The organism is Streptomyces pseudovenezuelae, assembly GCF_001513955.1.
In the GTDB taxonomy this organism is placed as follows: Bacteria; Actinomycetota; Actinomycetes; order Streptomycetales; family Streptomycetaceae; genus Streptomyces; species Streptomyces pseudovenezuelae.
In genome coordinates this window covers 829,745-885,050 of sequence record NZ_KQ948145.1, presented here as the reverse complement: position 1 = coordinate 885,050, position 55,306 = coordinate 829,745, and the positions used below count along the sequence as shown (strand labels likewise).

The 55,306-nt window shown below is 69.8% G+C and carries 59 protein-coding genes and 4 tRNA genes (2 of these 63 cut by a window edge); 44 read left to right on the top strand and 19 right to left on the bottom strand.

Translation table 11 applies throughout. The features are described from left to right. Nucleotides 1–306: the 3' end of an ABC transporter ATP-binding protein gene (locus tag AQI94_RS11425; protein ID WP_031056915.1), read on the top strand. 699 nt of this gene lie to the left of the window's left edge; only the last 306 of its 1,005 coding nucleotides appear in the window; the start codon falls outside the window, past its left edge; it ends in the stop codon at nucleotides 304–306. Further along, nucleotides 293–1,210 carry an ABC transporter permease gene (locus AQI94_RS11420; RefSeq protein WP_031056917.1) on the top strand — a complete coding sequence of 306 codons (918 nt, stop codon included), beginning with the start codon at nucleotides 293–295 and terminating at the stop codon, nucleotides 1,208–1,210. The genes AQI94_RS11425 and AQI94_RS11420 overlap by 14 nt, the downstream gene beginning before the upstream one ends. Here the strand turns inward: AQI94_RS11420 and AQI94_RS11415 are convergent. From AQI94_RS11415 to AQI94_RS11405, 3 genes are all read right to left on the bottom strand, one after another. After that, a complete protein-coding gene (locus AQI94_RS11415; RefSeq protein ID WP_031056918.1) occupies nucleotides 1,200–1,790 on the bottom strand; it encodes a flavodoxin family protein in 591 nt (196 codons plus the stop codon). The genes AQI94_RS11420 and AQI94_RS11415 overlap by 11 nt on opposite strands. A gap of 82 nt (nucleotides 1,791–1,872) precedes the next feature. Further along, complete coding sequence (locus tag AQI94_RS11410) at nucleotides 1,873–3,123, bottom strand: amidase (protein ID WP_062229709.1); 1,251 nt, start codon at nucleotides 3,121–3,123, stop codon at nucleotides 1,873–1,875. After that, a complete protein-coding gene (locus AQI94_RS11405) occupies nucleotides 3,120–3,611 on the bottom strand; it encodes a DUF6668 family protein (RefSeq protein WP_031053879.1) in 492 nt (163 codons plus the stop codon). The genes AQI94_RS11410 and AQI94_RS11405 overlap by 4 nt, the downstream gene beginning before the upstream one ends. Nucleotides 3,612–3,740: 129 nt before the next feature. Between AQI94_RS11405 and AQI94_RS11400 the strand changes: the two genes are divergently transcribed. After that, entirely contained in the window at nucleotides 3,741–5,276 is a 1,536-nt protein-coding gene (locus AQI94_RS11400; RefSeq protein WP_062229708.1) for a hypothetical protein, read from the top strand. A 13-nt stretch (nucleotides 5,277–5,289) separates the two neighbouring features. On the opposite strand, the gene AQI94_RS11395 is transcribed toward AQI94_RS11400, so the two are convergent. From AQI94_RS11395 to AQI94_RS11380, 4 genes are all read right to left on the bottom strand, one after another. After that, nucleotides 5,290–6,240: a M28 family metallopeptidase gene (locus tag AQI94_RS11395; RefSeq protein WP_031046694.1), complete on the bottom strand. Its 951-nt coding sequence runs from the start codon at nucleotides 6,238–6,240 to the stop codon at nucleotides 5,290–5,292. 163 nt (nucleotides 6,241–6,403) lie between these two features. Then, nucleotides 6,404–6,871: a VOC family protein gene (locus tag AQI94_RS11390; protein ID WP_031046707.1), complete on the bottom strand. Its 468-nt coding sequence runs from the start codon at nucleotides 6,869–6,871 to the stop codon at nucleotides 6,404–6,406. Between the two features lie 213 nt (nucleotides 6,872–7,084). After that, a complete protein-coding gene (rarD, locus tag AQI94_RS11385) occupies nucleotides 7,085–8,095 on the bottom strand; it encodes an EamA family transporter RarD (protein ID WP_031046710.1) in 1,011 nt (336 codons plus the stop codon). A gap of 138 nt (nucleotides 8,096–8,233) precedes the next feature. Then, nucleotides 8,234–9,088 (bottom strand): SDR family oxidoreductase, encoded by an 855-nt coding sequence (locus AQI94_RS11380; RefSeq protein WP_031046714.1) that lies wholly within the window; start codon nucleotides 9,086–9,088, stop codon nucleotides 8,234–8,236. Between the two features lie 91 nt (nucleotides 9,089–9,179). Between AQI94_RS11380 and AQI94_RS11375 the strand changes: the two genes are divergently transcribed. The 5 genes from AQI94_RS11375 to AQI94_RS11355 all read left to right on the top strand — a co-directional run bounded on the left by AQI94_RS11375 (nucleotide 9,180) and on the right by AQI94_RS11355 (nucleotide 11,822). Next, entirely contained in the window at nucleotides 9,180–9,575 is a 396-nt protein-coding gene (locus AQI94_RS11375; protein WP_031046715.1) for a winged helix-turn-helix transcriptional regulator, read from the top strand. A 228-nt stretch (nucleotides 9,576–9,803) separates the two neighbouring features. After that, the gene (locus AQI94_RS11370; protein ID WP_031046717.1) at nucleotides 9,804–10,370 is read left to right on the top strand and encodes a DUF6082 family protein; all 567 of its coding nucleotides are present in this window, start codon (nucleotides 9,804–9,806) and stop codon (nucleotides 10,368–10,370) included. A gap of 300 nt (nucleotides 10,371–10,670) precedes the next feature. After that, nucleotides 10,671–10,907 (top strand): hypothetical protein, encoded by a 237-nt coding sequence (locus AQI94_RS11365; RefSeq protein WP_031046719.1) that lies wholly within the window; start codon nucleotides 10,671–10,673, stop codon nucleotides 10,905–10,907. Between the two features lie 169 nt (nucleotides 10,908–11,076). Then, nucleotides 11,077–11,541, top strand: coding sequence for a DUF6082 family protein (locus AQI94_RS11360; RefSeq protein ID WP_158806265.1), 465 nt, complete (start codon nucleotides 11,077–11,079; stop codon nucleotides 11,539–11,541). 38 nt (nucleotides 11,542–11,579) lie between these two features. After that, nucleotides 11,580–11,822, top strand: a complete 243-nt coding sequence (locus AQI94_RS11355) for a hypothetical protein (RefSeq protein WP_031046728.1) — start codon at nucleotides 11,580–11,582, stop codon at nucleotides 11,820–11,822. Nucleotides 11,823–11,879: 57 nt separating this feature from the next. Here the strand turns inward: AQI94_RS11355 and AQI94_RS11350 are convergent, their stop codons facing one another. From AQI94_RS11350 to AQI94_RS11330, 5 genes are all read right to left on the bottom strand, one after another. Further along, nucleotides 11,880–12,959, bottom strand: a complete 1,080-nt coding sequence (locus tag AQI94_RS11350; protein ID WP_031046731.1) for a 2-oxoacid:ferredoxin oxidoreductase subunit beta — start codon at nucleotides 12,957–12,959, stop codon at nucleotides 11,880–11,882. Beyond that, a complete protein-coding gene (locus AQI94_RS11345) occupies nucleotides 12,952–14,880 on the bottom strand; it encodes a 2-oxoacid:acceptor oxidoreductase subunit alpha (RefSeq protein ID WP_031046734.1) in 1,929 nt (642 codons plus the stop codon). Before AQI94_RS11345 ends, AQI94_RS11350 begins: the two co-directional genes overlap by 8 nt. Before the next feature lie 275 nt (nucleotides 14,881–15,155). Next, nucleotides 15,156–15,815, bottom strand: a complete 660-nt coding sequence (locus tag AQI94_RS11340) for a response regulator transcription factor (protein WP_031046737.1) — start codon at nucleotides 15,813–15,815, stop codon at nucleotides 15,156–15,158. Between the two features lie 253 nt (nucleotides 15,816–16,068). Further along, on the bottom strand, nucleotides 16,069–17,412 hold the full coding sequence (locus AQI94_RS11335; protein ID WP_031046740.1) for a sensor histidine kinase: 1,344 nt from the start codon (nucleotides 17,410–17,412) through the stop codon (nucleotides 16,069–16,071). Between the two features lie 130 nt (nucleotides 17,413–17,542). Then, nucleotides 17,543–18,766 carry a sensor histidine kinase gene (locus AQI94_RS11330; RefSeq protein WP_031046743.1) on the bottom strand — a complete coding sequence of 408 codons (1,224 nt, stop codon included), beginning with the start codon at nucleotides 18,764–18,766 and terminating at the stop codon, nucleotides 17,543–17,545. Nucleotides 18,767–18,986: 220 nt separating this feature from the next. Between AQI94_RS11330 and AQI94_RS11325 the strand changes: the two genes are divergently transcribed. From AQI94_RS11325 to AQI94_RS11260, 15 genes are all read left to right on the top strand, one after another. Then, nucleotides 18,987–19,409, top strand: a complete 423-nt coding sequence (locus AQI94_RS11325) for an NADH-quinone oxidoreductase subunit A (RefSeq protein WP_031046745.1) — start codon at nucleotides 18,987–18,989, stop codon at nucleotides 19,407–19,409. Next, nucleotides 19,400–20,062, top strand: coding sequence for an NADH-quinone oxidoreductase subunit B (locus tag AQI94_RS11320; RefSeq protein ID WP_031046748.1), 663 nt, complete (start codon nucleotides 19,400–19,402; stop codon nucleotides 20,060–20,062). Before AQI94_RS11325 ends, AQI94_RS11320 begins: the two co-directional genes overlap by 10 nt. Continuing rightward, nucleotides 20,059–22,053, top strand: a complete 1,995-nt coding sequence (locus AQI94_RS45285) for an NADH-quinone oxidoreductase subunit C (protein ID WP_079062538.1) — start codon at nucleotides 20,059–20,061, stop codon at nucleotides 22,051–22,053. The genes AQI94_RS11320 and AQI94_RS45285 overlap by 4 nt, the downstream gene beginning before the upstream one ends. Continuing rightward, nucleotides 22,050–23,018 (top strand): complex I subunit 1/NuoH family protein, encoded by a 969-nt coding sequence (locus tag AQI94_RS11315; RefSeq protein ID WP_031048834.1) that lies wholly within the window; start codon nucleotides 22,050–22,052, stop codon nucleotides 23,016–23,018. The genes AQI94_RS45285 and AQI94_RS11315 overlap by 4 nt, the downstream gene beginning before the upstream one ends. A gap of 2 nt (nucleotides 23,019–23,020) precedes the next feature. Beyond that, nucleotides 23,021–23,590 carry a NuoI/complex I 23 kDa subunit family protein gene (locus tag AQI94_RS11310; protein ID WP_031048836.1) on the top strand — a complete coding sequence of 190 codons (570 nt, stop codon included), beginning with the start codon at nucleotides 23,021–23,023 and terminating at the stop codon, nucleotides 23,588–23,590. Then, a complete protein-coding gene (locus tag AQI94_RS11305) occupies nucleotides 23,587–24,423 on the top strand; it encodes an NADH-quinone oxidoreductase subunit J family protein (RefSeq protein ID WP_225890174.1) in 837 nt (278 codons plus the stop codon). The genes AQI94_RS11310 and AQI94_RS11305 overlap by 4 nt, the downstream gene beginning before the upstream one ends. Continuing rightward, nucleotides 24,423–24,839 (top strand): NADH-quinone oxidoreductase subunit NuoK, encoded by a 417-nt coding sequence (gene nuoK, locus AQI94_RS11300; protein ID WP_031048840.1) that lies wholly within the window; start codon nucleotides 24,423–24,425, stop codon nucleotides 24,837–24,839. Before AQI94_RS11305 ends, nuoK begins: the two co-directional genes overlap by 1 nt. After that, on the top strand, nucleotides 24,836–26,830 hold the full coding sequence (locus tag AQI94_RS11295) for an NADH-quinone oxidoreductase subunit 5 family protein (RefSeq protein WP_031048842.1): 1,995 nt from the start codon (nucleotides 24,836–24,838) through the stop codon (nucleotides 26,828–26,830). Before nuoK ends, AQI94_RS11295 begins: the two co-directional genes overlap by 4 nt. Nucleotides 26,831–26,836: 6 nt before the next feature. After that, complete coding sequence (locus tag AQI94_RS11290; protein ID WP_031048845.1) at nucleotides 26,837–28,411, top strand: NADH-quinone oxidoreductase subunit M; 1,575 nt, start codon at nucleotides 26,837–26,839, stop codon at nucleotides 28,409–28,411. A 14-nt stretch (nucleotides 28,412–28,425) separates the two neighbouring features. Next, complete coding sequence (locus tag AQI94_RS11285; protein ID WP_031048847.1) at nucleotides 28,426–29,970, top strand: NADH-quinone oxidoreductase subunit N; 1,545 nt, start codon at nucleotides 28,426–28,428, stop codon at nucleotides 29,968–29,970. Between the two features lie 213 nt (nucleotides 29,971–30,183). Further along, nucleotides 30,184–31,047: a zinc metalloprotease HtpX gene (gene htpX / locus AQI94_RS11280; RefSeq protein ID WP_031048849.1), complete on the top strand. Its 864-nt coding sequence runs from the start codon at nucleotides 30,184–30,186 to the stop codon at nucleotides 31,045–31,047. Beyond that, nucleotides 31,044–31,436 (top strand): YccF domain-containing protein, encoded by a 393-nt coding sequence (locus AQI94_RS11275; RefSeq protein WP_031048851.1) that lies wholly within the window; start codon nucleotides 31,044–31,046, stop codon nucleotides 31,434–31,436. The genes htpX and AQI94_RS11275 overlap by 4 nt, the downstream gene beginning before the upstream one ends. A 16-nt stretch (nucleotides 31,437–31,452) precedes the next feature. Further along, nucleotides 31,453–31,791: a hypothetical protein gene (locus AQI94_RS45545; protein WP_031048854.1), complete on the top strand. Its 339-nt coding sequence runs from the start codon at nucleotides 31,453–31,455 to the stop codon at nucleotides 31,789–31,791. After that, nucleotides 31,746–32,012: a barstar family protein gene (locus AQI94_RS46385; RefSeq protein WP_455712801.1), complete on the top strand. Its 267-nt coding sequence runs from the start codon at nucleotides 31,746–31,748 to the stop codon at nucleotides 32,010–32,012. The genes AQI94_RS45545 and AQI94_RS46385 overlap by 46 nt, the downstream gene beginning before the upstream one ends. Nucleotides 32,013–32,097: 85 nt before the next feature. After that, nucleotides 32,098–32,667, top strand: coding sequence for an SMI1/KNR4 family protein (locus AQI94_RS11260; RefSeq protein WP_031048858.1), 570 nt, complete (start codon nucleotides 32,098–32,100; stop codon nucleotides 32,665–32,667). 31 nt (nucleotides 32,668–32,698) lie between these two features. Here the strand turns inward: AQI94_RS11260 and AQI94_RS11255 are convergent, their stop codons facing one another. Beyond that, a complete protein-coding gene (locus AQI94_RS11255; RefSeq protein ID WP_062229707.1) occupies nucleotides 32,699–33,943 on the bottom strand; it encodes an APC family permease in 1,245 nt (414 codons plus the stop codon). 225 nt (nucleotides 33,944–34,168) lie between these two features. Here AQI94_RS11255 and AQI94_RS11250 point away from each other — a divergent pair, with 225 nt between their 5' ends. Beyond that, entirely contained in the window at nucleotides 34,169–34,435 is a 267-nt protein-coding gene (locus AQI94_RS11250; RefSeq protein WP_007384028.1) for a GlsB/YeaQ/YmgE family stress response membrane protein, read from the top strand. 91 nt (nucleotides 34,436–34,526) lie between these two features. Here AQI94_RS11250 and AQI94_RS11245 read toward each other — a convergent pair whose 3' ends face one another. Continuing rightward, nucleotides 34,527–35,015 (bottom strand): YajQ family cyclic di-GMP-binding protein, encoded by a 489-nt coding sequence (locus AQI94_RS11245; RefSeq protein ID WP_007384029.1) that lies wholly within the window; start codon nucleotides 35,013–35,015, stop codon nucleotides 34,527–34,529. Between the two features lie 236 nt (nucleotides 35,016–35,251). Here AQI94_RS11245 and AQI94_RS11240 point away from each other — a divergent pair. Further along, a tRNA-Tyr gene (locus tag AQI94_RS11240) sits at nucleotides 35,252–35,333 on the top strand. Between the two features lie 125 nt (nucleotides 35,334–35,458). On the opposite strand, the gene AQI94_RS11235 is transcribed toward AQI94_RS11240, so the two are convergent. Next, nucleotides 35,459–35,998: a hypothetical protein gene (locus AQI94_RS11235; protein WP_031052887.1), complete on the bottom strand. Its 540-nt coding sequence runs from the start codon at nucleotides 35,996–35,998 to the stop codon at nucleotides 35,459–35,461. Nucleotides 35,999–36,230: 232 nt separating this feature from the next. Here AQI94_RS11235 and AQI94_RS42680 point away from each other — a divergent pair, with 232 nt between their 5' ends. Beyond that, a complete protein-coding gene (locus AQI94_RS42680; RefSeq protein WP_007384031.1) occupies nucleotides 36,231–36,443 on the top strand; it encodes a hypothetical protein in 213 nt (70 codons plus the stop codon). Between the two features lie 190 nt (nucleotides 36,444–36,633). Here the strand turns inward: AQI94_RS42680 and AQI94_RS11230 are convergent, their stop codons facing one another. Next, complete coding sequence (locus tag AQI94_RS11230) at nucleotides 36,634–37,290, bottom strand: NAD(P)H-binding protein (RefSeq protein WP_062229720.1); 657 nt, start codon at nucleotides 37,288–37,290, stop codon at nucleotides 36,634–36,636. A 218-nt stretch (nucleotides 37,291–37,508) separates the two neighbouring features. Beyond that, complete coding sequence (locus AQI94_RS11225; RefSeq protein ID WP_062229706.1) at nucleotides 37,509–38,780, bottom strand: amidohydrolase family protein; 1,272 nt, start codon at nucleotides 38,778–38,780, stop codon at nucleotides 37,509–37,511. A 257-nt stretch (nucleotides 38,781–39,037) separates the two neighbouring features. Here AQI94_RS11225 and AQI94_RS11220 point away from each other — a divergent pair. The 8 genes from AQI94_RS11220 (at nucleotide 39,038) to AQI94_RS11185 (ending at nucleotide 44,257) form a co-directional block, all read left to right on the top strand. Next, nucleotides 39,038–39,110, top strand: a tRNA-Thr gene (locus AQI94_RS11220). Nucleotides 39,111–39,156: 46 nt separating this feature from the next. Beyond that, nucleotides 39,157–39,229, top strand: a tRNA-Met gene (locus AQI94_RS11215). 91 nt (nucleotides 39,230–39,320) lie between these two features. Continuing rightward, entirely contained in the window at nucleotides 39,321–39,485 is a 165-nt protein-coding gene (rpmG, locus tag AQI94_RS11210; protein ID WP_003948671.1) for a 50S ribosomal protein L33, read from the top strand. Nucleotides 39,486–39,587: 102 nt separating this feature from the next. Further along, a complete protein-coding gene (locus AQI94_RS11205; RefSeq protein WP_031052375.1) occupies nucleotides 39,588–40,040 on the top strand; it encodes a MaoC family dehydratase N-terminal domain-containing protein in 453 nt (150 codons plus the stop codon). 8 nt (nucleotides 40,041–40,048) lie between these two features. After that, a complete protein-coding gene (locus AQI94_RS11200) occupies nucleotides 40,049–40,477 on the top strand; it encodes a MaoC family dehydratase (protein ID WP_031052373.1) in 429 nt (142 codons plus the stop codon). Between the two features lie 123 nt (nucleotides 40,478–40,600). Next, nucleotides 40,601–41,179 carry a TetR/AcrR family transcriptional regulator gene (locus AQI94_RS11195; RefSeq protein WP_031052370.1) on the top strand — a complete coding sequence of 193 codons (579 nt, stop codon included), beginning with the start codon at nucleotides 40,601–40,603 and terminating at the stop codon, nucleotides 41,177–41,179. Between the two features lie 85 nt (nucleotides 41,180–41,264). Beyond that, a complete protein-coding gene (locus tag AQI94_RS11190; protein WP_031052368.1) occupies nucleotides 41,265–42,713 on the top strand; it encodes an MFS transporter in 1,449 nt (482 codons plus the stop codon). Between the two features lie 488 nt (nucleotides 42,714–43,201). Next, on the top strand, nucleotides 43,202–44,257 hold the full coding sequence (locus tag AQI94_RS11185; RefSeq protein WP_031040175.1) for a UDP-N-acetylmuramate dehydrogenase: 1,056 nt from the start codon (nucleotides 43,202–43,204) through the stop codon (nucleotides 44,255–44,257). A 26-nt stretch (nucleotides 44,258–44,283) separates the two neighbouring features. On the opposite strand, the gene AQI94_RS11180 is transcribed toward AQI94_RS11185, so the two are convergent. Both AQI94_RS11180 and AQI94_RS11175 read right to left on the bottom strand, forming a co-directional pair. Beyond that, on the bottom strand, nucleotides 44,284–45,324 hold the full coding sequence (locus AQI94_RS11180) for an adenosine deaminase (protein ID WP_031040171.1): 1,041 nt from the start codon (nucleotides 45,322–45,324) through the stop codon (nucleotides 44,284–44,286). 119 nt (nucleotides 45,325–45,443) lie between these two features. After that, a complete protein-coding gene (locus AQI94_RS11175) occupies nucleotides 45,444–46,670 on the bottom strand; it encodes a pyridoxal phosphate-dependent aminotransferase (protein WP_031040170.1) in 1,227 nt (408 codons plus the stop codon). Nucleotides 46,671–46,918: 248 nt separating this feature from the next. Between AQI94_RS11175 and AQI94_RS11170 the strand changes: the two genes are divergently transcribed. The 10 genes from AQI94_RS11170 to rpoB all read left to right on the top strand — a co-directional run. Beyond that, nucleotides 46,919–46,991: transfer RNA gene (locus tag AQI94_RS11170), tRNA-Trp, on the top strand. Nucleotides 46,992–47,099: 108 nt separating this feature from the next. Beyond that, nucleotides 47,100–47,387 carry a preprotein translocase subunit SecE gene (gene secE, locus AQI94_RS11165; protein WP_031040169.1) on the top strand — a complete coding sequence of 96 codons (288 nt, stop codon included), beginning with the start codon at nucleotides 47,100–47,102 and terminating at the stop codon, nucleotides 47,385–47,387. 80 nt (nucleotides 47,388–47,467) lie between these two features. After that, nucleotides 47,468–48,322: a transcription termination/antitermination protein NusG gene (nusG, locus tag AQI94_RS11160; protein WP_031040167.1), complete on the top strand. Its 855-nt coding sequence runs from the start codon at nucleotides 47,468–47,470 to the stop codon at nucleotides 48,320–48,322. A 166-nt stretch (nucleotides 48,323–48,488) separates the two neighbouring features. Continuing rightward, entirely contained in the window at nucleotides 48,489–48,923 is a 435-nt protein-coding gene (rplK, locus tag AQI94_RS11155) for a 50S ribosomal protein L11 (protein WP_007384044.1), read from the top strand. A gap of 86 nt (nucleotides 48,924–49,009) precedes the next feature. Further along, nucleotides 49,010–49,735 carry a 50S ribosomal protein L1 gene (gene rplA / locus AQI94_RS11150; protein WP_007384045.1) on the top strand — a complete coding sequence of 242 codons (726 nt, stop codon included), beginning with the start codon at nucleotides 49,010–49,012 and terminating at the stop codon, nucleotides 49,733–49,735. Nucleotides 49,736–49,848: 113 nt separating this feature from the next. Beyond that, nucleotides 49,849–50,691 carry an LppX_LprAFG lipoprotein gene (locus tag AQI94_RS11145; protein WP_031040164.1) on the top strand — a complete coding sequence of 281 codons (843 nt, stop codon included), beginning with the start codon at nucleotides 49,849–49,851 and terminating at the stop codon, nucleotides 50,689–50,691. A 90-nt stretch (nucleotides 50,692–50,781) separates the two neighbouring features. Then, nucleotides 50,782–51,633 carry an LppX_LprAFG lipoprotein gene (locus tag AQI94_RS11140; protein ID WP_031040162.1) on the top strand — a complete coding sequence of 284 codons (852 nt, stop codon included), beginning with the start codon at nucleotides 50,782–50,784 and terminating at the stop codon, nucleotides 51,631–51,633. A 286-nt stretch (nucleotides 51,634–51,919) separates the two neighbouring features. Continuing rightward, nucleotides 51,920–52,450: a 50S ribosomal protein L10 gene (gene rplJ, locus AQI94_RS11135; protein WP_007384048.1), complete on the top strand. Its 531-nt coding sequence runs from the start codon at nucleotides 51,920–51,922 to the stop codon at nucleotides 52,448–52,450. Between the two features lie 123 nt (nucleotides 52,451–52,573). Continuing rightward, complete coding sequence (gene rplL / locus AQI94_RS11130; RefSeq protein ID WP_031040161.1) at nucleotides 52,574–52,957, top strand: 50S ribosomal protein L7/L12; 384 nt, start codon at nucleotides 52,574–52,576, stop codon at nucleotides 52,955–52,957. A 560-nt stretch (nucleotides 52,958–53,517) separates the two neighbouring features. After that, on the top strand, nucleotides 53,518–55,306 hold the 5' portion of the coding sequence (gene rpoB, locus AQI94_RS11125; protein WP_031040158.1) for a DNA-directed RNA polymerase subunit beta. It continues 1,697 nt past the right edge of the window; 1,789 of the gene's 3,486 nt are visible here — the first part of the coding sequence; its start codon is at nucleotides 53,518–53,520; its stop codon lies beyond the right edge, outside the window.

The window sequence follows — 55,306 nt, the reverse complement described above, 5'->3', positions numbered from 1 at the left end:
ATGGCCCGGGGCCGCCTGATCACCCAGGGCTCGGTGGCGGACCTGGCGGCGGGGGCGCGGGGGAGGCTGGTGGTGACGACGCCGGACACGGCGGAGACGGCGAGGGTGCTCAAGGAACAGGGCGTCGGTGACGTGGTCATCGCGGAGGACCGGGTCACCTCCGACCCGCCCGACGGTGAACTGTCCGACATCAACGCGGCGTTGGTGACGGCGGGGGTGCGGGTGCGCGGCTTCGCGGTGGAAAGGGCCTCTCTGGAGGACGCCTTCGTGGCGCTGACGGGGGAGGGCTTCGATGTCGCAGGCTGAGGAGATCGCTTTTCAGGGGCGCGAGGAACGGCGCGACCAGCCACGGACGGCCCGCAGCCGCCGTACGACCTTCCGGGCCACCCTCTTCCGCAACGAACTCCACACCACGTTCCGCCGCTGGCGCACCCTGGCCCTGCTCGCCGTACTCGCGGCGGTCCCGATCCTCGTGGGCATCGCGGTCAAGATCGAGACCAGCGACGGCTCCTCGACCGGTGGCGGTGGCGGTGGCGGCGGACCCGCTTTCATCTCCCAGATCACCAACAACGGCCTCTTCCTGGTCTTCACCGCCCTCGCCGCGACCCTCCCGTTCTTCCTCCCGATGTCCATCGGTGTCGTCGCGGGCGACGCGATCGCGGGCGAGGCCAACGCCGGCACGCTGCGCTATCTCCTGGTCGCCCCGGCGGGCCGCACCCGGCTGCTCCTGACCAAGTACGCGACGGTCATGACGTTCTGCCTGGTCGCCACGCTGGTGGTCGCCCTGTCGGCGCTCACGGTGGGGGCCGTCCTCTTCCCGCTCGGCGACCTGACGACGATCTCCGGCACCCAGATCACCTTCACGGAGGGGCTGGGCAGAGCCCTGCTGATCGCCCTGGTGGTGGCCGCGTCACTGACCGGCGTGGCGGCCCTGGGCCTGTTCGTCTCGACGCTCACGAACAGCGGCATCGCGGCGATGGCCACGACGGTCGGCCTGCTCATCACGGTTCAGATCCTCGACCAGATCCCCCAACTGCACGCGCTCCAGCCGTACTTCTTCTCCCACTACTGGCTGTCCTTCGCCGACCTCATGCGCGAGCCGGTCTACTGGGACGACCTCGTGAAGAACCTCGGCCTGCAGGCGCTGTACGCGGCGGTGTTCGGCTCCGCGGCGTGGGCGAGGTTCACCGCGAAGGACATCACGGCGTGACCTGCTCGTAGGGGAACCGCGCGAGCGGGGCCTCCTGGTCGAAGAAGGTCTTCGCCCGGGCCAGGGCGTCGGTGTCCCGCAGGACGTCACCGGGCTTGCTGCCGTTACCCAGGAGCACCCCGCCGAAGCGCATCCCCAGGTACGCGGCCGAGTTGTTCAGGGTGCCGATCAGCGGGGCGGCGACCTCGAACTCCTCGTGCGCCAGCGCGGTGACACCCCACAGCGTGCGCCCCGCCATGGTCGCCTTGAACTCGACGCCCGGCGTGCGCAGCCAGCCCGACCAGTGGTCGAGGTAGCGCTTGACGTGCGCGGAGACCGAGTACCAGTACAGCGGGGAGGCGATCACGATGTCCGTCGCCGCGAGCGTCGCGTCGAAGAGCAGGGCCGTGTGGCCGATCGTCGGACGTACGTGGTCCGTGTCGTGACGGAGGTCCTCGAAGTCGGGCAGCGGATGCTCCGCGAGGTCGATCCACTGCTGCTCGACATCCGGGGGCAGCTGCTCGGCGGCCCGGCGGGCCAGCAGTTCGGTGTTGCCTTCGCTGCGGCTGCTGCCGAGCACGAAGAGGAAACGACGTGACATGGAGAGCTCCCGGCTGATCGGCGTACGGTAGATACTCGCACATGCATTATATGCGTACGCAAGTAAGTGTCCAGGGGACGCCTCAGCCGTACGCCTGTGCCGCTCGCGCGACCTCCAGCAGCAGCGCCTCGCCGCCGTGCCGGGCCACGAGCTGGAGCCCCACCGGGCAGCCGTCGGGGCCAAGGCCCGCCGGGAGGCTGAGCGCCGGGTGTCCGCTGAGGTTGAAGGCCCAGGTGAGAGCGGTGGAGTAGCGCTCACCCGGACCTTCGTGACCATGCGGCGGATACGGGGTCGTAGGCGTCAGCAGCAGGTCGGTGGCGGCGAAGAGCTCGTCGAGGAGACGGTCGTTGGCGGCCCGGATCCGGTCGGCGTCCCGCGGATCGGCCCCCGGCGTGCGCAGGGCGAGCCAGGCGGGGGCCGGGTCGTGCAGACGCGGCGGGTTGTGGGGCCGACCCGGCCGTACGACACCGGCGTCGGCCAGCCGCCCCATTGCCGCGCGGGCGATCCGGACGATCCCGGGGTCGGGGTCGGCGTAGCCGAGATCGGAGGACCAGAGGGCGGGGACGGGGAGGGAGGCGAGGGGGAGACCGGGGGACGGCGCGAGGCCACGGCGTACGTCTCCCTCACCCTCACCGTCACTGCCGCTTCCGCTTCCGCCGACTTCTTCCTCGTCCTCGTCCTCGCCCCCTGCGCCGCAGACCGCCTGCCAGTAGGCGGCCGCGTCGCAGGCGTGACGGACGAGGATGCCGGGAGCGGTCAGGCCCCTGCCGGCAGGGACACGGTCGGCGCCGCTGCCCCCGTGGCCGGAGTTCGTGGTCTTGAGGCCGATCACACCGCACCACGCCGCCGGGATCCGTACCGACCCCGCCCCGTCGCTGCCCGTCGCCATCGGGACGAGCCCCGCGGCCACCGCGGCCGCGGAGCCCGCCGAGGAACCGCCCGGGGTGCGGTCGGCGCGATAGGGGTTGACGGTACGGCCGTGGGCGCCGAGCCCCCAGGTCTGCCAGGGAGTTCCGGGACCGGGCACGGAGGTCGCGCCGACGGGTACGCACCCGGCCGCAAGGAGCGGTGCCGCACCGCGCAGCCCGTGCCGCCCCTTCACCCCGATCGGCACCCCGGCGAGCGGCGGCCGCTCACCCGCCCGGACGCGGAGATCGATCTCGCGTGCCCGGCGCAGCGCCTCCTCCTCCCACACCTCGGCGAAGGCGCACAGCTCGGGATCCAGGCGCCGGATCCGCTCCAGGGCACAGGCGACGGCGTCGACGGCCCGCAGCGAGCGCGAACGCACCGCCGAAGCCAGGTCCACGGCGGAGAGGGAGGCGCTCACCGTCATGGAGCGGAGGCTCTGGTGAGCCGTACGAGTGCCTCGGTTCCGCGAGGCGGGGCCGAGCCCAGGTCGCCCAGCCGCCATGCGGCGACCCAGGGCACCCGGTACACGTCGACCGTGGACTCGATCTCCTTGACCTGCCGGGCGAGCGGGCGCGGGAGCCGGCCGGGGGCGTCCGCGACCAGCACGACGGCGTCCAGGTCGAGCCCCGGCGGGTGCTCCCCGCGCCGGAAGAGCTCCAGGGTGCGCCGGGCGGCGAGCAGTCCGGCGGCGTGCGTACGGGCGACGAGCAGGACGGAGGCGGGGGCGCCGGGTCCGGGCCAGTCGCGTCCGCTGTCGTGACCGCCGTAGACGGCGGCCAGAGTGGAGACGCCGGCGCCGCCGTGCGTGCCGACCCACGCGAACCGCCTCCCGGTCGGGGCCACCGGCCCGCGGATCCAGATCTCCGGCCCCTGCTGCACGCTCTCCGCCTCTCGCCGCACGTCGGTGCGCATGCCCGCGCTCCGACCCTGTCATCCCACCCGTCCTCCGCCTCCTGGAACAGGCCTGTGACATCACGGTGACGTGAGAACCGGGGGCGAGCGGAGAGACTCGACAGTACGTGCACGACCGTGAGGGATGAGATGTCTCGACTCAGCCGCGACAAGAAGCGGGACCAGCAGCGGGGGGCCACCCCGATCGACGTCCGCGTCCCCCTGACGGGTGAGTCCGCGACGGTGGCCGGAACAGCGGTCACCGCGTCACCCGGCGAGGAACTCCAGCAGACCGTGCTGACCCACCTCCACCACCTCGCCCGCGCTGGCGGCCACCCGGTCCACGCCATGATCCACGACGCCCGCATCGGCTATGTGGTCCCCCTGGAAGTCGCGACGGACGGTGCCAGCCGCTTCACCGGAGAGCCGGTACGGATGGCTGCGCAGGAGGGGGCGGACCGGAACCGGGCCGCCGAGCGGGGAGCGTTCGGGGCGACGGCCGCCGAGGAGCGGGACCGGCCGACACCGTCCGGCGCGGGGAAGGAGCCGGCGGAGCAGTCCTGGCCGCCCGCGGCCTCCGCCCCGCACGCACGACCCACGCATCCGCTGCGGCCGCTGGACGAGCCCGCGCGGGACCCGGCCCCCACGTTCCGGCCGAGCGACCTGCCCGAGCCGGAGCCGGCGGACGCCGAACCGTCCCCGACCCAGCTCCTGCGCCGGCTGCCGGACACCCGCTCCACCGGCCCGGCTCCGGCCCAGGCCCCTGGGACGGTCCTGCCCCCGACGGGTGAGTTCGGCCCGCCCCCCGTGATGGACACGAGCCCGTCCACCATCACGCCGCCGCCGTCCCCGACCGACCTCGCGTACACGCCTGGGCCCGTGCCCCTGCCCGCACCGGACCGCACCCCCGTCCCCCCGCAGTGGAGTTCCGCTCAGGGCCCTGTCCCACCGGCGTCCGACGCCGTACCGGCCCCGGGGCCGCCGCCCGGCCGCCAGGCCCCCCGCCCGCCCGCCGACCCCGTTCCCGAGCCCCTGCCCTTGCCGACGGCCGGGTTCGCCGCCGTCGCGCCCCAGCCGCTTCCGTCGGCCTCGCCCGCCCCCAGGGCCGCCGCCCCTCTCATCGATCCGGTCCCCCTCCTGGACGACCCCGGTCCGAAGCCGACGCCCGTGCGGGGCTTCGACGCCGTGGCGGAAGCGGTTCTGGGGGAGGGACTGGTGGTCGACGAGAGCACGGTGCTCGCGGAGCCGGTCGAGCGGATCAGCGAGGCCGTGCGGGAGGGGCGGACAGACGTGGCCGCCGAGTTGGCGGAGCAGGTCGTCGGCGAGGCGTCCGAGACCTTGGGCGCCGAGCATCCCGACGTGCTGCGGGTACGTGAACTCGCCGCCTACATCGCCTACTTGGGGGGCGAGCCGGTCCAGGCCGCGGAGATCTCCCTCGACCTGGCCGGCATTCACCACCGCGCCGGGGACGCCGAGGCGGCCTACGGCAACGTGCAGAGCGCGGCCACCGCGTGGAAGGCCGTACGGGATCCGCTGCGGGGCCTGGCCCTCGGGCGCGATCTGCTCACCCTGTGGACGGACCTGGCCGCCGGGGAGGGCCCGGCGGCCGAGGACCCCGACAAGCTGGAGTCGGCCCGCACCCGGATGCTCCGCCTCGCGGAACGCGCCCGGAACGCCGACCGGTGACCGGGAAGGCCCGCTACTGCGACAGCTCCCACACCGCGTACGCCACCGCGTCGCTGTTGCGGTCCAGGGCCGTGTCGTTGATGTTGGCCGTGGTGTCGCACGACGCGTGGTAGCAGCGGTCGAAGGCGAGCCCCGAGGTGCCGCCCCACTTGGCCGCCTGCGCCGCCGTCTTGACGTAGTCGGCGCCGCTGAACAGCCCGCCCACCGGGATGCCCGCGTTCTTGAACGGCGCGTGGTCGGAGCGGCCGTCGCCCTCGGTCTCGATCTCGGTCGGGACGCCGAGGCCGGTGTAGTAGGTCTTGAAGGTCTTCTCGATGGCCGGGTCGTCGTCGTAGACGAAGTAACCGGGGTTCGGCGAGCCGATCATGTCGAAGTTGAGATAACCGCTGATCCGTGAACGGTCCGCGGTGGCAAGCCGGTTGACGTAGTAGCGGGAGCCGACCATGCCCAGCTCCTCCGCGCCCCACCAGGCGAATCTCAGGTGCTTGGTGGGGTGGTAGCCGGCCCGGGACACCGCGAGCGCGGTCTCCAGGACGGCGGCGGAACCGGAGCCGTTGTCGTTGATGCCCGGGCCCGCGGTCACGCTGTCGAGGTGCGAGCCGGACATGACCACCTGGTTGGTGTCACCGCCCGGCCAGTCGGCGATCAGGTTGTAGCCGGTGCGGCTGGAGGACGTGAACTGCTGGACCGTCGTGGTGAATCCGGCGGCGTCCAGCTTGGCCTTCACATAGTCGAGGGAGGCCTTGTAGCCGGCGCGGCCGTGCGCGCGGTTGCCGCCGTTGGCGGTGGCGATGGACTGGAGCTGGGTCAGATGCGCCTTCACGTTGGCCACCGGGATGTCCGGGGCCGCGGCCACCGCGGGCTGTCCCGCGGGGGCCGCGCCGGCTATGGATCCGCCGGCCAGGAGGGAGACGGTGGCGACGACGGCGGTGGCCGTGACGCGTCCGGGAACCGAGAGCTTCATGTGGGGGGCTCCGAATTCCGTGGGAACCCCTGCGGTCACAGGGATTCCACAGCGAATGGGTGCCTGGATGGTGAAGCTGAGGTTGACTCTCCGTCAAGGGCGCAATCCGGTCACGCCCGTTCGCATAACGGACTCGGCGGGCCCTGTCCGCTGACTCGTCGTCTCACTGCACGCAGAACTCGTTTCCCTCCGGGTCGGCCATCACCACCCACTCGCCCCCCGGCTCCTTGACCTCCCGCAGCACGCTCGCCCCGAGCGCCGTCAGCCGCTCGACCTCGGCCGCCCGCCGCCCGTCACCCGCGTGCACATCCAGATGGAGCCGGTTCTTGACGGTCTTCGCCTCCGGCACCCGCTGGAACAGCAGCCGCCGGCCCAGCCCCGTGCCGCTGTCCTTGTCGTAGGGGTCGTCGGGATGCCGTACGGCGATCAGGTCCCGGAAGGCGAGACGCGCGTGGTACTCGACGGTGGCCTCGCGCGGCAGCGCGCCGAGCTCCAGCAGCCGCTGGACGAGCGCGTCGTTGTCCTCGGCCAGGTAGTGCAGAGCGGCGGCCCAGAAGTCGGCCTGGGCGTGCGGGTCGGCGGCGTCGACGACCAGTTTCCAGTGCAGGGGAGCGGGGGTTGTCTGCGTCATGGAGCCACTTATAGCGGCGAACCAGGTCGCGGGCTGTCCTAAACGGCTCCCGCCTCGCGGGCACTGCGGTTCGTCGGGGTCGGCCCTGTCCGGTGATGTTCCCGAAGCTGATCATCGCGGGCACGGCGTTCGTGCCGGGGGCGGGCCGCCGCACACGGCGACAGCGGTTTTCTATGGCCTGACGGCGGTTTTCTACGGCCTGGCAGCGGTCTTCTACGGCCTGGCGGCGGGCGAGTCCAGCGGCTCCGGCCCCGAGGCCAGGCTCTCCGCCTCCCGCACGGCGCTGAGCGTGTCCGCCGGCATGGTGATGGTCGGCCTGCCGATCTCCTTCTCCCTCCTGAGCGTCCGCGCGGTGCGCAGGGCGTCCCAGGTGAGCAGCGTGAGCGCCAGCCAGACCAGCGCGAACCCGGCCCAGCGCTCGGGCGGCATGGCCTCGCCGAAGTAGAAGATGCCGAGCAGGAACTGGAAGACCGGCGCCAGGTACTGCAGCAGCCCCAGCGTGGACAGCGGCACGCGGATCGCCGCCGCGCCGAAGCAGACCAGGGGGAGCGCGGTGACGATGCCGGTCGAGGCGAGCAGCGCCGCGTGCCCCGGGCCCTCGGAGGCGAAGCTGAGGTCGCCGTTGCTGCCCAGCCACAGCAGATATCCGAGCGCGGGCAGGAACTGGATCGCGGTCTCGGCGGCCAGCGACTCGACCCCGCCCAGGTTCACCTTCTTCTTGACCAGGCCGTACGTGGCGAAGGAGAAGGCGAGGGTGAGGGAGATCCACGGTGGCTGCCCGTACCCGACGGTGAGCACGAGCACCGCGGCGGCGCCGATCCCGACCGCCGCCCACTGCACGGGCCGCAGCCGCTCCTTGAGCAGCAGCACCCCCATCGCGATGGTGACCAGGGGGTTGATGAAGTACCCGAGGGAGGCCTCGACGACATGGCCGGCGTTCACGGCCCAGATGTAGACGCCCCAGTTCACGGTGATGACCGCGGCGGCCACGGTGATCAGGGCCAGTCTGCGCGGCTGCCGCAGCAGCTCACCGGCCCAGGCCCAGCGCCGTACGAAGACCAGTGCGACGGCGACGAAGACGAGCGACCACACCATCCGGTGGGCGAGGATCTCGGCGGCTCCGGCGGGCTTGAGCAGCGGCCAGAACAGCGGGACGAGTCCCCACATCCCATAGGCCGCGAAACCGTTCAGCAGACCTATGTGCCGCTCGCCCCTCGACTTCACGGACTCTCCTCCTCGCACGGTGCTCGCACTGTCCTCGCCTGCGAAGAGGCTAAGGCCGAGTACCCCCGCCTGTCATGCCCGTATCGGCATACGGTCATGACAGGCGGGGGTGGAGGTCCCGAGGGTGCCGGGGGACTGTCAGCCCTTGAGCGCGACCGCGATCGACTCGGCGATCGGGGTGGCCGGACGGCCGGTCAGACGGGCCAGGTCGCCGGAGGTGACGAGCAGCTCGCCCTTCTCGATGGAGGCGTCGACACCGGCGAGGATCGCGGCGAGCGGGGCCGGCAGGCCGACGCCCGTCAGGATCCCGGTGAGGGCCTCGACGGAGACGGCGTTGTAGGCGATCTCCTTGCCGGTCTGCCTGCTCAGCTCGGCCGCGTACTCGGCGAAGCCCCAGGGCTCGTCGCCGCCCAGCTCGTACGTCGTGTTCTCGTGCCCCTCGCCGGTCAGCACGGCAACCGCGGCGGCCGCGTAGTCGGCGCGCGAGGCGGTGGAGAGGCGGCCGTCGCCGGCGGCCTGGACGACGGCGCCGTGCTCCAGGGCGGGGGCGAGGTTCTCGGTGTAGTTCTCGTTGTACCAGCCGTTGCGCAGCAGCGAGTAGGGCAGGCCGGAGGCGAGCAGCGCCTTCTCGGTGCTCCGGTGGTCGTCGGCGAGCGCGGCGGTCAGGGTGCCGGGGGCGCTGGTGTACGCGAGGAGCGCCACGCCCGCGGCCTTGGCGGCGTCGATGACGACCTGGTGCTGGGCCGGGCGGCCCTTGTCGAACTCGTTGCCGGAGATCAGCAGCACCTTGTCGCCGGCCGCGAGGACGTTGTCGAAGGTCTCGGGGCTGTTGTAGTCGGCGACGGCTATCTTCACGCCCTTGGCGGCGAAGTCGGCGGCCTTCTCCGGGGTGCGGACGACGGCGGTGACCTGCTCGGCGGGAACCGTCTCGAGCAGCTGCTCGATGACGTGACGGCCGAGGTGTCCGGTGGCTCCGGTGACGACGATGCTCATGATGTGCGATCTCCTTGTGGGGTGCGGTGGCACTAACCATAGGAGAAGCGCTAACTCATGGAAAGTACCCACTTTGAAGTAAGGTACTGGCATGGCAGTAAGTGCAGTGGTGCCCTCGGCCTCGCCCGGTGAGGCGATGTGCCCCCACCGCCTCGTCCTGGAGCACGTGACGAGCCGCTGGGGCGTCCTGGTCCTGATCCAGCTCCTCGACGGCCCCCACCGCTTCAGCGAACTCCGCCGGGCGATCGGCCGGGTGAGCGAGAAGATGCTGACCCAGACCCTCCAGACCCTGGAACGCGACGGCCTGGTCCACCGCGACGCCAAGCCGGTGATCCCACCCCGTGTCGACTACTCCCTGACCGACCTGGGCCGCGAGGCGGCGGAACAGGTACAGGCGCTGGCGGAGTGGACCGCGCGGCGGATGGGGGCGGTGCAGGAGGCGCGGGAGGGGTACGACGCGCGGAAGAGGGGCTCTGAGCAGGACTGATGCGTCTCGATGGGTTCGCGTGAAGGCATGTACACGGCGCCAGGGGGCACACATGTGTCAGGGCGTTGGTCGACATGCGAGACGCGTCCACCCATGCGCCCCCTCTCCGCCTCCCGCGCCGACTTGAGCCGACGGGCACGCTGGATGCGGAGTGCCACGCCCACCGTGTACCGCCCCGCCACGCCACTTCGCGGCGCACGGTCACCGGATCCAGGGGGATGCCTTGACATGGCCACACAGACTCCGGCCGTCCGCCGCAGCAGGATCGGCTCTGCGATGACGGCGGGCCGCGACCTGATGCGAGCATTCTTCACGCGGGGCCCCCGACGTCGGCGCCAGGAGGGCATTCTGCTGGAACTCCTCGAACAGTTGACGCTCATGACGGAGGAGATCCATCGGGCGAATCTCATTCATCAATACCGGGTCATGCTTGACCAGATGGACCGGGCAATCGACGACCCGGGCCTGGCGGACGCGGGGAGCACGCTGACCGGCCTGTCAGAGGCCAAGCGTCGGCAGATGATCTTCGCGAATCGTGAGTACGGAAATCTGCTGATGTCCCACCGAGTGGGTGTGTACACCTGGGACGAACTCGTGGGGCACCTTCGCATTCTGTGTCGCAACAAGCTTTTCGCCGAGTACTGGGATCGCACGGTCGAGCACCGCAGGTCCTTGCCCGCAGACTCGGCCGAGGCGCGAGTCGGGGCGGTCGTCGACGGGATGATCGAGGAGTTGGCGGAGGAGCCCGATGAGTGGTGGGTCGTGGGGCAGGAGTCACCAGATACCGGGTCCTGAACCCTGCACTGTCGATCTGCCGACATGGTCACGTGGATTGACATGCCGACATAGTCACCGTCAGTTACGTAATTAGCAGCGCTTTATGGCAGGGTGTAAGGGTCGACCGAGTAGGGTGTGGCGTCACTGCGACGTGAAAAGCTCGCCCGTGTGCGCCGACAATTCGTCAGATTCAGTGGCCCTTCTCCACTGCGTGCCGATCCTGCTTTGTCGCCCAGTGGACAAGCGTGTGCCGCTGCGTCGACACGTCCTGGGCGGCCCGGGGGTGAGAAGGGGGTGACAGAGGGAGCCCGCGTGTCGTTGAACATCGCCCGCCGTCTCGGAGATCCGCCCAAGCTGCGGGGGAGCGGGTCCTACGAAACCTGCCCGGACATCTTCGAGTTGAGTGATGGACGCTTTGCTGTGATCGGCACGGAGGCCACGGTAGATCTTGATCCGTTGCTCCCTGCGGACGCGGCGCGCGCTGATTACGAGCGGATCGTGGTCATCGACCGCCAGACACTCGTGCGTGCCAAGCGCGACATCCCCGACGCCTGACACTGATTCTGCCGAGGCGACCGCGGAAACGAGGGGCGGACTTTAGTCCGCCCTGTCCATCCATGCGCCCCCTTTCCGCCTCCTCCGGTGACCTAAACGGTCGGACATTCTGGAGAACGGTCGGTCGAAAAGGGGGCTTCGGATGGGCGTACCAAACCAGGAGGACCAGGTGCCGGACCTTGTCCGGGCCCTCGGCCTCGTCGCGGACGGCGTGGCCGCCCTGGAACGGGAGCTGCGCCGGGCGAACAAGATCCAGATCCGCAGCCTTTTCGTTGCGCAGTTGGACCGGGCGATCGACGATCCCTCGCTCGCACAGGCGTTGAGCACCCTTGAAGGTCTGTCGGAAGGCAAGCGCCGTCAGATGATCTTCGCCAACAAGCAGTACAGCCTGCTGCTGCTCGCCTACGAAACCGGAGGGCTCGACCGCGCTGACCTTCTCGGAGCCCTCAAGGTGCTGAGTAAGAACCCCGTCTTCGCCGAATACTGGACTCGCACCTCTGAGCAGCGTGGAAAACTGCCCCCGGATTCGTTCGAAGCCCGGACCGGCCGGGCCGTCGACGTCATCATGGACGAGCGGCTGGACGACCTGGAGGAATGGTGGGTCGTCGGGCCCGAAGCGGGGGCTACGTCCTAGCCGGCGTCTTCGGCGCCGCGGAGTTCCTGGGAGGTCGTATGCCTGTTCAGATAATCCGTCGCGTCGGAGACCCGCCTTGCATCCGGGGGAGCGTAACCGGCGAGACCTGTCCCGACCTCTTCGAGTTGAGCGACGGAAGCTTCGCCGTAATTGGTACCGATGCCACTGAGGCGCGCGACCAGCTCTTGCCTCCCGGCGCGGTCTGTGCCGAATCCGAGCGCATAGTCGTCGTCACCCGCGAGACTCTCATTCGCGCCAAGAAGGACATCCCCGACGTGTGAATGGCGAAGGGGCCCGGATGCTTTGCCGCATCCGGGCCCTCGGTGTCTCCGGCCGTGTCAGCCGACGACCGTCCAGGTGTCGCCCCCCGCCAGCAGCGCTCCCAGATCCCCCTTGCCGTTCTGTTCGATGGCTGCGTCCAGTTGGTCCGCCATCTGTGTGTCGTAGACCGGCCGGTCCACCGAGCGGAACACGCCGATCGGTGTGTGGTGGAGTGTGTCCGGGTCGGCGAGGCGGGACAGGGCGAAGGCGGTCGTCGGGGAGGCGGAGTGTGCGTCGTGGACGACGATCTGTGACTCGTTCGACGGGGTCACCGGTACCACCTTCAGGTCGCCGGTCGCCGGGTCCCGGACCACGCCTTTGGACAGGTCGGTGCCGAAGCGGATCGGCTGTCCGTGTTCCAGGCGGATCACCGCTTCCTGCGCCTGCTGCCGGTCCTTGAGGACGTCGAAGGCGCCGTCGTTGAAGATGTTGCAGTTCTGGTAGATCTCGACCAGCGCGGTGCCCGGGTGGGCGGCGGCCTCCCGCAGTACCGAGGTGAGGTGCTTGCGGTCGGAGTCCACTGTGCGGGCCACGAAGGACGCCTCGGCGCCGATCGCCAGGGACACCGGGTTGAAGGGGGCGTCCAGCGACCCCATCGGCGTCGACTTCGTGATTTTGCCGACCTCGGAGGTCGGGGAGTACTGCCCCTTGGTGAGGCCGTAGATCCGGTTGTTGAAGAGCAGGATCTTCAGGTTGACGTTGCGGCGCAGGGCGTGGATCAGGTGGTTGCCGCCGATGGAGAGGGCATCTCCGTCACCGGTGACCACCCACACCGACAGGTCCCGTCGCGAGGCCGCGAGCCCTGTTGCGATCGCCGGCGCCCGCCCGTGGATGGAGTGCATGCCGTACGTGTTCATGTAGTAGGGGAACCGCGACGAGCAGCCGATGCCCGAGACGAAGACGATGTTCTCCTTGGCCAGCCCCAGTTCCGGCATGAAGCCCTGGACCGCGGCGAGGATCGCGTAGTCACCGCAGCCGGGGCACCAGCGGACTTCCTGGTCGCTCTTGAAGTCCTTCATGCTCTGGCGGCCCTCGGCCTTGGGGACGAGCTGGAGTGCTTCGATCGTGCCCGTGCCTTCCGTGGACGTCTCAGCCATCGATGGCCTCCTTGAGAGCCGTGGCGAGTTGTTCGGCCTTGAACGGCATGCCGTTGACCTGGTTGTAGCTGTGTGCGTCGACCAGGTACTTCGCCCGCACCAGCGTGGCGAGCTGTCCGAGGTTCATCTCCGGGATGACGACCTTGTCGTAGGCCTTCAGCACCGTGCCGAGGTTGCGCGGGAAGGGGTTGAGGTGGCGCAGATGCGCCTGCGCGATGGACTCGCCGGCCGTGCGCAGCCGGCGGACGGCCGCGGTGATGGGCCCGTACGTCGATCCCCAGCCCAGTACCAGGGTGCGCGCCTCGTGCGGGTCGTCGACCTCCACGTCCGGTACGTCGATGCCGTCGATCTTGGCCTGGCGGGTACGGACCATGAAGTCGTGGTTGGCCGGGGCGTAGGAGATGTTCCCGGTGCCGTCCTCCTTCTCGATGCCGCCGATGCGGTGTTCGAGGCCGGGGGTGCCGGGCACGGCCCAGGGGCGGGCCAGGGTCTGCGGGTCGCGCTTGTAGGGCCAGAAGACCTCGGTGCCGTCGTCCAGGGTGTGGTTGGGTCCCTGCGTGAACTGCACGGTCAGGTCCGGGAGCTCGTCCAGCTCCGGGATCCGCCACGGCTCGGAGCCGTTGGCCAGGTAGCCGTCCGAGAGCAGCATCACCGGCGTGCGGTACGTCAGCGCGATCCGGGCCGCCTCCAGCGCCGCGTCGAAGCAGTCGGCCGGGGTGCGGGGGGCGACGATGGGCACCGGCGCCTCGCCGTTGCGCCCGAACATGGCCTGGAGGAGATCGGCCTGCTCGGTCTTGGTCGGCAGACCGGTGGACGGCCCGCCTCGCTGGATGTCGATCACCAGCAGGGGCAGCTCCAGGGAGACCGCGAGCCCGATGGTCTCCGACTTCAGGGCCACGCCCGGACCGGAGGTCGTCGTCACCGCGAGCGAGCCGCCGAAGGCCGCGCCCAGCGCCGCGCCGATGCCCGCGATCTCGTCCTCGGCCTGGAAGGTCCGTACGCCGAAGTTCTTGTGCCTGCTCAGCTCGTGCAGGATGTCCGAGGCCGGGGTGATCGGGTACGAGCCCAGGAACAACGGCAGGTCCGCCTGGCGGGACGCGGTGACCAGTCCGTAGGACAGCGCGAGGTTCCCGGAGATGTTGCGGTAGGTGCCGACCGGGAAGGCCTTGGTCGCCGGGGCGATCTCGTAGGAGACGGCGAAGTCCTCGGTCGTCTCGCCGAAGTTCCAGCCGGCCCGGTACGCCGCCAGGTTGGCCTCGGCGATCTGCGGCTTCTTCGCGAACTTCGTCCGCAGGAACTTCTCCGTGCCCTCGGTTGGCCGGTGGTACATCCACGACAAGAGGCCGAGCGCGAACATGTTCTTGCTGCGCTCGGCCTCCTTGCGGCTGAGGTCGAAATCCTTGAGTGCCTCGACGGTCAGCGTGGTCAGGGGGACCGGATGAAGGCTGTACCCGTCGAGCGAGCCGTCCTCCAGCGGCGAGGCCGCGTACCCCACCTTCTGCATCGCCCGTTTGGTGAACTCGTCCGTGTTGACGATGATCTCCGCCCCGCGCGGCAGATCGGCGATGTTGGCCGCCAGGGCGGCCGGGTTCATGGCCACGAGCACATTGGGCGCATCACCCGGTGTGAGGATGTCGTGGTCGGCGAAGTGGAGCTGGAAGGAGGAGACCCCCGGCAGGGTGCCGGCAGGGGCCCGGATCTCGGCGGGGAAGTTGGGAAGGGTGGACAGGTCGTTGCCGAAGGACGCCGTCTCCGAGGTGAAACGGTCACCGGTGAGCTGCATCCCGTCACCGGAGTCGCCCGCGAAACGAATGATCACCCGGTCGAGGCGGCGGACGTCCTTCGCACCGGCCTCTTTGCGCTGCTCTCCCACGACGGCTTCGTCGGCCTGCTCCGCTGGGCTGCTGACCTGACTGGTCACTGAACTGGACCTCCCTCGAGGCGGCTGTTCGGGAGCGGCCTTCCCGCGGGCCTTCCCAGGATCAACCCTACGACCGCAGGGTTCGCCTTCCCTCGGCCATTCGCATGATGGACGTGGATTTGAGACGTTTCAAAGCCATGACTTGTCACCATTTGCTCGCCCCCCGGCGCTTTCCTCGAAGACGCTCCCTCGCCGTTCCTCGGTTCTCGGTCCCGGGCGGCCGGTCCGTCCCGCCCGTCGACCGCCGCCCTGATGTCTGACACGGTGTCAGGTGGTCAGGAGTTCAGGTAGGTCAGCACCGCCAGCACCCGCCGGTGGTCCCCGTCGCTGGGTGACAGCCCGAGCTTCAGGAAGATGTTGCTGACGTGCTTCTCCACGGCCCCGTCGCTGACGACGAGCTGCCGCGCGACCGCCGAATTGGTGCGCCCCTCGGCCATGAGCCCCAGAACCTCCCGCTCGCGGGGCGTGAGGTTGGCGAGCACGTCCTGCTTACGGCTGCGTCCCAGCAGCTGAGCGACCACCTCGGGGTCGAGGGCGGTGCCGCCCTCGGCCACCCGCACCACCGCGTCCACGAACTCACGCACCTCCGCGACCCGGTCCTTGAGCAGGTACCCCACCCCGCGGCTGGACCCGGCCAGCAACTCGGTGGCGTACCGCTCCTCCACGTACTGCGACAGTACGAGTACCCCGAGTCCGGGATGTGCCTTGCGCAGTTGTACGGCGGCTCGCACGCCCTCGTCCGTATGCGTGGGAGGCATCCGTACATCGGCGACGACCACGTCGGGCAGCTCGCCCTGGTCGTCCAGCTCGCCGATGGTCTTGATCAGCGCCTCCCCGTCGCCCACACCGGCCACGACGTCGTGCCCGCGGTCGGTCAGCAACCGGGTCAGGCCCTCCCTCAGCAGCACTGAATCCTCGGCGATGACCACCCGCACCCTGTCCTCCACGACTCTCGGCCCCCCAGCCCACTGCCTGCCCACTCGCTGGACAAGTCCAGCATTCCAGCATTCGGATGCGGGCGGGCGCGGGCAACGGGAATAGGGCGGAAGAATCCGAACAAAGAGCCGAGAACGGGGCGTGATGCTCGAGATCCGGCCATGTTTTGCCGTGGGGGAGGCCCTGGGGCATGAGAAAGGGCGGTGGGGCGACAACACCCCCGCCGCCCCACCGCCCCTCACACCGCCCCCGTCACACCCGCTCGCTCCGCCAGGGCAGCTCCGCCGTCACCCGGGTGGGCCCCCCGGCCGGTGAGTCGACCACCAGGATTCCGTCCACCGCGTCCAGCCGTTCCGCGAGGCCCGTGAGCCCGGTCCCGGAGGACACCTCGGCCCCGCCCACTCCGTTGTCCACGACCTGCAGCATGAGCCGGTTCTCCACCCGCCACACGTCCACCGCGGCGAACGTCGCCCGGGAGTGCTTGCTGATGTTCTGCAGCAGCTCGGACACCGTGAAGTACGCGATCCCCTCGATCGCCGGCGCCGGCCGGGCCGGCAGATCCACCTCCACCTGCACCGGAACCGTGCACCGGGAGGCCACCGCCGACAGCGCCGCGTCCAGCCCCCGGTCGGTCAGCACCGCCGGATGGATCCCCCGCGCCAGATCCCGCAGTTCCTGGAGCGCCGTCTTCACCTCGCCGTGCGCCTCGTCCACCATCCGCGCCGCCGCCGCGGGGTCCTCCGTGAGCTTCTCCTTGGCCAGCCCCAGATCCATGGCCAGAGCAACCAGCCGGGCCTGCGCACCGTCGTGCAGATCCCGCTCGATCCGCCGCAGATCGGCCGCGGCCGTGTCGACCACGACCCCCCGGTCCGACTCCAGCTCCACCACCCGCGCCGACAGCCGGGTCGGCCCGAGCAATCCGTGCACCATCACCCGGTCCACCGTCGTCAGCGCCCGCACGATCCACGGCGTGGCCAGCGTGAACAACAGCCCCACCAGCGCGGTCACACCGATCTCGAACGGGTTGTCCAGGTAGATGTGGTGGGTCTGGTCACCGTAGAGCTGCAGGCCGTCCTGACCGACGTACGCAGGGAAGACCCAGAACCACAGCGGATACGTCAGCAGCGCCCAGCCGTACACCCAGAAGTTCACCGAGACGACGAACGAGAACAGCGCCCACGGCAGGTGCAGCACCGAGTACAGCAGCGTCCGCCACGACGTCCCGCTCTTCAGGACCGCCCCGATCCACGCCATGAACCCGGACTTCCGCATCCTGAGCGGCTCCGGATCGCCGACCTCCAGACCCAGCAGCCCCCGAGCCCGCGCCCGCTCCAGCGCCCCGAGACCCCGGCACCCGGCGAGCCCGGCCGCGAAGACCGGAATCCCGAGGAAGGTCACGAGGAGGCCCGCGCCGAGCGAGATCATCGTGACGGCGTACGTGAACATCAGGACGCTGATCGGCAGGCTCAGCAGCACATAGCCGAACTCCCGCCAGGTCCGCCCCTCGAACGGCGCCCGCAGCCCGGCCGGCACCCGGTGCCGCCGTACCGTCTCGGGGAACCCGAGCCCACTGTCGTACCCGTAGTCCGTGGCCATCGACGTCGTCCTTCTTCTCTCGTCCCGCGCCCGTGGTGTCGTACCTCCACCCTGCTGGACCGCAGCTCAACGGACCATGGAGGCCGTCGGCGTCTCGGAAGGGGGGTTTTCCCCACCCCTGGCCCTGCTGCTACGACCTCTCCGGGACCCGGTCCCGCCACGGCAGCTCCGCCGTGACGACCGTCGGGCCGCCCGGCGGGGAGTCGATCACGAACAGACCGTCGACCGCGCCGAGGCGCTCAGCGAGTCCGCGCATACCGGTGCCGCCGTCGAGCCGGGCGCCGCCGCGGCCGTCGTCCCGCACCTGGATGAGCAGCCGGTTCTCCGACCGCCACACGTCCACCGACGCCGACCGCGCCCCACTGTGCTTGCTGATGTTCTGCAGCAGCTCGGACACGGTGAAGTAGGCGATCCCCTCGATGGCCTGGACCGGCCGCGCGTCGAGGTCGGCGGTCACCTTCACCGGGACCGTGCAGCGCGAGGCGACCGAGGAGAGGGCGGCGTCGAGCCCGCGGTCCGTCAGTACGGCGGGATGGATGCCCCGCGCCAGATCCCGCAGCTCCTGGAGCGCCAGTTTCACCTCGCCGTGCGCCTCCGCGACCATCGCCTGCGCGTACTCCGGGTCCTCCAGGAGCTTCTCCTTCGCGAGACCGAGCCCCATGGCCAGGTTGACCAGCCGGGCCTGCGCCCCGTCGTGCAGATCGCGCTCGATGCGCCGCAGGTCGGACGCGGCCGCGTCCACCACGACCCCCCGGTCCGACTCCAGTTCCGCGATACGGCGTTCCAGCTCGTCGGAGGGCGACAGCAGACCGCGCACCATCGCCCGGTCGACGTTGGCCAGGCCCCGCGCGATGAACGGCAGCACCGGCCACAGCACGAACAACGAGGTCAGCGTGATGGTGAAGGTGAGCACTCCCCAGGGCAGCCGGATGAAGTCGTACAGCACCGTCCGCCAGCCCACGGGGTCCTTCACCCCCATCCACAGCTGGGCGAAGAAGCCGGAGCCGCCGTTCTTGGTGCGCCACGGCAGGGGGCTCGGTTCGTCCACCCGCACCCCGAGCAGTGCCCGGGCGCGCGCACGTTCCAGCTTGCCCAGCTGCCGCGCGCCCAGCAGACCGGCCGCGAGCAGCGGGAACCCGATCACGGTGACGGTCAGCCAGAAGCCGGTGAAGAGCACCGTCACGACGTAGACGAAACCGAGAATGGACACCGGGAGATTCGCCAGGAGATGCGCGATCTCCTTCCAGGTGTGCGCGTCGAAGGCGAAACGGGCCGGCGGCGGCCGGCCGTCGTCGGTTCCGCGGTCTCTGCCGGTGGTCACGGCACGGCTCGGGGACGATTGGCGTTCGGTCATATGGGCTAGCGTGCCGCGCGCGACCGCCGTGCGCCATGAGGCGGACCGCCGCGGCTTGCTGGGGAAAACCCCACCTCGGCCTTTCGGACGGCTTCCTCGGGTGACGGGCTGCTTACCGTCCCTTTATCAGGGCCTAGACTCCCGTGCGTACAGATCGTCGAACAGTGGTGTTCAGCGTGGCCTCCGGGGCCAGCGTGTGCACAGGGAGCGAGGGACGGACGTGCCGGAACCGACCGTCGTCGAGGCAACCGTCGTCGATCCGACCGTCGTCGCGGCGGACTACTTCCAGTCGTACTCGGTCGTCGGACTGCTCGCCGTCGTCGGCGTGCTGTTCGTCGCGGTCGCCTTCGGTGCCGGACGGCTGCTGCGACCGGTGGTCCCCACCCCGGAGAAGCTCCTGACCTACGAGTGCGGAGTCGACCCCGTCGGCGAGGGCTGGGCCCACACCCAGGTCCGCTACTACGTCTACGCCTTCCTCTACGTCATCTTCGCCGTCGACTCGATCTTCCTGTTCCCCTGGGCCACGGTCTTCGCGGCCCCCGGCTACGGCGCGACGACCCTCGTCGAGATGTTCATCTTCCTCGGCTTCCTCGCCGTGGGGTTGCTCTACGCGTACAAGAAGGGTGTCCTGGCATGGACGTGAACCCCGCGGCCGACCGCGTTGCCGGCTCACCGGCCGACTCCGGTGCCACGGAGCCCGTTCTGCTCCCGGAGCCGAAGCGGCTGGGCGCCCTCGCCCGACTCGCCCCCGAGCCGATGAAGGTGATCCTCAACTGGGGCCGCCGGTACTCCCTGTGGGTCTTCAACTTCGGTCTCGCCTGCTGCGCCATCGAGTTCATCGCCGCGTCCATGGCCCGCCACGACTTCATCCGGCTCGGCGTGATCCCCTTCGCCCCGGGCCCGCGCCAGGCCGACCTGATGGTCGTCTCCGGCACCGTCACGGACAAGATGGCGCCCGCGGTGAAGCGCCTGTACGAACAGATGCCGGAGCCGAAGTACGTCATCTCCTTCGGCGCGTGCAGCAACTGCGGGGGCCCGTACTGGGACTCCTACTCCGTCACCAAGGGCGTCGACCAGATCATCCCCGTCGACGTCTACGTCCCCGGCTGCCCGCCCCGCCCCGAGGCCCTGCTCCAGGGAATCCTGAAGCTCCAGGAGAAGATCGCGAGGGAGTCGCTGGAGGAGCGGTACGGGACGCCCGCGCCCCGTCCGTCGACGGCCGCGCTGCAGAGCGGACTGGTCAGGCCGCCGACGCCGACTCCGGTGGCGACTCCGGGTGAGGGGGACGCGCAGTGACCGCCGTCGGCTGGCTTCCCGCCCCCGCCGAGGACCTCTTCGGCCCCGAGGCGACCGCCGAGGAGTCCTACGAGATCCTGACAGTGGACGTCCCGCCCGCGACCTGGCTCACCGCGCTGCGCGTCGCCCGCGACGAACTGGGCTGCACCTACTTCGACTGGCTCAGTGCCGTCGACGAACCCGGCACCGGCTTCCGCGTGGCCGCCCACGTGGCGGCCCTCGCGCCGGTACGACGCCTCCTGCTGCGCACGACGGTCTCCCACGACACTCCGGTGCTGCCCACCGCCGTCGACATCTACGCGGGCGCCGCCTGGCACGAGCGCGAGACCCACGAAATGTTCGGTGTCACCTTCGAGGGCCATCCCTCCCTGGACCACCTCCTGTTGCCGGAGACCTTCGAGGGCCACCCCCTGCGCAAGGACTTCGTCCTGGCCGCCCGCGTCGCCAAGGCCTGGCCCGGCGCCAAGGAACCGGGCGAGTCCGAACACGGCGGCCCCAAACGCCGCCAGATGCTTCCCCCAGGAGTCCCCGACCCGAACGAATGGGGCCCCCTCAAGGGCCAACTCCCCCCGGCCCCCACCCGCCCGACCCGCGGCCCGGCCCGCACACCGGGAGAACGCCCCACCCGCACGCCCGGAGAACGCCCGCCCCGAGCCACGGGCGACCGCCCGGTCCGTCGGGCGCGTTCGGCTGCGGAGGGGTCGGCGAGTCAGGCGGAGGCGTCGGGGGTGCCGGGTGCGGCGGGCGCTGCGGAGGGGGCGGCGAGTCAAGCGGAGACGCCTGCGAACACGGCTGCTGCGGGGGCGGCGGGGGCTGGTCCGCGTCGGGCGCGTTCGGCTGCGGAGGGGGCGGCGAGTCAAGCGAAGCCGTCGGAGGCGCCGGGTACGGCGGGCGCTGCGGCGGCGGCCGGTCCGGGTCGGGTGGGTTCGGCTGCGGAGGGCTCCGCAAGTCAGGCGGAGACCCCCGCGGCGTCGGATGCGGCTGGGTCCGCGGGCGCCGGCGCACGGCGTGCGCGCACCGCGGCCGAGGGCTCGGCGAGCCAGACCGCGCCCGAGGCGACAGAGGACGCTGCCGCAACCTCGCCGACGGCTGGGCCCCGGCGCACACGTACCGCCGCACAGGGCTCGGCCGGCCAGGCGGCACCAGGAACCGACGGCACCGGGGCCGGCGCTGAGGACGGCGCCGGTTCGGCAACCCCGGCCGACGGCACGCCCGAGTCGAAGGCTCCGGCAACGGACTCGTCTGCGTCCTCGCCGGATGCCCCGGTAGTGGGGTCAGCTGCACCCGAGTCGGAGACGCCGGTGCCAGGTATGCCCGCTTCGCCGTCGGAGACCCGGGCGTCCGATGCGCCCACACCTGAGTCCCACGCCTCGGCGTCCGATGCGCCCACAGCGCAGCCTCCGCAGCCTTCGGGAGCGGCGGCGGGCGGTGCCTCGGCCGGGCCCCGTCGGGCGCGTACCGCCTCGGGCGGTTCGGCGAGTCAGAGGCCCAACGCGACCGACTCCGAACCGTCGACCGACGACGCGAGCCCGCGCCCCGCCCCGCCGAAGCCTCCCGCGACTCCTCGCAGTCCGGACGCGCCATGGCACCACGCCCGACCGGCCTTCGACGACCCGGAACCGAAGCGGCCTGCCACACCCGAGGACACCGCACGGACTTCCGAAGGCTCCGAAGACTCCGAAGTACGGGAGGAGCGGACGCCTTCCGGGGAGCCGACCTCCGGGAGGCCCACCACCTCCGAGGAGTCCACGACTGCACAGGGGTCCAAAGCCCCTGAGCGGTCCCAGGCCCCGGAGCAGTCCCGGACCCCTGAGCAGTCTCGGACCCCCGGAAAGTCCCGGACTTCCGAGCGGTCCCGGACTTCCGAAGTTCCCGAGGTCCCCGAAGACCCCCAGCCTTCCGACCGCCCCGAAGACACCGGCCCGAGCCCCGAGGACTCGACCCCGGACAAGCCTTCCACCCCCGACAAGCCCGCAGGAGGCCCGCAGTGAACGACGCTCTCGACGTCGCCCTGCGACTCCTGGTCGTCTTCGTCGTCTTCCTCACCTTCCCCCTGATCATCGGTCAGACCGAGCACAAGGTGATGGCCCACATGCAGGGCCGCCTGGGCCCGATGTACGCCGGCGGTTTCCACGGCTGGGCCCAACTCGTCGCGGACGGCGTGAAGTTCGCCCAGAAGGAAGACGTCGTGCCTGCGGGCGCGGACCGCCGTGTCTTCCAACTCGCCCCCGCCGTCGCCCTCCTGCCCTACCTCCTCGTCCTCCTCGCCATCCCGATCGGCCCCGGCGAGGGCGCCGTCGGCGAGGTCGTCGACGCCGGTGTGTTCTTCGTGCTCGCCGTGATGGGCGTGGGCGTCCTCGGCTCCCTGATGGCCGGCTGGGCCTCCGCCAACAAGTTCTCCCTCCTCGGCGGTCTGCGCACCGCCGCACAGCTCCTCGCCTACGAACTCCCGATGCTCCTCACCGCCGCCTCGGTGGCGATGGCGGCCGGAACCGTCTCCCTCCCCGGCATCCTCGACGCCTTCCAGTGGTGGTGGCTGCCCTGGCAGATCGTCGGTGCCATCGTCTTCTTCGTGGCCGGCCTCGCCGAACTCCAGCGCCCTCCCTTCGACATGCCGGTCGCCGACTCGGAGATCATCTTCGGTGCCTACACCGAGTACACCGGCCTGCGCTTCGCCCTGTTCCTCCTCGCCGAGTACGCCGGAATCGTCGTCCTGTGCGGCCTGACCACCGTCCTCTTCCTGGGCGGCTGGCACGGGCCCTGGGGTGCCGACGGGCTCGGCTGGGTCTGGACCCTGCTCAAGACGGCCGTGCTCGCCTTCGTCGTCATCTGGCTCCGCGTGACATACCCCCGCCTGCGCGAGGACCAGCTTCAGAAGCTCTCCTGGACCCTCCTCGTCCCCCTCTCCCTCGCCCAGATCGCCCTCACCGGCATCGTCAAGGTGGTGATCCAGTAACCATGGCCCCCATTCCTGGCTCGGGTCTGGCCAAGGGCCTGGCCGTCACCCTGCGCACGATGACGAAGAAGACCGTCACCGAGCAGTACCCCGACGCCCAGCCCGACCTCCCGCCCCGTACCCGCGGGGTGATCGGCCTGTTCGAGGAGAACTGCACGGTCTGCATGCTGTGCGCCCGTGAGTGCCCCGACTGGTGCATCTACATCGACTCCCACAAGGAGACGGTCCCGGCTGCGGCCCCTGGTGGCCGCGAACGCAGCCGTAACGTCCTCGACCGCTTCGCCATCGACTTCTCCCTCTGCATGTACTGCGGTATCTGCATCGAGGTGTGTCCTTTCGACGCCCTGTTCTGGTCCCCGGAGTTCGAGTACGCCGAGACCGACATCCGCGAGCTCACCCACGAGCGGGACAAGCTCCGGGAGTGGATGTGGACCGTCCCGGCGCCACCGGCCCTCGACCCCGGTGCCGAGGAACCGAAGGAGATCGGCACCGCCCGCAAGACCGCCGAGAAGCTGGCGGCGGCCCAGGCCGAGCCGACCGCGCCGACCGATCCCCAGGGGGAAGAGTCGTGACCCTCGCTCAGGAGGCGCACGGCTTCCTCTCCCCGACCGGTGTCGAGATCGCGTTCCTCCTCGTCGGCCTGCTCACCTTCGGCGCCGCGATCGTCACCGTCACCACCAAGCAGCTGGTGCACGCCGCCCTGTGGCTGGTGGTGGCCCTCGGTGGCCTCGCCGTCGAATACCTCCTGCTCACCGCGGAGTTCATCGCCTGGGTGCAGGTCCTCATCTATGTGGGTTCCGTCGTCGTCCTCCTTCTGTTCGGTCTGATGCTCACGCGGGCCCCCATCGGCCGCTCCCCGGACGCGGACTCCGGCAACCGCTGGGCCGCCCTCGTCGTGGCCCTCGCCGCAGCGGCCGCTCTGGTCTGGGTGGTCGTCGACGCCTTCCGCACCACCTGGGTCGATCTGGACGGCCCCGCCGCCGGCTCCACCGAGGCCACCGGCGCGAGCCTCTTCCAGAACTGGGTCCTCCCCTTCGAGGCCCTCTCCGTCCTGCTCCTCGCGGCACTGGTCGGCGCGATCGTCCTGTCCCGCAAGGCGAAGGCGGAGTCGAGCTCTCCCCCAGTGAACTCCCGGGCCGTGACCGGTGGTTCCCCATCCGTCCCTGATTCCCGTAATCACCCGATAGGGCGAAAAGGTGCGGTTTCGGGAACCGGGTCGGCCAGGGAAACCGAGGCGGCCAGCGGAACCGCGGCGACCGGCGGAACCGCGGCGACCACCGGAACCGAGTCGGCCAAGGGAATCGGGTCGGCCCAGAGAGCTGAGGCGGCCACGGAAACCGAGTCGGCCAAGGAAATCCAGACGCCCAAGGAAACCGATTCGGCCGAGCAGGAAGGCGCCCGCTGATGCACCTCGCCTATCCCGCCGTACTCTCCGCCCTCCTCTTCTGCACCGGCCTCTACGGCGTCCTCGCCCGCCGCAACGCGATCCTCGTCCTGATGTCGGTCGAGCTGATGCTCAACGCCGTCAACCTGAACCTGGTCGCCTTCGACGTGTGGCTCAGCAGGACCGCCGAGGAGACCCTGCACTCCGGCCAGGCACTCACCCTGTTCACCATCGCCATCGCCGCTGCCGAGATCGGTATCGGCCTCGCGATCGTCCTGGCCGTCCACCGCAACCGCGGCACCGCCGACATCGACAAGCTCCGCGACACGGCCGAGGGCCACGGGCCCGACGACCGCGACGACTCCGACAGCGAAGCCCCTCCGGCCGAACAGGCCGCACGATCCGGGCGGACCGGGAAGGCTGAGGCCACCGCGTGACCACGACCACCCTCGCCCTCCTCGTCCCCCTCCTTCCCTTCCTGGGCGCCGCGGCCGGCCTGCTCCTGGGCCGCACGGCCCCCGGGTTCGTCCGCCCGCTCGCCGTCCTGCCGCCCCTGGCCGCCCTCGCGCTCGCCGCTGTGGTCGCGGTACGCCAAGGCGGCGAGCAGACGTTGAACGCCGCCACCGAGCTCACCCCGACCGGCTCGGTGCCGATCGAACTCGCCCTGCACATCGACGGCTTCGCCGCCCTCGTCGCCGTCCTGGTCGCCTTCGTCGCCACCTGCGTGCAGATCTACTCGACGGGTTACCTGCGCGACGACCCGCGCTACCCCTCGTACGCCGCTCTCGTCTCCCTCTTCACCTCCGCGATGCTGCTCGTCGTCTACTCCGGCGACCTCATCGTGCTGCTGGTCGGCTGGGAGATCATGGGCATCTGCTCGTACTTCCTGGTCGGCCACTACTGGGAGACCCCGGAGGCCCGCGCCGCCTCCCTCAAGGCCTTCCTGGTGACCAAGCTCGGTGACGTCCCCTTCCTGATCGGCCTGTTCGCGCTGGCCACCGACGCCGGCTCCTTCCAGATCACGAAGGTCCTCGACGCCGTCGCACACGGCGGACTCGACCATCCGACCCTGATCGCCCTGCTCCTCCTCGCGGGGGTGGCCGGCAAGTCGGCGCAGTTCCCCCTGCACACCTGGCTCCCCGACGCGATGGCCGGCCCCACACCCGTCTCCGCGCTGATCCACGCCGCGACGATGGTCGCCGCCGGTGTCTACTTCATCGCCCGTCTCCTCCCGGTCTTCGAGGCCTCTCAGGCCGCGATGGTGGTCCTCGCCGTCATGGCCGCCGTCACGATGCTCGGCTCCGGTCTCGCCGCGCTCGCCCAGGACGACATCAAGCGCGTCCTCGCCTACTCGACGATCGGCCAACTCGGCTACATGACCGGCGCCCTCGCCGTCGGTGACCGCGGTGCCGCCGTCTTCCACCTCCTGTCCCACGGCGCCTTCAAGGCGCTGCTGTTCCTCGCGGCAGGCGTGATCATCCACGCCGCCGGCACCAACTCACTGGCCGCCATGTCCCGTATGAAGGACCTGCGCGCCCGGGTCCCGGACGCCTTCTGGACGATGACGGTGGCGCTCCTCGCGCTCGCCGCGATCCCGCCCTTCAGCGGCTTCTTCTCCAAGGAGTCCGTCCTCGGCGCCGCCGAGCACGTGGCCACCGGCCACACCGAACACGCCCCCGGCGCCGCGGGGTGGATCACCCTGGTCGCCGGCCTCCTCACGGCCCTGCTCACCGCCGCGTACGCGACTCGCCTGTGGTTGCTGGCCTTCCAGGGGCGGGGCGCCGAGGCACCCGACCACGGCCGTCAGCCGCTGACGATGAACGTGGTCCTGTGGGTCCTCGCGGCCCCCTCCCTCGCCCTCGGCGCGTTCGCCTACCGTGTGCTGCCCGACTGGTTCGACGGCCGCGACCTCACTCCGACCCTCGCCACGTCCGTCGCAGGCACGGGCGTGGCCCTGATCGGTGGCATCGTCACCTACGCGGCCTGGCGGCACACCAGCGCGGTATCGGCCCGTGTCCCGCTCGGAGCGGTCGCCGCTCACCCCGAGGGCGACGCCGGACTGGTCGAGGCCGAGGCCATCGCCACCCACGAGCCGGCCTACGGAGACGTGGCCTACACGCCCGACCCCGCCGACCCCGGACGGCTGCTGCTCGGCCCGCTGCACCGCCACGCGGCCGTGGGCTTCCACCTGGACGCCCTGTACTCGGCCCTCTTCGTCCGCCCGGTCCAGGCCGGAGCCACCCTCGTGCGGTTCCTGGACCGCGAGGTCGTCGAGACCTACGTACGCGGCGCGGCAGCACTGCCCCGCTGGCTCGGCAGCGCCGTACGACGCGCCCAGACCGGCAATCTCCAGACCTATGTGAGCGCGCTGCTCGCCGGCACCGTCGTCCTCGCGGTCGCCGTCGTCCTCGTCGCCACGGGAGCGTGAGCAGGCGTGATCGATATCAACGAGTCCGTGATGCAGTTCCTTCTGGCGTTCGTCGTGGTCGGCCCCCTCCTCGGCGCCGTCACGGCTCTGCTGCCCGCCCCGCCCGGACTGAAGGGGAAGTCACCCGAGCAGGCCGTACTGCGGCACGGTGTGACCGTCACCGGCGTGATCCTCATCGCCGCGATCGTCCTCGCGCTCGGCTTCGACCACGACCATCCGTCGAAGATGCAGGCCACGACCGACATCAGCTGGATCCCCGCACTCGACGTGCGCATCCACCTCGGCATCGACGGCATCTCCCTCCCCCTTCTGGTCCTGACCGCGCTGCTGACCTTCCTCTGCGCGCTCTACTCCTACTTCAAGATGCCGTCGGGGCCGACCCCGAAGGCCTTCGTCGCGCTGCTGCTCGTCCTGGAGTCCGGCACCCTCGCGACCTTCGCCGTCCTCGATCTGCTGCTGTTCTTCCTCGCGTTCGAGACGGTGCTCATCCCGATGTACTTCCTCATCGCCCGCTGGGGCGGCGCGGACCGCCAGGCCGCCGCCTGGCGTTTCATCCTCTACACACTGCTCGGCTCGGTCGTCATGCTGCTCGGCCTGCTCCTGATCGGGATCAAGGCGGGCACTTTCGACATGGTGGCACTCGCCACTGACAACGGCCGGTCGCTGACCGCATCCGTGCAGGTCATCGCCGTTCTGGCGATCGGGACCGGACTCGCGGTCAAGACCCCGATGTGGCCCCTGCACAGCTGGCTGCCCGACGCCCACACCGCCGCACCGACCGTCGGCTCGGTCCTGCTGGCCGGCGTCCTGCTGAAGATGGGCACGTACGGGTTCGTCCGGATTCTGCTGCCGATCGCGCCCGAAGGCTTCCGGGACTTCGCGCCCTACCTCGCCGCTCTCGCCGTGGTCGGGATCATCTACGGATCACTGGCCTGCCTCGCCCTCGCCAAGCAGGGCGCGAAGGGCGACCTCAAGCGCCTCATCGCCTACTCCTCCGTCGGCCACATGGGCTTCGTCCTGCTCGGCATCGCCACCATGACCCCGACCGGCGTGAACGGCGCCCTGTTCGCCAACATCGCCCACGGCCTCATCACCGGCCTCCTGTTCTTCCTGGTCGGCGCCCTGAAGGACCGCACCGGCACCACCGACCTCGACACCCTGGCCGAGGAGACCGGCGCCGCCCTGTACGGCAAGGCACCGCGCCTCGGCGGCCTCCTGGCCTTCGCAGCGGTCGCCTCGCTCGGCCTGCCCGGCCTCGCCGGGTTCTGGGGCGAGATGCTGGCGCTCTTCGGAGCCTTCAAGCCCGCCGACGACCTCAGCCGCCCCGCCTTCCTCACCTTCATGGCGATCGGCGCGTTCGGCACCCTCCTGACGGCCGCCTACATGCTCGTCGTGGTCCGCCGCGTCTGCATGGGCGCAGTACCCCAGGACGCCCCCCGGCTCGCCGACGTCCATACGTACGAGTTCGCGGCCTGGACGCCGCTCGTCGCCCTCACCGTCGTGGCGGGCCTGTGGCCGAAGGCCCTCCTCGGCCTCACCGACCCGGCCGTCCAGCAGCTCCTCGCAGGAGGCAACCGATGAGCACCCTGGCCGCCATGGCCCAGCCCTTGGCTTCGTCGGCCCAGCCGCTGACCGCGACGGCCGCGAACCTCGTCCAGTCCGTCGACTGGCTCGCGATCGCGCCGCCGACCGTCGTGGCGGTCGTCGGACTCGTCGTCCTCGTCGCCGACCTGTTCGTCGGCGAACAGAGGAAAGCCCTGCTCGGGTGGGTATCGGTCGCGGGCCTGGCCGCCGCGGCGCTTCTGCTGCTGCCCCTCCTGGACGGCGACCGCAGCACCTTCTGCCTGACCGGCGACGACGCCGTCTGCAGCTACACGGCCGACCGCTTCACGCTCGTCATCCAGTTCCTCGTCCTCGGCGGCGCCCTCCTCGCCGCCCTCCTGTCGGTCACCGCCCTCAAGGACGCCGACAAGAGACTCCCCGAGGGGGAGTACTGGTTCCTGCTGCTCTCCTCGGCCGCCGGCGCCGCCCTCCTTCCGGCCTCCCGTGACCTGGCGACCTTGATCGTCGCTCTGGAAGTCGCCTCCCTGCCTGCCTTCGCCCTCGTCGGCATCCGGCCCGGTGACAGGAAGTCCTCCGAGGCGGCACTGAAGTTCTTCCTGTCCTCGGTCACCGCCACCGCGGTCAGCCTCATGGGCATCAGCTTCGTGTACGCCTCCACGGGCACCCTCTACCTCACCCAGGTCGCCGACCGCATCCAGCACGTCGACGGCCAGCTCCACACCCTCGCCCAGACCGGCGTCGTCCTCACCCTCGTCGGCTTCGCCTTCAAGACCGCCGCCGTGCCCTTCCACTTCTGGGTGCCCGACACGTACGTGGGCGCGCCCCTCCCGATCGCCGCCTACTTGTCGGTCGTCGGCAAGGCGGTCGGCTTCTCCGGCCTGATCCTGATCACCGTGGTCGCCCTGCCGTCGTACGCCGACGTCTGGGGCCCCGCCCTCGCCGCGCTCGCCGCCCTCACCATGACCGTCGGCAACGTCGGCGCCCTGCGACAGCAGGCCACGCGCGCGTACAGCGCCGTACGGCTGCTCGCCTGGTCCTCCGTCGGCCAGGCCGGCTATCTCCTCGTCCCGATCGCCGCCGCCGCGTACTCCGACGACGCCGAACGGTCCGTGGGCTCCACCGTCGCCTACGCCCTCATGTACGCCGCCGTGAACCTCGGCGCCTTCGCGGTGGCCGCGCTGGTGGGGCGTACGAGGACCGCGAACCGCATCACCGACTACCGCGGCCTGTACGCGACCAATCCGTTCGCCGCCCTCCTGCTGGCCTTCTTCCTGCTGTGCCTGGCCGGGCTGCCGCCGGGCATCATCGGCCTGTTCGCCAAGGTCACCGTCTTCTCGGCGGCCGTGGACGCGGGCCTCGGCTGGCTCGCCGTGGTCATGGCCGTCAATGTCGTGATCGCACTGTTCTACTACCTTCAGTGGACGACGCTGCTGTTCCGGGCCCCGGAGGGCGAACCCGCCGCGCACCGCGTCCCCGCCCCCGTCACCGCCGCGCTCGTCCTGACCGGCGTCCTCGGCCTCGCCCTCTCGGGCGCGCCCCAACTGGTGCTGCGCTTCACCGACACCGGGCTCTTCTGACCCGGCCCTTCCCGAGCCCGAACCGCCCCTCCCGGACCGTCACCCGGACGGCCCACCTGGGCCTCCGTGCGCACAAGGGAACTAGTGGCCCTCGCCTGGCGTTGAGCAGGACGGGAAGGTCCACTGGACGTGACACCACGGACCGTGGCATCGGAAGACATCGGAGACCAGCAAGCAAAGGGTTCCCCTGCTGCACCACTTGGAGGGCGTACCGTGCACCGCCGGCACAACGGGCTCAGGACCGCAGTCCTTCTCGGGGGACTGTCCGCACTCATCATCGTCATCGGCAGCTTCTTCGGCCGTATGGGGTTGGTCGTGGCCGTCCTGATCGCGCTGGGCACCAACGCGTACGCGTACTGGAACAGCGACAAGCTGGCTCTACGCGCGATGCGCGCTCGCCCGGTGAGCGAGTTCGAGGCACCGGTGCTGTACCGCATGGTCCGCGAACTCTCCACCCAGGCCCGTCAGCCCATGCCGCGCCTGTACATCTCGCCGACCGAGGCGCCCAATGCCTTCGCGACCGGCCGCAACCCGCGCAACGCCGCCGTGTGCTGCACCGACGGCATCCTGCGCATGCTGGACGAGCGCGAACTGCGCGGTGTCATCGGCCACGAGCTCAGTCATGTCTACAACCGCGACATCCTGATCTCGTCGGTCGCCGGTGCCCTGGCCTCTGTGATCATGTTCCTGGTCAACTTCGCCTGGCTGATCCCGATCGGCCGTTCCGACGACGATGACGGCCCGGGCCTTCTCGGCATGCTGATGATCATGATCCTCGGACCGCTGGCGGCCACCGTCATCCAGATGGCCATCAGCCGCTCCAGGGAGTACGAGGCGGACGCGTCCGGCGCCCAGCTCACCGGCGACCCCCTCGCGCTCGCCAGCGCCCTGCGCAAGCTCGAAACGGGCACCAAGCAGCTGCCGTTGCCCCCCGAGCCGCGCATCGAGACCGCGAGCCACATGATGATCGCGAACCCTTTCCGCCCTGGCCAGGGACTGTCCAAGATGTTCTCGACACACCCGCCGATGGCGGAACGCATCGCCCGGCTCGAGAAGATGGCAGGTCGCCCCCAGTGAAAACCATCCTGAACGTCATTTGGCTCGTCCTGAGCGGCTTCTGGCTGTTCCTCGCCTACCTGGTCGCGGGCGTGGTGCTGTGCATCACCATCATCGGCATCCCGTTCGGCATAGCGGCCTTCCGTATCGGCGTCTACGCCCTCTGGCCCTTCGGGTACACCACGGTCGAGCGCCGCGACGCGGGCTCGCCCTCCTGCGTCGGAAACGTGCTGTGGCTGGTCCTCGCCGGCTGGTGGCTGGCCCTGGGCCACATCACCACGGGCCTCGTCCTGTGCATCACGATCATCGGCATCCCGTTCGGCATCGCCAACTTCAAGCTGATCCCCGTGTCCCTGTTCCCTCTGGGCCGCGAAATCGTCCCCTCGGACGAGCCGTTCGCGACCCGCTGACGGACGGGCCGGGGGAGTGGGGGCGCCGAAGTACGTCCTGTTGTCGTACGACCGGCAGGCCGACTTCGGGGGCGAGGAGGGCTACGAGGAGACGTGGGCGTGGTGCGAGGACGCCGAAGGCCTCTTCGCCGACCCGTCTCCTCCCCTCCGGGAGGTCTACGACCTTCTCGGCTGCGCTCCCGAGGGCCAGTTGAGCGAAGCCCTCACCCGCAGGCGTGCCGGGGGACCGGTGCCCCTCGGGTCGCTCACCCTGGAGATCCTCGACAGGACCGGCCGCCCGGCACGACCTACCACCTCGACGGCCGCCACATCACCGACCTGCCCGGCTTCTTCTGCGCGCTGGGCGAGGCGGTGAACGGCCCCGGCGGCTACTTCGGCTGGGGCCTGGACGCTCTGAACGACTGCCTGAGGGGCCACTGGGGCGCCACCCCGCCTCTCCGCCTGCTCTGGCACGATTCCGACGTCGCCCGCAGAGGTCTCGCCCTCACCCCGCAGACCGCCCGTCGCGCGCCGGATTTCGAAGAACTCCTCGCCTTTCTCACCGAGGGCCATCGCGTGGAGGTCCAGCTCGCCTGAGCCGAGGTCGGTCCGGGGTTTTCCACAACCCGAAGGTTGTCCACAGGCCTGCCCGGCTGTCGGTGCGGCCCTGCATCATGAATGCATGACCGAGAGCGAGCAGTTGCTGGCACGGGTGGCGGACAAGGCCCGCAACACCCGACCGTGGGGTTGGAGTTCCCTCCCCGAACCGGTGGAAGTGGACACCCTGGCCCGCGCCGAGGCCGCACTGGGCTTCCACCTGCCCCCGCTGCTCGCCGACCTCTACCTGCGGGTGGGAGACGGCGGATTCGGCCCGGAGTACGGCCTGTTGCCCCTGCTCGACAGCGCTCCGGCCGGTGAGCCCGCAGCCGTCGTGCAGTACCTGGCCAATCGCAAGAGCGGCCGCAAGGACCCCGACTGGCCCTGGCCCGAGGGCGTCCTGCCGATATCCCACTGGGGCTGTGCGATGTACGCGTGCGTGGACTGCCACAGCCCGCAGGCCCCGGTCCTCCTCTTCGAACCGAACGCCGGCGACCGCGACCACTCCTGGTTCGTGGACGCCCCCACCCTCACGGACTGGCTGCAGGACTGGGTCGAGGGCAAGGGCTGGTACGAGGAGATGAACGAGGAACTGGAGATGCCGCCTTGGGCGGAGTTCCCGATTCGCACGGCACCACCGACTCCCGCGACCTGACGCCCCGCCACCGGGGCACCCGCCCGCTGACCTACCGCCCCGCCCACCACTGCCGTACCCCGTACGCCACCACCCCGACCGCCAGCACCCCCGCGCCCACGACCACGGAGACCCCGGGCAGCGCGAACGCCAGCACCACGCACCCGAGCAGCCCGACCACCGGCACCACCCTGGCCGCCGGAGCCGAACCGAGCGTCCAGGCCGAGGCGTTGGCCACCGCGTAGTACACGAGCACACCGAAGGAGGAGAAACCGATCGCGCCCCGTACGTCCACCGTGGCGGCGAGGACCGCGACCACCGCACCCACGGCCAGCTCGGCCCGGTGCGGCACCTGGAAACGGGGATGCACGGCGGCCAGCGCGCCCGGCAGATGCCGGTCCCGGGCCATGGCCAGCGTCGTCCGCGAGACGCCCAGAATCAGGGCGAGCAAAGAGCCGAGCGCGGCCACGGCGGCACCCGCCCGCACCACCGGCACGAACCCCGGCACCCCGGCCGCCCGCACCGCCTCGGCCAGCGGCGCGTCCGCACGGCCCAGAGCGGCAGCGCCCAGCACGGAAAGGACAGCCACCGCCACACCCGCGTACACCACCAGCGTGATGCCCAGGGCCAGGGGGATCGCGCGGGGAATGGTGCGCGCGGGATCCCGTACCTCCTCGCCGAGGGTCGCGATACGCGCGTATCCCGCGAACGCGAAGAACAGCAGACCGGCCGCCTGCAGCACCCCGCCCACACCGCCGGAGACCCCGGCGTCCAGCCGCCCGGCCTCCGAGGCCCCGGAGCCCAGACACACGACCACCACGGAAGCGAGGACAGCGAGGACCACCGCCACGATCACCCGGGTCAGCCAGGCGGACTTCTGGATGCCGCCGTAGTTCACCGCGGTCAGAGCCACCACGGCCGCGACGGCCACGGCATGCGCCTGCCCCGGCCAGACGTAAGCACCAACCGTCAGCGCCATCGCCGCACAGGAGGCCGTCTTTCCGACCACGAACGACCAGCCCGCGAGATAACCCCAGAACGGCCCGAGCCGCTCCCGCCCGTACACATAGGTGCCGCCTGAGGCCGGATAGCGGGCGGCCAGCCGTGCCGAGGACGTGGCGTTGCAGTAGGCGACCACGGCGGCGAGTGCGAGTCCGAGCAGCAGTCCCGATCCGGCGGCCCGCGCTGCCGGCCCGAGGGCGGCGAAGATCCCCGCGCCGATCATCGAGCCGAGCCCGATGACGACGGCGTCCCCTACTCCCAGCGTGCGCCGCAGCTCGGCACCGGAATGCGTCATGGGCCGCACCCTACTGATCCCTTGCAACCGCGGAACGCGGCCCTGACGTCCTCTTCGGCAACACGACGCGAACACCCGCTCGACGAATACCGTCGACGAACACCGCACGCAGGCCGGGCGGGTAGGACGTACGACCCATGCACACGAGCGCTCGCCCGGTCCGCCGGGACGAAGATCACAGTCCGCGGACAGTGCGGACACAGCGCGGAAGGGCAGGTTCAGGGCATGAGCATCATCGGCTGGATCATCCTGGGGCTGTTGGCCGGAGCCATCGCCAAGTTCCTCCTGCCGGGCCGTGACCCGGGCGGCCTGATCGGGACGACCCTGATCGGCGTCGCGGGCGCGTTCATCGGCGGCTGGATATCGGCCCGCTGGCTGGACCACCCGGTCAGCAAGAGCTTCTACGACGGTCCCACCTGGGCTGCCGCGATCGGCGGCTCCCTCGTGCTCCTGATCGCCTACCGTCTCCTGTTCGGCAACTCGCGCGACTGACCCCGAACCGCAGCCAGCAGGCGAGAAGGGTGGGCACCGGCCAGGTGCCCACCCTTCCTCGTGGATCGGTGCCGATCGGCGAATCAGCGGCTCACCGGTAGTTCACGAACTGGATCGCGAAGTCGAAGTCCTTGCCCTTCAGCAGGGCGATGACGGACTGCAGGTCGTCACGGCTCTTCGAGCTGACCCGCAGCTCGTCGCCCTGGACCTGGGCCTTCACACCCTTCGGGCCCTCGTCACGGATGATCTTCGCGACCTTCTTGGCGTTGTCCTGGGAGATGCCCTCCTCGATCGACGCGAAGATCTTGTACTCCTTGCCGGAGAGCTGCGGCTCGCCCGCGTCGAGCGCCTTCAGCGAGATCCCGCGCTTGATCAGCTTGGACTGGAAGACGTCGAGGACGGCGTTCACCCGGTCCTCGGAGTTCGCCTCCATCAGGATCTTGTCGCCGGACCACGAGATCGAGGCACCCACGCCCTTGAAGTCGTAGCGCTGGGAGATCTCCTTGGCGGCCTGGTTGAGGGCGTTGTCGACCTCCTGCCGCTCGACCTTCGAGACGATGTCGAAACTGGAGTCGGCCATGTCCTGTGGCTCCTTGTATCGGGGTGCGTGTCGACGTGCGTACGGATGCGTATCGGCGTACGTGGGGGCGGGCGCCGAGCCCGGTGTGAACCCGGGCCGCATCCGCCCAAGCCTAGTCACCCCATGGCCTCCGGGCGCAGATCAATCGGGTGGCGAAGCACCCCTCGGCATCGGGTATTGTTTACGTCGTTGCCACGGAGCACCGCCGAAAGACGGTTCGAAGGGCAGCAAACCCCGGCGGTGTGCCCGAGCGGCCAAAGGGAGCAGACTGTAAATCTGCCGGCTCAGCCTTCCCAGGTTCGAATCCTGGCGCCGCCACGCTGAGAAAGAGGCCCCCTCCGAACTGCGGAAACGCAGGGCGGAGGGGGTCTCTTCATGTATGGACGGTCCGACAGCGGGCCGTCTGGTGAAGCGCGGTGACGGTGCAGGGCGGTGCGGCGGCGTCAGGACACGCGTTCGCGATCCTCCCGCAGTGCCCCGCGCATGTACTGGAAGCGGTCCGAGGCCTGTCGCCGCATCCAGACGACCCAGCAGCAGAAGCCGATCATGGCGACCGCGATGACGAGCGGGAAGGCCAGTGATCCGGCGGCGACCCCGAGGGCGAGCGGGGCAGCCGCGATCAGGCACATGAATCCCAGCCAGTACGGGAGCCACCGGCTGCTGCGTTCGAGCCGGCTCAGTTGGTCGTCGACCAGCCGTCGCATGGATTCCCGTTCCCCGGGCTCGCTCGGCACCTCACGATGCCGGATCCTGCGGTTGAGCTCGGCGAGGCCGCGTGGGTCGGTGCCTGCCGCGCGGCTCGCCCGGCGACGCTGCACGGCCACGCACGTGACGCCGATGGCGCCGTAGAGGAATCCCTGGATCACCCAGAGGACCGGATGGTCGTCCCGGCGGAACAGGGCGCTGATACCCACACCTAAAAGGAACAACATGGCCGCCTGTGCGGCCAGACTGCGGTCGAGCCAGCGCTTGAAGGAGCGCACGGCACGTACCTCCTCGGAATCGACAAACACCGCTGTCGTTTCCGAATACCCCTTCGAACGCCGCCTATGGACAACCGGCCACAACAGCCAGTCAACCCGTCTGTACGGCCCGCTCCTTATCCATCCGCCGGCGAATGAAGTGGCGCAGGTCCCCCGTTCCCACCCACCCCCGATCGACCCAACCGCCCAGTCCAGACGCACATATCCCGCCCGCCCGGGGCACACTGACTGCATGTCCAGTCGTCGCAGGCTCTGCCCCGAGTGCCGTCGCGAGATCGCCGTCGTCGCCGGCCGCTTCGCCCGGCACGACCCGCCCGGCGCGCGCGAGAGAGGTCAGCTCGTCTCGTGCCCGGGCTCCCGCAGACAGGCGGAACTCGGAGCCGCACAGCCGTCGTTGGACGGGTACGCAGTCCCCGTCGTACCCGGACAGCTGCCCTTGTTCTGACGTGCCGTCCTACCGGGCTTCCTGACGCACCGTCCGTCGTCCCCGCCCAACCTCAGGCCCTCCGGCCGCACGGCAGCCCTCCATCCGCACGAGGGGACCCGCCGTCGTGAACTTCCATGCCTAGTAAGCCCCGTAGTGCCGCCTCCGTACGAAGGCGTCCCGTTCGTCCGTCGCGACGACGCGGGCGTCCTCAGTTGCCCGCCACCGACTTCACCGCCACCGACACCGGCGTGGAACCGCTCACCAGCTCCAGCGTCAGCCCGGCCGTGGCGGGTGTGTCCAGCAACTCCGCCAGTACGGCGGCCACGTCGTCGCGCGGGATCTGGCCGCGGCCGGTGTGCGCCTCCAGTCGGACGAGGCCCTTGCCGGCGTCGTCCGTGAGCCCGCCGGGGCGCAGAATCGTCCAGTCCAGGTCGTCCAGGCCACTCACATAGGCGTCGGCCTCGCCCTTGGCGCGCAGGTAGACGTCGAAGATCTCGTCGCCCTCGTGCCGCGGGTCCGCGCCCATGGACGACACGACCACAAAGCGCCGTACGCCCGCCCGGACCGCCGCGTCCGCGAACAGCACCGCGGCGGCCTTGTCCACGCTGTCCTTGCGGGAGGCGCCGCTGCCGGGGCCCGCGCCCGCCGCGAAGACCGCCGCGTCCGCGCCCCGCAGAGCCGCCACGACCTCCTCGACCGAGGCCGACTCCAGGTCCAGGACGACCGATTCGGCACCGACGTCCCGCAGGTCGTCGCCCTGTTCAGGGCGGCGGATGATCCCCGCGACCTCGTCCCCGCGCGCGGCGAGCAGCCGCTCCAGCCGCAGCGCGATCTGACCATGACCACCAGCGATGACAATGCGCATGCCTTCGACCGTACGCCGGAACACTCGCGAACGCCGCGTCAGGGGAGTGCGGGGTGGGGCTGGGGGGCGCACGGGTGTGGTGACCACGGCACCAGCCACCCTCATTTCCCGGTCCCACCCTCATTTCCCGGCCCCACCGCCATCACGCCCCGCCCCGTCCCTACGACGCCCCGCCCCCGTCACGAGGACACCCCGCGCCCGCCTGTGGGACACCTCCGCTACGGCCCGTCCCCCCGCCCCTGCCGAGGCAGCCCCAACTCCGCGGCCGCCGCCGAGTTGCAGTACTCCCGTACCGCGCTCGTCCGTGCCACCACGCGCCCCCTGTGCACCACGATCCGGCTGTACGCCAGGGAGAGCGCGCCGGCCAGGCGGTCGCCCCGTACCGCGAGCAACTCGGCCGGGAACCCCGCCTCCACGCGGACTTCGGGCAACCCGAGTACGGCTCGTGCCGAGGTGCTCACCGCGTCGTAGGCGTCCTCCGGCCGCAGGCCGTACCGGGAGGCGAGCAGGTACGCGGCCTCCAGCGGATCCCCGCGCCCCACGGGGTTGCAGGCGTCCCGCAGCGCGCCGCTGCCTGCGGCCACCCGGACCCCGGCCGCGCGCAGCAGCCGTACCGGAGCCGTGCCCCGGCCGTCCACGCCCGCGCAGCCGCCCTGCGGCAGGCACACCACGGCGACCCCGGCCGCCGCGAGCTGGTCGGCGGTGCGCGAGACCACCTCCGCGGGGAGCCGGTCGAGGCCCGCGCAGGGACCGAGGGTCACGCCGGGCCGCAGCCCCCCGGCCATGGCGCCGAGGCGGGCGAGCCGGGCCGGGTCGGTGGCGTCGGTGTGCAGGTCCACGGGGCAGCCGTGCTCCGAGGCGACCTCCAGGACCGCCTCCGCGTAGCCGGTCGGATCGGGGTCGAGATCAGGACAGCCGCCCACCACCGAGGCACCCATCTTCAACGCGTCCCGCAACATGGCGAGTCCCTCCGCACCCGCCACCCCCGTCAGCACCCGGGGCATCGCGACGGCCGTCACCTCGGTGAGCCCGCGCAGCGACCGCCGCGCCTGGAGTACGGCGGCCAGCGCGCCCAGCCCCTGGACGTCGCCCACGCGTACGTGTGCCCGGAGCGCGGTCGCCCCGTGTCCGAGCTGCAGCAGCGCGGCCTCCGTGGCCCGGCGCTGGACGTCCTCGGGGTCGGGGGAGACCGGGCCCTCGGCGTCGGCCGACAGCGCGGTGTCGCCGTGGGCGTGCGGCTCGGCCGGGGCCGGCAGGAGCAGATAGCCGCTGAGATCCACCCGCCCGCCGCACGCGCGCGTGCCGCCCCCGGCCAGGCTCCCGGCCGTACCGACCGCCTCGATGCGCCCGCCGGCCAGCCGTACGTCCACGGTCCTGCCGTCGGTGAGCCGCGCCCCGCACAGCAGGAGGCCGGGCCCCTCGGACCGGCCCGACGACGCGGCACCCGACGAGGACGAGGAGTGGGGCGGCTGCGGCTGGCTGTCGGGCATCGCGCTCCAGGGGCTCGGGGCTGCGCAAGCCCGGAGCCGCCGGAACCGCGCAAGAAGTCGCAAGATCACGCAGAGTGAGTCGAGCCTAGGGCGGCGGTGTGTCCGTGACGGGGAGGAGCGCAATAGTCGTACCGGTGTGGCCCGCCGTGCCGGAGGGGCTGTCGAGGCCCGCGGGAACCCCGTGGATCAAGGCGCTCAGGGCGGCGCGAAACGGATTTGGGCGAACGGCGGCGGAGCGTGTAATGTCTTCATCGCTCGCCCCAATAGCTCAGTCGGTAGAGCGTCTCCATGGTAAGGAGAAGGTCTACGGTTCGATTCCGTATTGGGGCTCTGGTGTGAGAGGTCCCCGCCGCGAGGCGGGGTCCGATCGCATCACAGCGGTGTAGCTCAGTCGGTAGAGCAAGCGGCTCATAATCGCTGTGTCACCGGTTCAAGTCCGGTCACCGCTACAGACAGTAGCCGATTGTGGGGTCGGTCCTTCGATCGGCTACTCTTCTATGCGTTGAACCCTGTCCCATCCGTTCGTCAAGGAGCACTCACGTGGCTGCCACCGACGTCCGCCCGAAGATCACGCTGGCCTGCGTGGAGTGCAAGGAGCGGAACTACATCACCAAGAAGAACCGGCGTAACAACCCGGACCGACTGGAGATGAAGAAGCACTGCCCGCGTTGCAACGCGCACACCGCGCACCGCGAAACGCGATAAATCAGGCTCGTACACGAGGCCGTCCCCGAGAGATCGGGGGCGGCCTCGCGTCGTTGAGTGACCTCATACCGGTCAGTAGAGCAACCAGGAGGTGCCGAGCCCATGGCGCTCGACCAGTCCTTCGTGGGGCGGACCTACCCGCCCACCGACCCCTACGAGGTGGGCCGGGAGAAGATCCGCGAGTTCGCCGTGGCGGTGGGGGACACCAACCCCGCGTACACGGACCCCGAGGCCGCCAAGGCGCTCGGTCACCCCGACGTGATCGCCCCGCCGACCTTCGTGTTCTCGATCACGTTCAGGGCCGCGGGACAGGTCGTGCAGGACCCGCAGCTCGGCCTGGACTACAGCCGCGTGGTGCACGGCGACCAGAAGTTCGCCTACGTCCGCCCCGTGCGCGCCGGTGACCGGCTGACCGTCATCTCCACCATCGAAGCGATCAAGTCCATGGCCGGCAACGACATCCTGGACATCCGCGGCGAGGTCCACGACGAGGCCGGCGAGCACGTCGTGACCGCCTGGACGAAGCTCGTCGCCCGCGCGGCAGAAGGGGCGTGAAGAAGCAGATGACGGCGAAGATCTCCTACTCCGACGTCGAGGTCGGCACCGAACTGCCCGCCCAGTCCTTCCCGGTGACCCGCGCCACCCTCGTCCAGTACGCGGGCGCCTCCGGGGACTTCAACCCCATTCACTGGAACGAGAAGTTCGCCAAGGAGGTCGGGCTGCCGGACGTCATCGCGCACGGCATGTTCACGATGGCCGAGGCGATCCGTGTGGTGACCGACTGGACCGGCGACCCGGGCGCGGTCGTCGAGTACGGCGTCCGCTTCACCAAGCCCGTCGTCGTCCCGAACGACGACCAGGGCGCCACGATCGAGGTCAGCGCCAAGGTCGCCGCCAAGCTGGACGACAACACGGTCCGCGTGGACCTCACGGCGACCAGCGCGGGACAGAAGGTGCTGGGGATGTCACGGGCGGTCGTACGGCTGGCCTGAGGGCTGGGGCCGGCTGTCGACGTAAGGGGCGCTCTCCATGGTGGGGCGCCCCTTACCGACGTCATGGAGCGTCTTCGCACGCCACCTCTTGCCATGTTAGTGATTGAGTACTAACTTATTCGCATGGCCAGGATGAGTGCAGACGAGAGGCGCGAGAGTGTCATCCGCGCGGCGACCGCCGAGTTCGCCCGCGGCGGCTACCACGGCACGTCGACCGAGGCGATCGCCAAGCGGGTCGGGGTCTCTCAGCCGTATCTCTTCCGGCTCTTCCCGGGCAAGAAGGCGATCTTCCTGGCGACGGCGGAGCGCTGCGTGGAGGACACCATCCGCACCTTCGAGGACGCCTCCAAGGGGCTGACGGGCGAAGAGGCCCTGCATGCCATGGCGGACGCGTACACCCGGGTCATCACGGAGCGGCCCGAGTGGCTGATGATGCAGATGCAGATGTACGTCGCCGTGGCGGCCGCCGAGCAGGAGGGCGACAGCGAGTTCGGAGAGACGGTGCGGGCCGGCTGGATGCGGCTGTGGGACACCGTCCATCTCCCGCTCGGCGCCGACGTCAACGAGACCACGACCTTCCTGGCGCACGGAATGCTCATCAACTGCCTGGTGGCGATGGGCTTCCCGCCCGGGCACCGGGTCTGGGCGGGCATGGACCCGTCGGGCGCGAGCAAGGGCCGGCCGGAGCACTGGGGTCTGTAGGAAACGAGGCGTCATCGGCGCCTTTTCATGATCGAGAAACTTAGTAATCAATAACTAATCGCCGATCACACCCGCTGGGGGAGCGATGTCACAGCAACCGCAAGCCGCACCGACCGCACGTCGCGGGGGAGCCGTCTGGGCCCTCGTCATCACCAGCGTCGCCGGATTCATGGCGGCCCTCGACAACCTCGTCGTCACCACCGCACTGCCCTCCATCCGCGACGACCTCGGCGGGGCGCTGCACGACCTCGAATGGACCGTCAGCGCCTACACGCTGACCTTCGCGGTCCTGCTGATGACCGGCGCGGCACTCGGCGACCGCTTCGGCCGCCGCCGCCTCTTCCTGACCGGCCTCACGATCTTCACCGGCGCGTCGGCGGCCGCGGCCCTGGCACCCGGCATCGACTCCCTCATCGCCGCCCGCGCGGTCCAGGGCGTGGGCGCGGCGATCATGATGCCCCTCACGCTCACCCTCCTCACGGCGGCCGTGCCCGTCGCGCGGCGGGGGATGGCGTACGGCATCTGGGGCGCCGTCAACGGACTCGCGGTCGCCTCCGGACCGCTGATCGGTGGCAGCCTCACCGAACACATCTCCTGGCAGTGGATCTTCTGGCTGAACGTCCCGCTCGGCGTCGCCCTCCTTCCCCTCGCCCGCCTGCGCCTGGCCGAGTCCCACGGCACCGGCGCGCGCCTCGACATCCCCGGCACCCTGCTCGCCAGCGGCGGTCTCTTCGGCATCGTGTACGGCCTGGTCCGCGGCCCGTCCGACGGCTGGACCGACTCCGTGGTGCTGCTGGCCCTGTTCACGGGGGCCGCGCTGCTCGCCGCCTTCATCCTGTACAGCACGCGGGCCAAGAACCCGATGCTCCCCATGCGGCTGTTCCGCTCCCGGGCCTTCTCCGGCATCAACGCGGCGAGCCTGCTGATGTTCCTCGGGATGTTCGGCTCGATCTTCCTGCTCAGCCAGTACATGCAGGGCGTCCTCGGCTACTCGCCCACCGAGGCGGGCCTGCGGATGCTGCCCTGGACCGGTATGCCGATGCTCGTCGCACCGATCGCCGGGATCCTCTCCGACCGCATCGGGGGCCGGCCGGTGGTGGCCACGGGCCTCTTCTTCCAGGCGGCGGGTCTCGCGTACATGGCGTCCGTGGTCACCGTCGACGCGTCCTACTCCGCGCAGCTGCCCGGTCTCATCCTCAGCGGCATCGGCATGGCACTGTTCTTCGCCCCCGCGTCCAACCTGGTCATGTCCAGCGTGCTGCCGAAGGAGCAGGGCATCGCGTCCGGAGCCAACAACGCGCTGCGCGAGGTGGGCGGGGCGCTGGGAATCGCCGTCATGGCGTCGATCTTCTCCTCGCAGGGCGGATACGACAGCGGCCAGTCCTTCGTGGACGGTCTGCGGCCGGCACTGGTCACGGGAGCGGCCGTGGTGGCGCTCGCCGGGGTTGCGGCTCTGCTGATTCCCTCACGGAAGCGGGTTGTGCTGCCGGAGGCGTCCGAAGAGGTGCGGGCGTTGGAGACGGTGGGCGGCTGAATCCGCCGGTGAACGGTCCTGCCCGAGCGGGCGGGACCGTTTCGCTGCGCTGGGCTTGGGCGGGGCGCGTCTAGGGGGTGCCGGGTCAGGTGGGTGGGCGGGTACAGGTGCGTCGTGGCTGGTCGCGCAGTTCCCCGCGCCCCTGGGGAGCTTCGGTCACCGGCGCCGCTACGGACCGTGCCGGGTTCGGTCGTGTTGCGGGTACAGGTGCGTCGTGGCTGGTCGCGCAGTTCCCCGCGCCCCTAGTGCCGCGACGAACCGTTGGCCGGGTACGGCGGCAAGGGGACGGGGTGGGGGGTGTCCGCCCGCAGCGGCCGGCGTCCGTTACAGAGCCCCTTTTTCGAGGGACCGAGCCCCGGACCGAGGACGGATACCCCCCACCCCGGCCCCGACCCACAAACCCACCCACCTCTCCAGGGGCGCGGGGAACTGCGCAAAACGCCCGCCCCCACCCGGCCGCACACGCCATCCCCCGTACGCTGTACCGCGTGCAGGAACGACACGACGCCCCCCTCGCCCCCCTGACCACCTTCCGCCTCGGCGGCCCCGCCACCCGCCTCGTCACCGCGACGACCGACGCCGAGGTGATCGAGGCCGTCCGCGAGGCCGACGCGACCGGCACCCCGCTCCTCGTCATCGGCGGCGGGTCCAACCTCGTCATCGGGGACAAGGGCTTCGACGGCACCGCGCTCGTCATCGCCACCAAGGGGTTCGAGCTCACCGGCACCCACCTGGAGCTCGCCGCCGGCGAAGTGTGGACCGACGCCGTCGCACGCGCCGTGGACGCGGGACTCGCCGGGATCGAGTGCCTCGCCGGCATCCCCGGCTCCGCGGGCGCGACCCCCATCCAGAACGTCGGCGCCTACGGCCAGGAGGTGTCCTCCACCATCACGGAGGTCATCGCCTACGACCGCCGCAGCGGCGAGACCGTCACCCTCACCAACGACGACTGCGCCTTCTCCTACCGCCACAGCCGCTTCAAGGAAGACCCCGCCCGCTACGTCGTCCTGCGCGTCCACTTCGCCCTGGAGGACGCCGACGGCCTCTCCGCGCCGATCAAGTACGCCGAAACCGCCCGCACCCTGGGCGTGGAACCCGGCGACCGCGTCCCCCTCACCGAGGCCCGCTCAACCGTCCTGAAGCTGCGTGCAGGCAAGGGCATGGTCCTGGACCCCGCCGACCACGACACCTGGTCGGCGGGCTCCTTCTTCACCAACCCCATCCTCACGGCCGCCCAGTTCGCGGAGTTCCACGCGCGCGTGAAGCACCACCTCGGCGAGGACGCCGAACCCCCCGCCTACCCCGCCGGCGACGGCCACACCAAGACCTCGGCGGCCTGGCTCATCGACAAGGCCGGCTTCACCAAGGGCTACGGCACCGGCCCCGCCCGCATCTCCACCAAGCACACCCTGGCCCTCACCAACCGGGGCGACGCCACCACGGAGGACCTCCTCGCCCTGGCCCGAGAGGTCATGACAGGAGTCAGGGACACCTTCGGCATCACCTTGGTCAACGAACCCGTGACGGTCGGCGTCGCCCTGTAGGACGTCGGGAACCCCACAGGCCCCCGTCAGGCGACCGGACCACTGAGCCAGTCGTCCACCCCGGACAAAAGCTTGGTCTTCATGTCCTCCGGGGCCGCCGAGGCCCGTACCGACTGCCGGGCCAACTCCGCCAGTTCCGCGTCCGAGAAGCCGTGATACCGCCGCGCGATCTCGTACTGCGCGGCCAGCCGGGACCCGAACAGCAGCGGGTCGTCGGCGCCCAGCGCCATCGGCACACCGGCCTCGAACAGCTTGCGCAGCGGCACGTCCTCGTGCTTCTCGTACACCCCGAGGGCCACGTTCGACGCCGGGCACACCTCGCACGTCACCTGCCGGTCCGCCAGCCGCTTCAGCAGCCGGGGGTCGTCCGCCGCGCGCACCCCGTGACCGATCCGGTTCGCGTCCAGGTCGTCGAGGCAGTCCCGCACCGACGACGGGCCGGCCAGCTCGCCACCGTGGGGCGCCGACAGCAGCCCGCCCTCGCGCGCGATGTGGAACGCCCGGTCGAAGTCCCGCGCCATGCCCCGGCGTTCGTCGTTCGACAGCCCGAAGCCCACCACGCCCTGGTCCGCGTACCGCACCGCGAGCCGGGCCAGCGTGCGGGCGTCCAGCGGGTGCTTCATCCGGTTCGCGGCGACCAGCACCCGCATCCCAAGCCCCGTCTCCCGCGAGGTCGTCTCCACCGCGTCCAGGATGATCTCCAGCGCCGGGATCAGCCCGCCGAGCCGGGGCGCGTACGACGTCGGGTCGACCTGGATCTCCAGCCACCCCGAACCGTCGCGCACATCCTCCTCCGCGGCCTCGCGCACCAGCCGCCGGATGTCCTCGGGCTCCCGAAGACACGAGCGCGCGGCGTCGTACAACCGCTGGAAACGGAACCAGCCCCGCTCGTCCGTGGCCCGCAGTCTCGGGGGCTCGCCGCTGGTCAGTGCGTCGACCAGGGCCTCGGGCAGCCGCACTCCGTACTTGTCGGCCAGTTCCAGAACCGTCGCCGGGCGCATCGAGCCGGTGAAGTGCAGGTGCAGATGGGCTTTCGGCAGCTCAGAGACATCACGTACACGCTCCATCCCAGGATCCTGCCGTACGCCACGGGCGTCCCGGTACCGCTTTCCCCTTTAGTGGTCTTGCTCGCACAAAAAAAGGGGCTGCCACTCAGGTGAGTGGCAGCCCCTTTCCTGTGGCGACCTCAGTCCCGCGCCTCCGCGAGCAGCTTCTGGATCCGGCTGACGCCCTCGACGAGATCCTCGTCACCCAGGGCGTACGACAGCCGCAGATAGCCCGGCGTGCCGAAGGCCTCGCCCGGGACGACCGCGACCTCGGCCTCCTCCAGGATCAGCGCGGCCAGCTCGACCGTGTCCTGCGGACGCTTGCCGCGGATCTCCTTGCCGAGCAGCTCCTTGACCGACGGGTAGGCGTAGAAGGCGCCCTCGGGCTCCGGGCAGAGCACGCCGTCGATCTCGTTGAGCATGCGGACGATCGTCTTGCGGCGGCGGTCGAAGGCCGTGCGCATCTCCGCCACCGCGTCGAGGTTGCCGGAGACCGCGGCGAGGGCGGCGACCTGGGCGACGTTCGACACGTTGGAGGTGGCGTGCGACTGGAGGTTGGTCGCGGCCTTGACGACGTCCTTCGGGCCGATGATCCAGCCGACCCGCCAGCCCGTCATGGCGTACGTCTTGGCGACACCGTTGACGACGATGCACTTGTCGCGCAGTTCGGGCAGGAGCGCGGGCAGCGAGGTGAACTTCGCGTCGCCGTAGACGAGGTGCTCGTAGATCTCGTCGGTCAGCACCCACAGGCCGTGCTCGACGGCCCAGCGGCCGATCGCCTCGGCGTCGGCCTGGTTGTAGACGGCACCGGTCGGGTTGGAGGGGGAGACGAAGAGGACGACCTTCGTCTTCTCGGTGCGGGCCGCCTCCAGCTGCTCGACGGAGACCCGGTAGCCGGTCGTCTCGTCGGCGACCACCTCCACCGGGACACCGCCGGCCAGCCGGATCGACTCCGGGTAGGTCGTCCAGTACGGCGCCGGGACGATGACCTCGTCGCCCGGGTCGAGGATCGCGGCGAAAGCCTCGTAGATCGCCTGCTTGCCGCCGTTGGTCACCAGGATCTGGGACGCGTCGACCTCGTAGCCGGAGTCACGGAGGGTCTTCGCGGCGATCGCGGCCTTCAGCTCGGGCAGGCCGCCGGCCGGCGTGTAGCGGTGGTACTTGGGGTTCGAGCAGGCCTCGATCGCGGCCTGGACGATGTAGTCCGGGGTCGGGAAGTCCGGTTCACCGGCGCCGAAGCCGATCACCGGCCGCCCGGCGGCCTTGAGGGCCTTGGCCTTGGCGTCCACGGCGAGGGTGGCGGATTCGGAGATCGCGCCGACTCGGGCGGAGACCCGGCGCTCGGTGGGAGGGGTTGCAGCGCTCATGGGCCCCATCGTTCCAGACCGGAAACTTCTCCGGCACACGGGTTTCACAGACTGAACAACAGCTGAACAACCGTCCGGATTCGCCCCGCACGCTGGGCGATCTTGCGTCCCCAAGGCCCCTACGGGCGCTTTCTGTTCGACGAGGGGCCGTGGACCACGTACACTCTCACCTCGTTGGCCTTCAGCAGCCGCCCATCCAGGTGCACACCGAGCACCCGGCCGGATGCGGTACGTTGGGGGGCACACAAAGGGTCGTAGCTCAATTGGTAGAGCACCGGTCTCCAAAACCGGCGGTTGGGGGTTCAAGTCCCTCCGGCCCTGCTACACACACCTTCGCCAGGATGTGTGCGCATGTACGTACAGCAATGCACCGCCGTGCGGCTCCAACCGGGCGCGGCACGGCCACGACCCGGGAACAGGTGAGGACGAATGGCGGATGCCGTGGGCTCCATCGACACGCCTGGCGCCCAGGACGAAGTGCCGGAGTCCAAGAAGAAGGCCCGCAAGGGCGGCAAGCGTGCCAAGAAGGGCCCGCTGAAGCGTCTCGCGATCTTCTACCGGCAGATCGTCGCCGAACTCCGCAAGGTCGTCTGGCCGTCGCGGAATCAGCTGACGACGTACACGACCGTGGTGATCGTCTTCGTCCTCGTCATGATCGGTCTGGTGACCGTGATTGACTATGGACTCAACCACGCCGCCAAGTACGTATTCGGCTGAGCACAGAGCGAAGGGCGCCGAGGTTACCGGCGCCCCTTTTCGCATGTTCCACCCCTTGTATCCAGGAAGAAGCAGCCACCGTGTCTGACCAGAACCTGAACGACGCCATCGAGCCCGACGAGTCTGTCGACGACGAGCTCGACATCGTCGAGGGCGCGGACGAGGACCTGGACGAGGTCGAGGCTGCCGACGCCGAGGCCGGCGAGCCCGCCGAGGAAGCCGCCCTCCACGTCGAGGACGAGTCCGGCGGCGACGTCGAGGCCGTCGAGGACGAGGAAGAGGAAGAGGCGGAAGCCGAGGAGGAGCCGGCCGAGCCGGTCGACCCCGTCGCCGCCCTGCGCGAGGAACTGCGGACCCTGCCTGGCGAGTGGTACGTCATCCACACCTACGCCGGTTACGAGAACCGCGTGAAGACCAACCTCGAACAGCGTGCCGTCTCGCTGAACGTCGAGGACTTCATCTTCCAGGCCGAGGTGCCGCAGGAAGAGGTCGCGCAGATCAAGAACGGCGAGCGCAAGACGATCCGTCAGAACAAGCTCCCCGGCTACGTGCTGGTGCGCATGGACCTGACGAACGAGTCCTGGGGCGTCGTCCGCAACACCCCCGGCGTCACCGGCTTCGTGGGCAACGCCTACGACCCCTACCCGCTGACCCTGGACGAGATCGTCAAGATGCTCGCCCCGGAGGCCGAGGAGAAGGCCGCCCGTGAGGCCGCCGAGGCCGAGGGCAAGCCGGCTCCGGCCCGCAAGGTCGAGGTCCAGGTCCTGGACTTCGAGGTGGGCGACTCGGTCACCGTCACCGACGGCCCGTTCGCCACGCTGCAGGCCACGATCAACGAGATCAACGCCGACTCGAAGAAGGTCAAGGGCCTCGTCGAGATCTTCGGCCGCGAGACCCCGGTCGAGCTGAGCTTCGACCAGATCCAGAAGAACTGACGTCTTCCGGACAGAGCTTCCGACCAGGTCAGGCGGGCTGTCACAGCTCGTCTGACCTGCTCGGTTTTTGGCCGCGCATCTATACCCGTTATCGTTGTGCGGTATGCCTGCGTTCGGGTGGTCCCCGCACGCAGGCAGGACCCGAATCGAAAGGACCCGGAGAGCTATGCCTCCCAAGAAGAAGAAGGTCACGGGGCTCATCAAGCTCCAGATCCAGGCCGGTGCCGCCAACCCGGCTCCGCCGGTCGGCCCCGCGCTGGGTCAGCACGGCGTCAACATCATGGAGTTCTGCAAGGCCTACAACGCGGCCACCGAGTCGCAGCGTGGCTGGGTGATCCCGGTGGAGATCACGGTCTACGAGGACCGCTCCTTCACCTTCATCACCAAGACCCCGCCGGCCGCGAAGATGATCCTCAAGGCCGCGGGCGTGGAGAAGGGCTCCGGCGAGCCGCACAAGACCAAGGTCGCCAAGATCACCCAGGCGCAGGTCCGCGAGATCGCCACCACCAAGATGCCCGACCTCAACGCCAACGACCTGGACGCCGCCGCGAAGATCATCGCCGGTACCGCGCGTTCCATGGGCGTCACGGTCGAGGGCTGAGCCCCACCCCCCGTACACCTCAAGCAGAAGTGGCAGGGCCTGCTCGGCCCGTACCACGACTCCTTTCAGAACACACAGGAGCAGTTGTGAGCAAGCGCAGCAAGGCCCTTCGCGCTGCGGACGAGAAGATCGACCGGGAGAAGCTGTACGCCCCGCTCGAGGCCGTCCGTCTCGCCAAGGAGACCTCCACGTCGAAGTTCGACGGCACCGTCGAGGTCGCCTTCCGTCTGGGTGTAGACCCGCGCAAGGCCGACCAGATGGTCCGTGGCACCGTGAACCTCCCGCACGGCACCGGTAAGACCGCCCGGGTCCTGGTCTTCGCGACCGGTGACCGTGCCGAGGCCGCTCGTGCCGCGGGCGCCGACATCGTCGGCGCCGACGAGCTCATCGACGAGGTGTCGAAGGGCCGTCTGGACTTCGACGCCGTCGTCGCCACCCCGGACCTCATGGGCAAGGTCGGCCGCCTCGGCCGCGTGCTCGGTCCCCGTGGTCTCATGCCGAACCCCAAGACCGGCACCGTCACCCCCGATGTCACCAAGGCTGTCAACGACATCAAGGGCGGCAAGATCGAGTTCCGCGTCGACAAGCACTCGAACCTGCACTTCATCATCGGCAAGACGTCGTTCGACGACACCAAGCTGGTGGAGAACTACGGCGCGGCGCTGGAGGAGATCCTCCGTCTGAAGCCGTCCGCCGCCAAGGGTCGTTACATCAAGAAGGCCGCCATCAGCACCACGATGGGCCCCGGCATTCCGCTCGACTCCAACCGCACCCGCAACCTCCTCGTCGAGGAGGACCCGGCCGCGGTCTGAGACACCGGCAGGTTCACGGGCCCCGCACCCTCCGAGGTGCGGGGCCCGTTCCCATGTGCGGGGACTGTGCTCTGAGTTAGCGTGCGAGCAGGGCACTTGCACCAGGGGGACGCATGAAGAGGACGACGGTCTGGCTCACCACGGCCGCCGCACTGGCGGGACTCGCCGCCTGTACGTCCTCCGGCTCCTCCGACCGGCCCGCGGAGCGCGGGCGCGCGGCCTCGGCCCCCGCCTCCCTCCCGGCCCTGCGTGCCGCGGAGCGCGCCACCGAGCGGGCCCGGACCGCCCGGGTGAGTTCCACCACGGTGATGGGCACCCAGCTGTCCCTCACCGCCGACGGCGTCCTCGCTTGGCGTGACGGCCTCTCCGGGGCCCTCACCATCGCCTACACCGGCGGCACCGCGGCCGAGACGATGCGCGCTCTCGGCGTCACGTCCATGGAGGCCCGCTACCTCGCCGACGCCTACTACGCGCACATGGGTGACACCTTCGCCGAGAAGACAGGCGGCAGGCACTGGCTCAGATACGCCTACGACGACCTGAAGAGCCTCGGCGGGGGCGCCGACCTCGCCGACCAGATGCGCTCCACCACCCCGAACCAGTCGGTGCGGCTGCTGCTGGACTCCGACGACGTGCGCGCGCTCGGCCGGGAGACCGTGGACGGCCGGACCACCACGCACTACTCCGGCACCGTCGACGTCGAGGACGTCACCGACACCGAACTCCGGCAGCGCCTCCAGAACGCCGACGTCACCGCCGAGACCCTCGACATCTGGATCAACGAGAAGAACCTGCTGGTCAAGAAGGTCGAGAAGACCAGCACGGCGAACGGCAGGGTGACCCAGACCGCCCACTACAGCGACTACGGCGTCCCGGTCGCCGTACGGAAGCCGCCGGCCGCGGACACCGCGGACTTCAAGTCCCTCCTGTCACAGTCGAGCACCAACCCCACCTGAGCGGCAGGGAATTCACGGACCCCTCGCGCCCCTCTCGGTTAAGCTCGCCGTCTTGCTGTGAATCGACCATGTGTTCCTTGGGGGGAATCAATGACTACTTCTGTACGACGTTCCGCGCGCCACAGGACCATCGGTGCCGGGCTCGCCGCCGTGGCCCTCGCCACGGGTGCGGTCAGCTGTTCCAAGGGGGGCGAGGAATCGCCGAAGATGACCCCCGCGGCGGCGGTCGCCAAGGCGGCGAAGAACACGGAGGAGATCACCTCCTTCCACTACCGCATGAAGGGCGAGATGCCCGGCCAGGGGAAGGTCAACGCCGAAGCCGCCATGCGGACCAAGCCCGACATCGCGATGAGCATGAAGATGACCGCGGCCGGGCAGGGCTCCGCGGAGATCCGTCTCGTCGACAAGGCCATGTACATCGGCGGCAACGCCGAGATGGCCAAGGAGATGGACGGCAAGAAGTGGATGAAGTTCGACCTGTCCTCGCTCGGCAAGGACGGCGACCTCGGCGCGGCCGCGTCCGGCGCCGGCCAGGCCGACCAGAACCCGGCCTCCATGTCCGCGTTCCTCAACGGCGCCAAGGACGTGAAGAAGGTCGGCACCGAGACGGTCGACGGCGTCAAGACGACCCACTACGCGGGCACGGTCACCCTCGCCGAGCTGACGGCCTCCTACAAAAACGCCGACAAGTCGGTCCGTGAGCAGCGCGAGAAGAGCACCGAGCAGCTCAAGAAGCTGGGCCTGGACAAGTTCACGATGGACATGTGGGTCGACGGCGAGGACCACGCCAAGCAGTTCCGCATGCTGGGCGACGCCGACAAGGGGAAGTTCGACATGACCTTCACCTTCCTCGACTACAACAAGCCCGTCACCGTCGAGGCGCCGGCCGCCAAGGACACCGCGGACCTCGCCGAGATGATGAAGGAACTCCAGAACAGCTGAGCGCCGTAGGACCGGATTTGCTTGACAGGGATCCGGTCCCGTACGCTCCTACAGAAGCCAAAGACCGCTGGTCGTTGCCGTGTCCTCGCAAGAGGGGGCGGTGGCCGAAGGATCCGCTGAAAATTGCGGACGACCCGCGCAGGTGACTGTGGATGTGCTCCCGGGAACACGTGCCTTGCGTATGTGATCGCGGTCGAGCTACGCCCCGTGCGCCTGCGCCGGGGCGTTTCGTTTTGTGCAGCCCCTTCTGAGCGGTCCTCATCACCCGGAAGGAGGCCGACGCTCTATGGCAAGGCCCGACAAGGCTGCCGCGGTAGCCGAGCTGACGGAGCAGTTCCGCAGCTCGAACGCCGCCGTGCTGACCGAGTACCGGGGTCTCACCGTGGCGCAGCTCAAGACGCTGCGTCGTTCGCTCGGTGAAGACGCCCAGTACGCCGTGGTGAAGAACACGCTGACCAAGATCGCGGCCAACGAGGCCGGGATCTCGACGCTCGACGACCTGTTCAACGGTCCGACGGCGGTTGCCTTCATCACCGGTGACCCGGTGACGTCGGCGAAGGGTCTTCGTGACTTCGCCAAGGACAACCCGAACCTCGTCATCAAGGGCGGTGTCCTTGACGGCAAGGCGCTGTCCGCCGACGAGATCAAGAAGCTTGCGGACCTCGAGTCCCGCGAGGTTCTGCTCGCCAAGCTGGCGGGTGCCTTCAAGGGCAAGCAGACTCAGGCTGCTCAGGTCTTCCAGGCGCTCCCGTCGAAGCTCGTCCGCACCGTGGACGCGCTTCGTGCCAAGCAGGACGAGCAGGGCGGTGCCGAGTAACTCGGCTCGCATCATGACCGCCGCCTGAGGCAGCCGCCCCAGGAAGTGGTCGTAGCGGGCCGAACGTACGCCCGCCAGACATGTACATCGGCACCAGCCGAATTAGTGGAAGGATCGCCCCTCATGGCGAAGCTCAGCCAGGAAGACCTGCTCGCGCAGTTCGAGGAGATGACCCTCATCGAGCTCTCCGAGTTCGTGAAGGCCTTCGAGGAGAAGTTCGACGTCACCGCCGCCGCCGCGGTCGCCGTTGCCGGCCCCGCCGGCCCGGCCGCCGTTGCCGAGGCCGCTGAGGAGCAGGACGAGTTCGACGTCATCCTCACCGGTGCCGGCGACAAGAAGATCCAGGTCATCAAGGTCGTGCGTGAGCTGACCTCCCTGGGTCTCAAGGAGGCCAAGGACCTCGTGGACGGCGCCCCGAAGCCCGTTCTCGAGAAGGTCGCCAAGGACGCCGCCGAGAAGGCCGCCGAGTCCCTCAAGGGCGCCGGCGCCTCCGTCGAGGTCAAGTAACACCTCACAGGCCATTTCGATCGGCCTGTAACGCGCAAGCACCGAAGAGCGATCATCCATCCGGGTGGTCGCTCTTCGGCGTTCCTGGAGGCGCGGTCACGGTTGCCTTGCGGCCTCGAGGGCGAGGGGTATGGTGATCTTCGTCGTGTCTCCCGGAACCTCAGGTTCGGGCAGGGGGGCCTTGACGAACCGCACGCAGCGCGCAATTCTCAGGACGCGTCGCCAGAACGGTCCGAATCCGAGGCATGGATCGGCGACGAAGAGGGCAGTATCAACGTGCGTTGAGGGCACCATGCCGAGGACGTTGAGGGCAGCGAGAGTTTTTGAAGACCGGGCAGAACAGCAGGGCTGGACATCAGTGCGCCAAGTGGCTACACTGACCCTTTGCGCTGCCTGTTAGCTGTCCCCTGCCCGTCACCAGGGGTCTGCCCTCGCCTCAGCATCGACGACCGGACCATCTCTGAGCTGGCCTTTTGGCCACATCAAAGAGACCTGTCGCTGTGTCGCGGAGAGGGCCCGGGGAGCGCGTAGTGAGTCCGAGCCCTCGGAAGGACCCCCTCTTGGCCGCCTCGCGCACTGCCTCGACCGCGAATACGAACAACGCCGCCAGCACCGCCCCGCTGCGCATCTCTTTTGCAAAGATCAAGGAGCCTCTCGAGGTTCCCAACCTGCTCGCGCTGCAGACCGAGAGCTTTGACTGGCTGCTCGGGAACACCGCCTGGCAGAGTCGGGTCGAGGAGGCTCTTGAGTCCGGTCAGGACGTCCCCACCAAGTCCGGTCTGGAGGAGATCTTCGAGGAGATCTCCCCGATCGAGGACTTCTCCGGGTCGATGTCGCTGACGTTCCGCGACCACCGTTTCGAGCCGCCGAAGAACAGCATCGACGAGTGCAAGGAGCGCGACTTCACGTACGCCGCCCCACTCTTCGTCACGGCGGAGTTCACCAACAACGAGACCGGCGAGATCAAGTCCCAGACGGTCTTCATGGGCGACTTCCCGCTCATGACCAACAAGGGCACCTTCGTCATCAACGGCACCGAGCGTGTCGTGGTGTCGCAGCTGGTCCGCTCGCCGGGTGTCTACTTCGACTCCTCCATCGACAAGACGTCCGACAAGGACATCTTCTCCGCCAAGATCATCCCGTCCCGGGGTGCCTGGCTGGAGATGGAGATCGACAAGCGCGACATGGTCGGTGTCCGCATCGACCGCAAGCGCAAGCAGTCCGTCACCGTGCTCCTGAAGGCTCTCGGCTGGACCACCGAGCAGATCCTGGAGGAGTTCGGCGAGTACGAGTCGATGCGCGCCACCCTGGAGAAGGACCACACCCAGGGCCAGGACGACGCACTGCTCGACATCTACCGCAAGCTGCGTCCGGGCGAGCCGCCCACGCGTGAGGCCGCCCAGACCCTTCTGGAGAACCTCTACTTCAACCCGAAGCGTTACGACCTCGCCAAGGTCGGCCGCTACAAGGTGAACAAGAAGCTGGGTGCGGACGCTCCGCTGGACGCGGGCATCCTGACCGTCGAGGACATCATCTCGACGATCAAGTACCTGGTGAAGCTGCACGCGGGCGAGACCGAGACCACCGGTGACAGCGGCACCTCGATCGTCGTCGAGACCGACGACATCGACCACTTCGGCAACCGTCGTCTGCGCAGCGTCGGCGAGCTCATCCAGAACCAGGTCCGCACGGGTCTGGCTCGTATGGAGCGCGTCGTCCGTGAGCGCATGACGACCCAGGACGTCGAGGCGATCACGCCGCAGACCCTGATCAACATCCGGCCGGTCGTCGCCTCCATCAAGGAGTTCTTCGGCACCAGCCAGCTGTCGCAGTTCATGGACCAGAACAACCCGCTGTCGGGTCTCACCCACAAGCGCCGTCTGTCGGCTCTTGGCCCGGGTGGTCTCTCCCGTGAGCGGGCCGGCTTCGAGGTCCGTGACGTGCACCCGTCCCACTACGGCCGCATGTGCCCGATCGAGACGCCCGAAGGCCCGAACATCGGTCTGATCGGTTCGCTCGCCTCCTACGGCCGCGTCAACGCGTTCGGTTTCGTGGAGACGCCGTACCGCAAGGTCACCGGCGGTGTGGTCACCGACGAGGTCGACTACCTGACGGCCGACGAGGAGGACCGCTTCGTCATCGCGCAGGCCAACGCCACGCTCAACGACGACATGCGGTTCGAGGAGTCCCGGGTCCTGGTCCGCCGTCGTGGCGGCGAGGTCGACTACGTCCCCGGTGACGACGTCGACTACATGGACGTCTCGCCGCGCCAGATGGTGTCGGTCGCGACCGCCATGATCCCGTTCCTCGAGCACGACGACGCCAACCGTGCCCTGATGGGCGCGAACA

Coding starts and splice junctions, on each gene's coding strand:
- AQI94_RS11370 (WP_031046717.1), top strand. CDS start 9,804: ATGGCCACACAGACTCCGGCCGTCCGCCGCAGCAGGATCGGCTCTGCG.
- AQI94_RS11335 (WP_031046740.1), bottom strand. CDS start 17,412: ATGGCCACGGACTACGGGTACGACAGTGGGCTCGGGTTCCCCGAGACG.
- AQI94_RS11350 (WP_031046731.1), bottom strand. CDS start 12,959: ATGGCTGAGACGTCCACGGAAGGCACGGGCACGATCGAAGCACTCCAG.
- AQI94_RS11330 (WP_031046743.1), bottom strand. CDS start 18,766: ATGACCGAACGCCAATCGTCCCCGAGCCGTGCCGTGACCACCGGCAGA.
- AQI94_RS11255 (WP_062229707.1), bottom strand. CDS start 33,943: ATGACGCATTCCGGTGCCGAGCTGCGGCGCACGCTGGGAGTAGGGGAC.
- AQI94_RS11175 (WP_031040170.1), bottom strand. CDS start 46,670: ATGAGCGCTGCAACCCCTCCCACCGAGCGCCGGGTCTCCGCCCGAGTC.
- rplK (WP_007384044.1), top strand. CDS start 48,489: ATGCCTCCCAAGAAGAAGAAGGTCACGGGGCTCATCAAGCTCCAGATC.
- AQI94_RS11230 (WP_062229720.1), bottom strand. CDS start 37,290: ATGCGCATTGTCATCGCTGGTGGTCATGGTCAGATCGCGCTGCGGCTG.
- AQI94_RS11400 (WP_062229708.1), top strand. CDS start 3,741: ATGTCTCGACTCAGCCGCGACAAGAAGCGGGACCAGCAGCGGGGGGCC.
- AQI94_RS11405 (WP_031053879.1), bottom strand. CDS start 3,611: ATGCGCACCGACGTGCGGCGAGAGGCGGAGAGCGTGCAGCAGGGGCCG.
- AQI94_RS11410 (WP_062229709.1), bottom strand. CDS start 3,123: ATGACGGTGAGCGCCTCCCTCTCCGCCGTGGACCTGGCTTCGGCGGTG.
- AQI94_RS11310 (WP_031048836.1), top strand. CDS start 23,021: ATGGCCCCCATTCCTGGCTCGGGTCTGGCCAAGGGCCTGGCCGTCACC.
- AQI94_RS11145 (WP_031040164.1), top strand. CDS start 49,849: ATGAAGAGGACGACGGTCTGGCTCACCACGGCCGCCGCACTGGCGGGA.
- AQI94_RS11395 (WP_031046694.1), bottom strand. CDS start 6,240: ATGAAGCTCTCGGTTCCCGGACGCGTCACGGCCACCGCCGTCGTCGCC.
- AQI94_RS11205 (WP_031052375.1), top strand. CDS start 39,588: ATGGCGCTCGACCAGTCCTTCGTGGGGCGGACCTACCCGCCCACCGAC.
- AQI94_RS11200 (WP_031052373.1), top strand. CDS start 40,049: ATGACGGCGAAGATCTCCTACTCCGACGTCGAGGTCGGCACCGAACTG.
- AQI94_RS11415 (WP_031056918.1), bottom strand. CDS start 1,790: ATGTCACGTCGTTTCCTCTTCGTGCTCGGCAGCAGCCGCAGCGAAGGC.
- AQI94_RS11190 (WP_031052368.1), top strand. CDS start 41,265: ATGTCACAGCAACCGCAAGCCGCACCGACCGCACGTCGCGGGGGAGCC.
- AQI94_RS11250 (WP_007384028.1), top strand. CDS start 34,169: ATGAGCATCATCGGCTGGATCATCCTGGGGCTGTTGGCCGGAGCCATC.
- AQI94_RS11420 (WP_031056917.1), top strand. CDS start 293: ATGTCGCAGGCTGAGGAGATCGCTTTTCAGGGGCGCGAGGAACGGCGC.
- AQI94_RS11245 (WP_007384029.1), bottom strand. CDS start 35,015: ATGGCCGACTCCAGTTTCGACATCGTCTCGAAGGTCGAGCGGCAGGAG.
- AQI94_RS11195 (WP_031052370.1), top strand. CDS start 40,601: ATGGCCAGGATGAGTGCAGACGAGAGGCGCGAGAGTGTCATCCGCGCG.
- AQI94_RS11140 (WP_031040162.1), top strand. CDS start 50,782: ATGACTACTTCTGTACGACGTTCCGCGCGCCACAGGACCATCGGTGCC.
- AQI94_RS11285 (WP_031048847.1), top strand. CDS start 28,426: ATGGCCCAGCCCTTGGCTTCGTCGGCCCAGCCGCTGACCGCGACGGCC.
- AQI94_RS11225 (WP_062229706.1), bottom strand. CDS start 38,780: ATGCCCGACAGCCAGCCGCAGCCGCCCCACTCCTCGTCCTCGTCGGGT.
- rplJ (WP_007384048.1), top strand. CDS start 51,920: ATGGCAAGGCCCGACAAGGCTGCCGCGGTAGCCGAGCTGACGGAGCAG.
- AQI94_RS11390 (WP_031046707.1), bottom strand. CDS start 6,871: ATGACGCAGACAACCCCCGCTCCCCTGCACTGGAAACTGGTCGTCGAC.
- AQI94_RS11355 (WP_031046728.1), top strand. CDS start 11,580: ATGCCTGTTCAGATAATCCGTCGCGTCGGAGACCCGCCTTGCATCCGG.
- nuoK (WP_031048840.1), top strand. CDS start 24,423: ATGCACCTCGCCTATCCCGCCGTACTCTCCGCCCTCCTCTTCTGCACC.
- AQI94_RS11320 (WP_031046748.1), top strand. CDS start 19,400: ATGGACGTGAACCCCGCGGCCGACCGCGTTGCCGGCTCACCGGCCGAC.
- rplL (WP_031040161.1), top strand. CDS start 52,574: ATGGCGAAGCTCAGCCAGGAAGACCTGCTCGCGCAGTTCGAGGAGATG.
- secE (WP_031040169.1), top strand. CDS start 47,100: ATGGCGGATGCCGTGGGCTCCATCGACACGCCTGGCGCCCAGGACGAA.
- AQI94_RS42680 (WP_007384031.1), top strand. CDS start 36,231: ATGTCCAGTCGTCGCAGGCTCTGCCCCGAGTGCCGTCGCGAGATCGCC.
- AQI94_RS11180 (WP_031040171.1), bottom strand. CDS start 45,324: ATGGAGCGTGTACGTGATGTCTCTGAGCTGCCGAAAGCCCATCTGCAC.
- AQI94_RS11260 (WP_031048858.1), top strand. CDS start 32,098: ATGACCGAGAGCGAGCAGTTGCTGGCACGGGTGGCGGACAAGGCCCGC.
- AQI94_RS11375 (WP_031046715.1), top strand. CDS start 9,180: ATGGCAGTAAGTGCAGTGGTGCCCTCGGCCTCGCCCGGTGAGGCGATG.
- AQI94_RS11380 (WP_031046714.1), bottom strand. CDS start 9,088: ATGAGCATCGTCGTCACCGGAGCCACCGGACACCTCGGCCGTCACGTC.